At 66.7% G+C, this 45,478-nt stretch carries 45 protein-coding genes and 3 pseudogenes; 23 read left to right on the forward strand and 25 right to left on the reverse strand.

What is annotated here, in order from left to right; translation table 11 throughout:
• Window positions 1-18 precede the first annotated feature (18 nt).
• Both A5784_RS22385 and A5784_RS22390 read right to left on the reverse strand, forming a co-directional pair.
• Window positions 19-798: a DUF7159 family protein gene (locus A5784_RS22385; protein WP_064947087.1), complete on the reverse strand. Its 780-nt coding sequence runs from the start codon at window positions 796-798 to the stop codon at window positions 19-21.
• 270 nt (window positions 799-1,068) lie between these two features.
• A complete protein-coding gene (locus A5784_RS22390) occupies window positions 1,069-2,034 on the reverse strand; it encodes a threonine ammonia-lyase (protein ID WP_064947088.1) in 966 nt (321 codons plus the stop codon).
• Window positions 2,035-2,099: 65 nt separating this feature from the next.
• Here A5784_RS22390 and A5784_RS22395 point away from each other — a divergent pair, with 65 nt between their 5' ends.
• The 4 genes from A5784_RS22395 (at window position 2,100) to A5784_RS22410 (ending at window position 4,227) form a co-directional block, all read left to right on the forward strand.
• The gene (locus A5784_RS22395; protein ID WP_064947089.1) at window positions 2,100-2,522 is read left to right on the forward strand and encodes an acyl-CoA thioesterase; all 423 of its coding nucleotides are present in this window, start codon (window positions 2,100-2,102) and stop codon (window positions 2,520-2,522) included.
• 88 nt (window positions 2,523-2,610) lie between these two features.
• Window positions 2,611-3,600, forward strand: coding sequence for an agmatinase (gene speB, locus A5784_RS22400; RefSeq protein ID WP_064947127.1), 990 nt, complete (start codon window positions 2,611-2,613; stop codon window positions 3,598-3,600).
• A 76-nt stretch (window positions 3,601-3,676) separates the two neighbouring features.
• Complete coding sequence (locus A5784_RS22405) at window positions 3,677-3,883, forward strand: Rv3202a family protein (protein WP_064947090.1); 207 nt, start codon at window positions 3,677-3,679, stop codon at window positions 3,881-3,883.
• A gap of 17 nt (window positions 3,884-3,900) precedes the next feature.
• Window positions 3,901-4,227 carry a hypothetical protein gene (locus A5784_RS22410; RefSeq protein WP_064947091.1) on the forward strand — a complete coding sequence of 109 codons (327 nt, stop codon included), beginning with the start codon at window positions 3,901-3,903 and terminating at the stop codon, window positions 4,225-4,227.
• On the opposite strand, the gene A5784_RS22415 is transcribed toward A5784_RS22410, so the two are convergent.
• The 3 genes from A5784_RS22415 to A5784_RS22425 all read right to left on the reverse strand — a co-directional run bounded on the left by A5784_RS22415 (window position 4,169) and on the right by A5784_RS22425 (window position 6,210).
• The gene (locus A5784_RS22415; RefSeq protein WP_064947092.1) at window positions 4,169-5,068 is read right to left on the reverse strand and encodes a cytochrome c biogenesis CcdA family protein; all 900 of its coding nucleotides are present in this window, start codon (window positions 5,066-5,068) and stop codon (window positions 4,169-4,171) included. The two genes, A5784_RS22410 and A5784_RS22415, sit on opposite strands and share 59 nt — an antisense overlap.
• Before the next feature lie 5 nt (window positions 5,069-5,073).
• Window positions 5,074-5,559 carry a protein disulfide oxidoreductase gene (locus A5784_RS22420; protein ID WP_197514839.1) on the reverse strand — a complete coding sequence of 162 codons (486 nt, stop codon included), beginning with the start codon at window positions 5,557-5,559 and terminating at the stop codon, window positions 5,074-5,076.
• A 174-nt stretch (window positions 5,560-5,733) separates the two neighbouring features.
• Window positions 5,734-6,210, reverse strand: a complete 477-nt coding sequence (locus A5784_RS22425) for a hypothetical protein (RefSeq protein WP_064947093.1) — start codon at window positions 6,208-6,210, stop codon at window positions 5,734-5,736.
• 184 nt (window positions 6,211-6,394) lie between these two features.
• Between A5784_RS22425 and A5784_RS22430 the strand changes: the two genes are divergently transcribed.
• Window positions 6,395-7,849, forward strand: a complete 1,455-nt coding sequence (locus A5784_RS22430; protein WP_082945012.1) for an ArnT family glycosyltransferase — start codon at window positions 6,395-6,397, stop codon at window positions 7,847-7,849.
• Window positions 7,850-7,912: 63 nt separating this feature from the next.
• Complete coding sequence (locus tag A5784_RS22435; RefSeq protein WP_064947094.1) at window positions 7,913-9,196, forward strand: cytochrome P450; 1,284 nt, start codon at window positions 7,913-7,915, stop codon at window positions 9,194-9,196.
• A gap of 14 nt (window positions 9,197-9,210) precedes the next feature.
• Here the strand turns inward: A5784_RS22435 and A5784_RS22440 are convergent, their stop codons facing one another.
• The 6 genes from A5784_RS22440 to A5784_RS22465 all read right to left on the reverse strand — a co-directional run bounded on the left by A5784_RS22440 (window position 9,211) and on the right by A5784_RS22465 (window position 15,350).
• Window positions 9,211-9,594 carry a cupredoxin domain-containing protein gene (locus A5784_RS22440; protein ID WP_064947095.1) on the reverse strand — a complete coding sequence of 128 codons (384 nt, stop codon included), beginning with the start codon at window positions 9,592-9,594 and terminating at the stop codon, window positions 9,211-9,213.
• A 35-nt stretch (window positions 9,595-9,629) separates the two neighbouring features.
• Complete coding sequence (locus A5784_RS22445; protein WP_064947096.1) at window positions 9,630-10,982, reverse strand: glutamine synthetase family protein; 1,353 nt, start codon at window positions 10,980-10,982, stop codon at window positions 9,630-9,632.
• Window positions 10,979-12,418: an APC family permease gene (locus A5784_RS22450; RefSeq protein ID WP_064947097.1), complete on the reverse strand. Its 1,440-nt coding sequence runs from the start codon at window positions 12,416-12,418 to the stop codon at window positions 10,979-10,981. Before A5784_RS22450 ends, A5784_RS22445 begins: the two co-directional genes overlap by 4 nt.
• Before the next feature lie 66 nt (window positions 12,419-12,484).
• A complete protein-coding gene (locus A5784_RS22455; protein WP_064947098.1) occupies window positions 12,485-13,165 on the reverse strand; it encodes a YoaK family protein in 681 nt (226 codons plus the stop codon).
• A 70-nt stretch (window positions 13,166-13,235) separates the two neighbouring features.
• Window positions 13,236-14,339, reverse strand: a complete 1,104-nt coding sequence (locus A5784_RS22460; protein WP_064947099.1) for a glycosyltransferase — start codon at window positions 14,337-14,339, stop codon at window positions 13,236-13,238.
• Window positions 14,340-14,423: 84 nt separating this feature from the next.
• Entirely contained in the window at window positions 14,424-15,350 is a 927-nt protein-coding gene (locus A5784_RS22465; protein WP_064947100.1) for a dienelactone hydrolase family protein, read from the reverse strand.
• A gap of 83 nt (window positions 15,351-15,433) precedes the next feature.
• Between A5784_RS22465 and A5784_RS22470 the strand changes: the two genes are divergently transcribed.
• The 3 genes from A5784_RS22470 (at window position 15,434) to A5784_RS22480 (ending at window position 18,680) form a co-directional block, all read left to right on the forward strand.
• Window positions 15,434-16,360: an SDR family oxidoreductase gene (locus A5784_RS22470; protein ID WP_064947101.1), complete on the forward strand. Its 927-nt coding sequence runs from the start codon at window positions 15,434-15,436 to the stop codon at window positions 16,358-16,360.
• A 99-nt stretch (window positions 16,361-16,459) separates the two neighbouring features.
• On the forward strand, window positions 16,460-18,247 hold the full coding sequence (locus A5784_RS39285) for an N-acyl-D-amino-acid deacylase family protein (protein WP_082945013.1): 1,788 nt from the start codon (window positions 16,460-16,462) through the stop codon (window positions 18,245-18,247).
• Window positions 18,237-18,680 (forward strand): nuclear transport factor 2 family protein, encoded by a 444-nt coding sequence (locus A5784_RS22480; RefSeq protein WP_064947103.1) that lies wholly within the window; start codon window positions 18,237-18,239, stop codon window positions 18,678-18,680. The genes A5784_RS39285 and A5784_RS22480 overlap by 11 nt, the downstream gene beginning before the upstream one ends.
• Window positions 18,681-18,768: 88 nt before the next feature.
• On the opposite strand, the gene A5784_RS22485 is transcribed toward A5784_RS22480, so the two are convergent.
• From A5784_RS22485 to bfr, 5 genes are all read right to left on the reverse strand, one after another.
• The gene (locus A5784_RS22485) at window positions 18,769-19,140 is read right to left on the reverse strand and encodes a VOC family protein (RefSeq protein ID WP_064947104.1); all 372 of its coding nucleotides are present in this window, start codon (window positions 19,138-19,140) and stop codon (window positions 18,769-18,771) included.
• A gap of 53 nt (window positions 19,141-19,193) precedes the next feature.
• Window positions 19,194-20,564 carry a type I glutamate--ammonia ligase gene (locus A5784_RS22490; RefSeq protein ID WP_064947105.1) on the reverse strand — a complete coding sequence of 457 codons (1,371 nt, stop codon included), beginning with the start codon at window positions 20,562-20,564 and terminating at the stop codon, window positions 19,194-19,196.
• 21 nt (window positions 20,565-20,585) lie between these two features.
• Window positions 20,586-21,068 (reverse strand): carboxymuconolactone decarboxylase family protein, encoded by a 483-nt coding sequence (locus A5784_RS22495; protein WP_064947106.1) that lies wholly within the window; start codon window positions 21,066-21,068, stop codon window positions 20,586-20,588.
• Between the two features lie 42 nt (window positions 21,069-21,110).
• Window positions 21,111-23,159, reverse strand: a complete 2,049-nt coding sequence (locus tag A5784_RS22500) for an MDR family MFS transporter (protein ID WP_064947107.1) — start codon at window positions 23,157-23,159, stop codon at window positions 21,111-21,113.
• A 157-nt stretch (window positions 23,160-23,316) separates the two neighbouring features.
• Window positions 23,317-23,796 (reverse strand): bacterioferritin, encoded by a 480-nt coding sequence (bfr, locus tag A5784_RS22505; RefSeq protein ID WP_029370591.1) that lies wholly within the window; start codon window positions 23,794-23,796, stop codon window positions 23,317-23,319.
• A gap of 239 nt (window positions 23,797-24,035) precedes the next feature.
• On the opposite strand from bfr, the gene A5784_RS22510 reads away from it, so the two are divergent.
• Both A5784_RS22510 and A5784_RS39970 read left to right on the forward strand, forming a co-directional pair.
• Window positions 24,036-24,668 (forward strand): hypothetical protein, encoded by a 633-nt coding sequence (locus tag A5784_RS22510; protein WP_064947108.1) that lies wholly within the window; start codon window positions 24,036-24,038, stop codon window positions 24,666-24,668.
• Window positions 24,669-24,680: 12 nt separating this feature from the next.
• Window positions 24,681-24,953 carry a (2Fe-2S)-binding protein gene (locus A5784_RS39970; RefSeq protein ID WP_064947109.1) on the forward strand — a complete coding sequence of 91 codons (273 nt, stop codon included), beginning with the start codon at window positions 24,681-24,683 and terminating at the stop codon, window positions 24,951-24,953.
• An 8-nt stretch (window positions 24,954-24,961) separates the two neighbouring features.
• Here the strand turns inward: A5784_RS39970 and A5784_RS22520 are convergent, their stop codons facing one another.
• Window positions 24,962-25,717 (reverse strand): enoyl-CoA hydratase/isomerase family protein, encoded by a 756-nt coding sequence (locus A5784_RS22520; protein WP_064947110.1) that lies wholly within the window; start codon window positions 25,715-25,717, stop codon window positions 24,962-24,964.
• Between the two features lie 29 nt (window positions 25,718-25,746).
• Window positions 25,747-26,460, reverse strand: a complete 714-nt coding sequence (locus tag A5784_RS22525; protein ID WP_064947111.1) for an EthD domain-containing protein — start codon at window positions 26,458-26,460, stop codon at window positions 25,747-25,749.
• A gap of 77 nt (window positions 26,461-26,537) precedes the next feature.
• Between A5784_RS22525 and A5784_RS22530 the strand changes: the two genes are divergently transcribed.
• Window positions 26,538-28,535: an FUSC family protein gene (locus A5784_RS22530; protein ID WP_064947112.1), complete on the forward strand. Its 1,998-nt coding sequence runs from the start codon at window positions 26,538-26,540 to the stop codon at window positions 28,533-28,535.
• 6 nt (window positions 28,536-28,541) lie between these two features.
• On the opposite strand, the pseudogene A5784_RS37715 reads toward A5784_RS22530, so the two are convergent.
• Window positions 28,542-29,170: pseudogene (locus tag A5784_RS37715) on the reverse strand (PaaI family thioesterase).
• Between the two features lie 507 nt (window positions 29,171-29,677).
• On the opposite strand from A5784_RS37715, the gene A5784_RS22540 reads away from it, so the two are divergent.
• Window positions 29,678-29,989, forward strand: a complete 312-nt coding sequence (locus A5784_RS22540; protein WP_156750714.1) for a hypothetical protein — start codon at window positions 29,678-29,680, stop codon at window positions 29,987-29,989.
• Between the two features lie 332 nt (window positions 29,990-30,321).
• Here A5784_RS22540 and A5784_RS22545 read toward each other — a convergent pair whose 3' ends face one another.
• Window positions 30,322-30,828, reverse strand: a complete 507-nt coding sequence (locus A5784_RS22545) for a DUF5994 family protein (RefSeq protein ID WP_064947115.1) — start codon at window positions 30,826-30,828, stop codon at window positions 30,322-30,324.
• Window positions 30,829-31,402: 574 nt separating this feature from the next.
• Between A5784_RS22545 and A5784_RS22550 the strand changes: the two genes are divergently transcribed.
• Together A5784_RS22550 and A5784_RS39290 are read left to right on the forward strand one after the other, a co-directional pair.
• Window positions 31,403-31,612, forward strand: coding sequence for a hypothetical protein (locus A5784_RS22550; protein WP_064947116.1), 210 nt, complete (start codon window positions 31,403-31,405; stop codon window positions 31,610-31,612).
• Window positions 31,613-32,049: 437 nt separating this feature from the next.
• On the forward strand, window positions 32,050-32,370 hold the full coding sequence (locus A5784_RS39290; protein ID WP_232006206.1) for a Rossmann-fold NAD(P)-binding domain-containing protein: 321 nt from the start codon (window positions 32,050-32,052) through the stop codon (window positions 32,368-32,370).
• Between the two features lie 666 nt (window positions 32,371-33,036).
• On the opposite strand, the gene A5784_RS38840 is transcribed toward A5784_RS39290, so the two are convergent.
• The 3 genes and pseudogenes from A5784_RS38840 to A5784_RS22560 form a co-directional block, all read right to left on the reverse strand.
• Window positions 33,037-33,195 carry a DUF6307 family protein gene (locus A5784_RS38840; protein ID WP_197514838.1) on the reverse strand — a complete coding sequence of 53 codons (159 nt, stop codon included), beginning with the start codon at window positions 33,193-33,195 and terminating at the stop codon, window positions 33,037-33,039.
• 101 nt (window positions 33,196-33,296) lie between these two features.
• A pseudogene (locus A5784_RS39295) lies at window positions 33,297-33,535 on the reverse strand (transglutaminase-like domain-containing protein); the annotation flags it as partial.
• A 175-nt stretch (window positions 33,536-33,710) separates the two neighbouring features.
• Window positions 33,711-34,004 (reverse strand): DUF3349 domain-containing protein, encoded by a 294-nt coding sequence (locus A5784_RS22560; protein ID WP_064947117.1) that lies wholly within the window; start codon window positions 34,002-34,004, stop codon window positions 33,711-33,713.
• Between the two features lie 188 nt (window positions 34,005-34,192).
• Here A5784_RS22560 and phoU point away from each other — a divergent pair, with 188 nt between their 5' ends.
• From phoU to A5784_RS22580, 4 genes are all read left to right on the forward strand, one after another.
• Window positions 34,193-34,837, forward strand: coding sequence for a phosphate signaling complex protein PhoU (phoU, locus tag A5784_RS22565; protein ID WP_064947118.1), 645 nt, complete (start codon window positions 34,193-34,195; stop codon window positions 34,835-34,837).
• A 253-nt stretch (window positions 34,838-35,090) separates the two neighbouring features.
• The gene (locus A5784_RS22570; RefSeq protein ID WP_232006208.1) at window positions 35,091-36,767 is read left to right on the forward strand and encodes a tetratricopeptide repeat protein; all 1,677 of its coding nucleotides are present in this window, start codon (window positions 35,091-35,093) and stop codon (window positions 36,765-36,767) included.
• A 48-nt stretch (window positions 36,768-36,815) separates the two neighbouring features.
• Window positions 36,816-37,295 carry a nucleoside deaminase gene (locus A5784_RS22575; RefSeq protein ID WP_064947120.1) on the forward strand — a complete coding sequence of 160 codons (480 nt, stop codon included), beginning with the start codon at window positions 36,816-36,818 and terminating at the stop codon, window positions 37,293-37,295.
• Window positions 37,288-38,595 carry an alpha-amylase family glycosyl hydrolase gene (locus A5784_RS22580; RefSeq protein WP_064947121.1) on the forward strand — a complete coding sequence of 436 codons (1,308 nt, stop codon included), beginning with the start codon at window positions 37,288-37,290 and terminating at the stop codon, window positions 38,593-38,595. Before A5784_RS22575 ends, A5784_RS22580 begins: the two co-directional genes overlap by 8 nt.
• Here A5784_RS22580 and A5784_RS22585 read toward each other — a convergent pair.
• The gene (locus A5784_RS22585) at window positions 38,579-39,019 is read right to left on the reverse strand and encodes a DUF1810 domain-containing protein (protein ID WP_064947122.1); all 441 of its coding nucleotides are present in this window, start codon (window positions 39,017-39,019) and stop codon (window positions 38,579-38,581) included. The two genes, A5784_RS22580 and A5784_RS22585, sit on opposite strands and share 17 nt — an antisense overlap.
• 91 nt (window positions 39,020-39,110) lie before the next feature.
• On the opposite strand from A5784_RS22585, the gene A5784_RS22590 reads away from it, so the two are divergent.
• From A5784_RS22590 to A5784_RS22605, 4 genes are all read left to right on the forward strand, one after another.
• Window positions 39,111-41,279, forward strand: a complete 2,169-nt coding sequence (locus A5784_RS22590; protein WP_064947123.1) for an adenylate/guanylate cyclase domain-containing protein — start codon at window positions 39,111-39,113, stop codon at window positions 41,277-41,279.
• Window positions 41,276-42,709: a mechanosensitive ion channel domain-containing protein gene (locus A5784_RS22595; RefSeq protein ID WP_064947124.1), complete on the forward strand. Its 1,434-nt coding sequence runs from the start codon at window positions 41,276-41,278 to the stop codon at window positions 42,707-42,709. The genes A5784_RS22590 and A5784_RS22595 overlap by 4 nt, the downstream gene beginning before the upstream one ends.
• Window positions 42,710-42,833: 124 nt before the next feature.
• Entirely contained in the window at window positions 42,834-43,841 is a 1,008-nt protein-coding gene (locus A5784_RS22600) for an esterase family protein (protein WP_064947125.1), read from the forward strand.
• Window positions 43,842-43,925: 84 nt separating this feature from the next.
• Window positions 43,926-44,567 (forward strand): LysE family translocator, encoded by a 642-nt coding sequence (locus A5784_RS22605; RefSeq protein WP_082945014.1) that lies wholly within the window; start codon window positions 43,926-43,928, stop codon window positions 44,565-44,567.
• 96 nt (window positions 44,568-44,663) lie between these two features.
• Here the strand turns inward: A5784_RS22605 and A5784_RS22610 are convergent.
• A pseudogene (locus A5784_RS22610) lies at window positions 44,664-45,478 on the reverse strand (HNH endonuclease signature motif containing protein); the annotation flags it as partial.

Below are 45,478 nucleotides of genomic sequence, written 5' to 3' on the forward strand. Positions count from 1 at the left end.
ATGCGATCGTCGGCAGCGTCAGATGTGTATAAGAGACAGCGTCACCACGCCCCCGGCCAACATTGCCACCGGCGCGAATGTGGCTGCAGTCCAACGCTTCCGGCGTACGACGGGGCTGCTGTCGAACATGAACCGGCCGCGCCGAGCCGAGGAGAGGGCGGCACCGCGGGCCAGCGCCAGCTCGGCCTCGGCAGGCGTGAACACCGGAACTCCGAGCGTCCGTTCCAGCCGGGGCATGACTCCGGTCAGGTCCCCCGCCGACCCGACCACCACCACCGCGTCCGGGCGCGGGGTCGCGCCGGCGAATACGTCGCGCAGCCAAGCGGACAGCGCCGCGTCACCGTCGACGAGATGGTTGACCGCGCTGCGCACCGGTCCGCCGCCGGGCCGCACGGTCAGTGCGATGACCATTTCGGGTTCGATGACGCAGACCACCGTCGAGTCGAAACCGACGACGTCGGCGATACCGCGGGCCAGCGCCTCGGTGGCCTGGGGTAGCCGGACCGGCACCACACTCGGAAATCCGGACTCGGGCAGCGTCTTGATCACGTGGGACGCCTCCCGTTCGGCGTAGTCACTCCAGGTGACGCCGACCGAGCGCAGCTCGTGGCCACTGCCTGCCGCCATCGCGTCGAGCTGCGCCACCGCGGACAGGACCTCGTCGCAGACGTCGCGCTCGTTGTAGGCCCGCAGATCGATCGTGTCGTGGGCCAGCGTGGTGCCGTCCCCGTCGCGTCCTTCGACCAGGACCAGACCGACGCTGGATCCCGTCATCGAGACGCCGAGCACCGCGTCCACACGTACTCCCCTCGGAGCTGTGGCCACGAAACGGTGGCCCGCCGCAACGCGACAACGCAACATACCGCGGGCCTGGAAGTGTGGCCGCCGTCCACCTGTTCGGGGGTGACCATACCCGGGCCTCACCGGGCAAGTACACCTGGTGACCGGCGGCTTCGGTCCTCGTGCCGGACGTCAATATGTGCTGTGCCCGATGAATCCGGTGGACAGGACCGAAATCGATTTTGCGGGCCGGCGGGGTAAATTCCCGCCCGACATCCGGGCGCCCGGTCAGCCCCGCCTGTCCTCGCCGCCGGAGAGGATGTCGCCCAGCAGCGCCGGTTCGATGTTGCCGCCAGAGACGATGACGACCGCGGGACCCGCGGGCAGTGCACCACGCCGGTAGCCGGCCAGCGCGACGGCACCACTTGGCTCGGCGACCAGATGCGCGCGGTGCGCCAGTTCCCGCACCGCCGTGCGGATCTCGTCCTCGCTGACCGTGATGACGCCGTCGAGAACGTGTTGCAGGTGCGCGAACGTCAGCGCCGACGGGGTGGAGCGCAGTCCGTCGGCGATGGTCCGGTTCCGTTGCGCCACCGGCCAATCCACCAGATGGCCGCTGGCCAGCGCCTCGGCGGTGTCTGCCGCGAGCTCGGGCTCGACGCCAAATATCTTGGCTTGCGGGCACAGTGCGCGTATCGCGGTGCCGATCCCGGAGGCCAGCCCGCCGCCGCTGACGGGAATCAGCACCGTCGCGACACTCGGGAGGTCCTCGGCGATCTCCAGCCCGGCGGTGCCCTGTCCGGCGATGATGGCAGGGTCGTCGAACGGCGGTATCAGGACACCGCCTGTGCGTTCGACGAGTTCTGCGGCCACCCGTTCGCGCTGGCCCGCGGCACACAGCACCACGTGTGCGCCATGGGCCCGGGTCGCGTCGACCTTGACCGCGGGAGTTTCCTCGGGCATCACGATGTGCGCGGCGACGCCGTACCGCGCCGCGGCGAAGGCGACCGCTTGGGCGTGGTTGCCACTGGAGTACGCCACTGCTCCCCTGGTCCGCACGTGCGGATCCAGCAGGCCGAGCGCGTTGAACGCGCCGCGGATCTTGAACGCGCCGATGGGTTGCAGGTTCTCGGGTTTGAGCCATAGCGGGCGATCCGGGTCGCCCCACGTGGCAGGCAGCAGCGGAGTGCGAAGCACGTCGGCGGCGATACGCCCGGCGGCGCCGCGGATGTCCTCGATGGTCACCAGTCTCACGCCGGCCAGTCAACACCGCGGCGCTACAGTGGCTCGCGCCCGGGTGTCGGAGAAAGGGTGTCCAGGTGACGGGGTTCAGTTTTCCGATCGTGCCGCGCTACGCGGAGATCGATCAGCAGGGCGTGGTGTTCAACGGCCACTACCTGACGTGGTTCGACGAGACCTTCGGCGCACTGCTGGATCACCTCGGCGAGAGCTACCCCGACCTCATCGCGTCCGGATTCGACGTGCAGGTGGTGCACAGCGAAATCGACTACCTGGCGCCGGTGCGCTGGCGGGACGCCGTGCGGGTCACCGCACAGTGCGAACGCCTCGGTACGACGAGCTTCACGCTGGGCTATACGGTGCTGAGCTCCGATGCCACCACCACCGAACGGCCCGCCGTCATCGGTCGCAACGTCTACGTCATCGTCTCCACCGCCGACTGGGCCAAGCGACCGGTCCCCGAACCTCTCCGCACGGCACTCAAATCCGTTGCTGTGCAATGAGTCTCACCGGTCTGCCGTAGCGGGTCGACGGCGGCGGTAATGTCGCCGCATGGAAGACCACGGAGCACACCGAGAACTGCCCCCTGGCATGGCCGAACAGCTTGACCTGCCGTACTCCGGCATGGTGTCGTTCGGCCACCGCCCCTTCCTGACCGAGGTCGAGCAACTCGACTCATGGCGGCCCGATGTCGCGATCGTCGGGGCGCCCTTCGACGTCGGGACGACCAACCGGCCCGGTGCGCGCTTCGGCCCGCGCGCCATCCGCGCCACCGCCTACGAACCCGGCACCTACCACCTCGATCTGGGGCTGGAGATCTTCGACTGGCTGGAGGTGGTGGACTTCGGCGACGCGTACTGCCCGCACGGGCAGACCGAGGTGTCGCACTCCAACATCCGTGAGCGGGTGCACGCGGTGGCCTCGCGCGGCATCGTGCCGGTTGTGCTCGGTGGCGACCATTCCATCACCTGGCCCTCGGCCACGGCGGTGGCCGACGTGCACGGCTATGGCAACGTGGGCATCGTGCACTTCGACGCACACGCCGACACCGCCGACATGATCGAAGGCAACCTGGCGAGCCACGGCACGCCCATGCGTCGGCTCATCGAGTCCGGGGCGGTGCCCGGCACGCACTTCGTGCAGGTCGGCCTGCGTGGATACTGGCCGCCGCAGGACACCTTCGAGTGGATGCTCGAGCAGGGCATGACGTGGCACACCATGCAGGAGATCTGGGACCGCGGCTTCAAGGAAGTGATGAACGACGCCGTCGGCGAAGCGCTGGCCAAAGCCGAAAAGCTCTATCTCTCAGTCGATATCGACGTTCTCGATCCGGCACACGCGCCGGGCACCGGTACCCCGGAGCCCGGTGGCATCACCAGCGCCGACCTGCTGCGGATGGTGCGCCAGCTCTGCTACAGCCACGACGTCGCAGGCGTGGACGTGGTCGAGGTCTCCCCCGCCTACGACCACGCCGAGCTGACCGTGAACGCCGCGCACCGCGTGGTGTTCGAGGCGCTGTCGGGTATGGCCGCGCGGCGCCGCGATGCCGCCCAGGCCAAACCGGGTCCACCGGCCCGCTGACCAGTCCCGTTGAAACACCCCGGCGCCGGTAGGACAATCGGGGTGGCCATCGCGGTCCGATCGGGGAGGAACGATCATGACGTATGCCGGCAACAGAACCTTCGACGACGACGCACCTGAGGCTGATGCGGTCGAACAGCTCACTCCCGTCACCGTCGACGACGATGACATGTCCGAACTCGGCCGGGTCCGGATCTCGCCCGATACGGATGCCGACGAGGCGGATCTGATCGAACAAGCCACTGCGGTCCCATTTGACGACGACCTGGATTTCGACCGCTGACCAGAGAGGATGCCGGCATGCGGATGCCCGAGGCGCTGGAAGCCCTGTCCACCGAGAGCGATGCCGACCGGGTGTTCGGTGAGCCGTATCAGACTCCCGACGGAGCCACCATCGTCCCGGTGTCCAAGGTTCGGCACCGCCGCGACGGCAGCCGGGTCACCCGGGCGCTCGGCGTGTTCGTGGTCAAGGACGGCAGACCGACGTGGGTGCCCGCCGTCGACGCCACGCGGCTGGCGTTGGTGGGCGAGTTGATCGGCCTGGTCGCGGCGACGCTGGCAACCGCGGCTATGATCCGTCGCCCGCCGTGGCCGGACCTGCGGGCCGACCTTTCGCGCTGCGCCTGACCGTCAGTCGCCACACTGCGGCGGTCACCGCCAGGGCGGCGAGGGCCGCCAGCCACGGCCATGCCCCATGCTGATGGACCCAGCCCGCCACGGTGCCCTGCACTCGACCGGCCGCGGCGATCACCGGGTCGTCGGGTGAGCCGCCGCCACCGAACAGCCGGATCTCGTAGAGGCCGTAGTAGCCGACGTAGGCACCCACGGCGATCAGCAGCGCGCCGCTGATTCTGTTGACATACGGCACAATTCGGCGCATCCGGTCGACGACCACAGTGCTCGCCGACGCGGCGGCCACGGCGAGGGCTCCGACGATCACCATGAATCCTGCCGCGTAGGCACCGAACACGGCGACGCCACGCACCGGTGTTCCCGATCGGAAACCCGCACCGGTGGCGGCGAGAAATGGCCCCACCGTGCAAGACAACGAGGCCACCGCGTAGCCCACGCCGTAGCCGAACATGGACCCCAGGCGTGCCGTCGGCGCCCAGTTGACGTGACGTGTCAACGTGTCTCCGACGAGCAGGCCCAGATGCCGGCCCGCCAGTAGCCAGCCGCCGAGCCCGAGCAAGACCAGCCCGATCAGCACCGTGACATAAGGCAGGTAGCGCTGCACGGTGCTGGCCACCGCGACCGTCAACGCGGCGAAAAGGCCGAACACCGCGACGAACCCGGCTGTCATCGCGACCGTGGCCAACAGCGCCCGGCGCACCGCCCGAGGCCATGCGGTCTCGTCCGGTCCGCGCACGACCAGCGCGAGATACCCTGGCAGCAAAGCGAATCCACACGGATTCAGCGCCGCGACGAGGCCGGCGCCGAACGCCAGCCCCACCAGTTCGTCACCCACGCCGGTCAGCGCAGCGCTGCCACCCGACTGGCCAACTCGTCCTGCGGCATGGCCGATGTCGGGTTGTTCACGAATGTCGACGATCCGTCGGCGCGGTAGAAGACGTAGGCCGGTTGCCACGGCACGTTGTAGCGCGCCCAGATCGAACCGTCGGCGTCGTTGAGATTGGTGAAGTTCAGGTGGTACTTGTCCACGAAGCCCTGCATCGCACCGACGTCGGAGTGCGCGGCCACGCCCACGAATGTCACGCCCGGGTTTGCCGCCGACACAGCGCTGACGCCCGGAGCCTCGGCGTTGCAGAACGGGCACCACGGCGTCCAGAACCACAGCACCGCAGGATGTCCGGCCAGGGTCGAGCCGTTGAACGGTGCGCCCGACAGGGTCGTCCCGGTGAACTGCATACGGTCATCGGCGAGTGCGGCGGGCGGGGCCACCAACGCCAACCCCAGCACGACCACACTCATGACGGCGGCCAGGGCGAAGGCCAACATTCGCGGTCGCCGCCAGAATCGCGTACTCATGGCACCATCTCCTCGGCTCAAGGTGCAGCGTGCGCGCGGGGACGCACACACCCTTGACACGACAGCAGGCACACCCGGGTTCAAGAGGAACGGCAGAACTGATGCCGCAGCGTCATACGCTGCGGCATCAGTCTGTGCGGCGGGTTATCCGACGCCGAAGATCGGGATGAACAGGCCGAACAGCCAGACACCCCACTGGCGGGGACCGTCGTTCCACACGGGGGTCAGGTCGTACCCGTAGTAGTTGATGGTCGGCGGCAACGGTCCGCCTCGCCACTGGTACGGCGGCGGCGGGCCCCAGCCCCACGGCGGCGGACCCTGGCGGTCATCCCACCAGTCGTGCCGGTTGTTGGCCCACCACGGACCCTTGTTGTCCCAGTCCCCGTGATCGTTGCCCCAGCGGCCGTGGTCGTTGTTCCAGTCCGCGCGGTCGTTGTTCCATGGGCCGCGGTCCGGTCCCCGGCCAGGCCCGTTGCAGAACGGGAAGCAGTCGTCCTGACCGTGCCCGGGCTGTAGCGGTGCGGGTACGACTGGTGCCGCCGATGCGGCAGGCGCGCCGGCGATTCCGATTCCGAGTGCGCCAACGGTCATCGCCGCTGCGACGAAATTCGTCAGTTTCATTCATGAACCTCCTACGTTGGTGACCCGGGCGCCTGCCATCCCCCAATGGCCCGGCGCCGTAACGCCTTGCGACAACACCGCGGCGAGACGTTCACCCCCGTGTGAGTTATCGGCGCGGTGATCGCGAGCGTTACCCCGCGTCGCTCCCCGGAGCGTCATGGTGACGTGGCTAACCTGAAAGGCAATGCCCCACGTCGCCACCGCCGCACCGACCCGTTCCGTGCCGAAGTTCGCTGCGTCGGCGGTGCTGCCGATCGCTGCGGTGGCTGCGTTGGCACATTGCGTCGCAACACTATTGGGCCGGGGCTACTGGTTCGACGAGGTGTACATGCTGGCCATCGGCCGGTATCACCTGGACTGGGGTTCGGCCGATCAACCCCCGGCCGCCACCGCGCTGGCCGCCCTCATGGACACCGTTGCGCCGAACTCTGTGTTTGCGTTGCGGGTGCCCGCGATACTCGCGACCGCGGGCGCGGTCGTGTTGGCGGCGATGATCGCCCGGGAGTTCGGCGGTGACCGCGACGCCCAGGCGATCACGGCTGTGATGCAAGCCACAGCGCTCTGGCCGACGCTGACCGGGCACTGGTTGACGCCCTACACGCTCGAACCGGTGCAGTGGCTGGCCATCATGTGGCTGTTGGTCCGCTGGGTCAGGGTGCGCGACGACCGACTGCTGGTCGCACTCGGTGCTGTGGTCGGGCTCGCCGTGATGACGAAGTTCCAGGTGTTGCTGCTGTGCGCGATGTTGCTGGTGTGCATCGCGATCACCGGCCCGCGCGATCTTCTGCGCCGCCCGGCTCTATGGTTGGGCGCCGCGATCGCCATCGGTGTGGCCGCACCGACATTGTGGTGGCAACAGTCACACGGCTGGCCGCAATGGCAGATGACCAGAGTGGTCGCAGGCGAAGCCGAGGCGCTCTACGGCGGGCGCCCGGGCGTCGCGGTGCAGCTCGTGATCTATGCAGGGGTCCTCGGGGTGTTCCTCGGTCTCTACGGCGCCTGGCAGCTACTGCGCGCACCGCATTGGCGGGAGTACCGGTTCATCGCGTTCACCGCTGCGGCGCTGTACGTGGTGTTCATCGCGACGCTGGGCCGCCCGTACTACCTGGCTGGACTGTACGGGGTGCTTGCCGCCGCAGGTGCGGTGAGCCTGCAACTGCGACGTGCAGCCAAGCCCGGTGGCAGGCGCTGGCCGGCACGCGTTGGCGCATTGACGAGCATCGCAGCGGCGGTGCTCATTTTGGTCTTCTCCGTCGGGGCCACCCGCTCCGACATCGGCGAGAAGATCGCCCGCACCACCGCGCAGGCCTACCAGAGCCTGCCCGGACCCGAGCGCGAACACACCGCACTGCTGGGCGAGTCCTACATCGTGGCGGCATATCTCGACGGATACGCACCGAAGTACAGCCTGCCGCCGGCGTACAGCACCAATCGCAGCTACGGCTACTTCCCGCCGCCACCTGATGCGGTGGACACCGTGCTCTATGTGGGCCGGACCCCGGAACCGTTGCGTGGATATTTCGCGTCCGCCGACAAGGTCGGCACGGTCAACGACGATCTCTACATCTATCGCCTGAGCGGGCGCGAGCAACCGTGGCAACAGATCTGGCCGCGGTTGCGGACACTGACCGTATCCTGACCGCGCGACGGGTGTGGACCGAATGCCCACCACACTGCGGGTGGACGCTCTACGCTCGATTGGATGGTCTGCAACGGCATCGCGGCCCGGCCCAACGGCACCCCACCACCCGAGGTCCCGCTCTCCGAGATCAACTTGGGCTCTTGGGAGTTCTGGGCGCTCGACGACGACATCCGCGACGGGGCGTTCGCCACCCTGCGCCGCGAGGCACCGCTGTCATTCCAACCCGAGTTCGTCCAGGAGGGAGCGCCGATCGGCCGAGGGCACTGGGTTGCCACCCGGTACGACGACGTGTTCCACGCCAGCCGTCACGCGGAGATCTTCTCCTCGGCCAGTGGCATCACCATCGGTGACGAGAATCCGGAACTGGCAGAGTATTTCGGGTCGATGATCGCGATGGACGATCCGCGCCACACCCGGCTGCGCAACATCGTCCGCAGTGCCTTCACGCCCCGGGTGGTGGCGCTGATCGAGGACTCGGTCCGCGCGCGGGCGCGCAGCCTGGTGGGCGCGATGACGACGCGGCATCCCGACGGCCGCGCAGACCTGGTCGAGGAGTTGGCCGGTCCGCTGCCGCTGCAGATCATCTGCGACATGATGGGTATCCCGGAGGACGACCATCAGCGCGTCTTCCACTGGACCAACGTCATCCTCGGCTTCGGCGACCCCGACATCACCACCGACTTCGAGGAATTCTTCAGCGTGGCAATCGAAATCGGTAGCTACGCAAAGGCGATGGCCGAAGCTCGGCGGTCCGAGCCCGCGATGGATCTCACCACGAGTCTGGTGCAGGCCGAGGTGGACGGCGAGCGGCTGACGTCGGCGGAGATCGCGTCGTTCTTCATCCTGCTCGTGGTGGCCGGCAACGAGACGACGCGCAACGCCATCAGCCACGGCCTGCTGGCCCTGAGCCGGTATCCGGAGCAGCGTCGGCGGTGGTGGGCCGATTACGACGAGCTGGCTCCGACGGCGGTCGAGGAGATCGTGCGGTGGGCCTCTCCGGTGAGTTACATGCGGCGCACCGTCACCCGCGACACCGAGTTGGGCGGCACACCGTTGGCCGCGGGCGACAAGGTCACGCTGTGGTACGGGTCAGCCAACCGCGACGAGGCGAAATTCGCCGACCCGTGGTTGTTCGACGTCGGCCGTCATCCCAACCCGCATCTCGGGTTCGGCGGTGGCGGAGCGCATTTCTGTCTCGGTGCCAATCTGGCGCGGCGCGAGATCACCGTGGCCTTCGAGGAGCTGCATCGCCAGGTACCCGACATCGTCGCCGTCGCCGAACCGGACCGGCTGCAGTCGGCATTCATCCACGGCATCAAGCGGTTACCGGTGGCGTGGGAGTGATCCGCGCCGACCGGCTATTTGACGGTCAGGTTGCTGACCATCGCCGGATGGTACGTGCAGACGAAGCCGTACTCCCCTGGGTCGGCGGGCGCGGTGAGAAGCGCGCGCTGCTTGCCGCCGACGTGGACGTCGAACAACCCTTTGGTGCGCGAGGTCACCGTGTGCGCGACCTCGTCGTCGTTGACGATGGTGATCTGTGCGCCCGGCGCGACGGTAATCGGTGCGCTGTAACCCATTCCGGAGATGGTGATGACGGGTGTGCCCGGTGCGGGTGGCGGCACCGGACTGCCGGTCGTCGCGGCGGCGGTGTCACGGCCGGCGGTGGTTTGCGAATTCGAGCACGCCACAACCCCGAACGCCAGTGCGGCAGCCGCACAGCACACCACGATGCGATTCATACTGACGATTATCGACCGGTCGTCAACCGGGTGGGCTACGAGGTCGCCAGATACCGGCGCCGTTCCCAATCGCTGACGTGACCGGTGTAGGCCTGCCATTCGCTGCGCGCGATCTCGGCGAAGTCGTGCACCGAGTCGGCACCCAATATGTCGGCGATGGTGTCATCCTGTGTGGCCAGCGCGATGGCCACCCCGAGCGATTCGGGCAGCGGCACCCCTTTCTCGTAGAGGTTTCCGCTTTCTGGCTGCGGCGGCGTGCGCTGCGCCCTGATCCCGGCGACCACCGCGGCCAGCGCCGCTGCGATCAACCAGTACGGGTTTGCATCGGATGCGCCACTGCGCAATTCGATGCGGGTGGCAGCGGGGTCGGATTCGACCAATGACCGCACGGCCGCGCTGCGATTGTCCCGACTCCAGCTCACCGTCGCGGGTGCGAACGAATCCGGGGCGAAGCGGCGGTAGGCGTTCACGGAGTGGGCCCCGAACAGCGTGATCGACGGCAGGTGCTCCAGCAGACCGGCGATCGCATACCGGGCCAACTCGTTCTCCTGACCGTCCCGGGGCGCGAAAGCCGGTGCGCCGTCTCGCCACAACGACACGTGCAGGTGCGCCGAGCTGCCCGAGTGTTCGCTGAACGGCTTGGGCATGAAACTCGCGATCCGCCCGTGTCTGCCCGCCACCTCCTTGGCGGCGTATTTGAGCCGGGCGGCGTCGTCTGCCGCCTCGAGGGCATCGGTGTAGATCAGGTTGGCCTCGACCTGCCCTGGGCCGTACTCGGTTTCGATACCCTCCAGCCGGGTGAACGCGGCCAGCGTCCGGTGCAGGTCGGTCAGCAGAGGATCGAGTGCGTTGGCGTTTTCCAGCGAATAGGCGTGAATATCGTTCTGGAACGCCGAGCCGTCGGGGTTGAGCAGGTAGAACTCCAATTCGACGCCGACCTTGGCGGTGTAGCCCAGGGATGCCAGTTGCGCCAGCACCCGTTTGAGCACGGCGCGCGGGTCCAGCAGCGAGGGCCGCCGATCGTGCGCGACGATGTCGGAGATCACGTGACCGGCGCCCGGCCGCCACGGTACGGCACGGAACGTGGTCAGATCGGGAACCGCGTAGACATCGGGGTAGCCGCCGGCCCAGTTGGTCAGGCGCAGGGTGTCGATGACGGTGGCGTCCGCGTTCCAGCCCAAAGATGCCTCGCAGAAGGCGAATCCGCTGCCGCGGGCCCGCTCCAGGAATCCCGCCGCCGGGATCCGTTTGCCCTGGGCGTGTCCGAACGGGTCGCTCCAGGCCACCTCGATTTCCGTGATCGAGCCGTCGTCGATGCGCCCCACCAGTTCTCGCTCCGGGGTGGTTGCTCCCGCACCGACCGTTCCATTGAGTCCATTGAGCGTCATGCCGTCGTATCCGCCTTCGCACCCACTCGTGTCACCACGGCGGCGCCCGCAACGAAGGCCGCGACCAACACCGAGACGATCACCCAGGCCAACACGCTGGACCCACCGACCAGGTCGCTCAGGTTGGAGAGGATGAGCACCAACGCGCCCAGCAGCCCTGCCAGTCCCAGCGCGGGCGCGACCCGGACCCGCCACAGCGAGTTGCCGCGCCGGTCGCGGGCGAAGTAGACCAGCACCGCCACGCTGGTCACGATCATCAGGACCACCACGCCGACCGTCGTCGCCCCGGCGAACCAGGTGTAGAACTGCGCGGCCGGGTCGAGGCCGAACACCACGGCCAGCAGCACCGCCACCGCCACGACTGCCGAGATCCACAGCGACGCCTGGTGTGGTGACCCGTGCCGATCGTGCGGGCGGCTCAACGACGCGGGCAGCACGTCACGCTGTGACAGGGCGAACACGTAGCGCGATGCCACGTTGTGGAAGGCCAGGATGCAGGCGAACAGGCTGGTGAAGTACAGCACGGTGATGAGGTCCGCGCCGACAGCGCCGACGTAGCGCTTGGCCGTGTCACCCAGGAAGGTGCTGCCCGACTGGGTGGCGTGCGCAACGGCACCGTCGTCGCCCCAGCCCGAGATCAACGCCCAACTGGTGACCGCGTAGAACACCCCGATCAGGATCAGCGCGGCGTAGGTGGCCCGCGGGATCGTGCGCTCCGGGGTCTTCGCCTCGTCGCGGAAGATCGCGGTCGCCTCGAATCCGACATAGCTGATGATCGCGAAAAGCAGCCCGATGCCCAGTGATCCGGACAGGATCGCGTGCGGATTGACGATGCCCGTGGACAGGCCGTGGTCCCCACCGCGGGCGACGATCACCAGGTCCAGCACGATCACGATGGCGATCTCGGCGGTCAGCAGGATGCCGAGCACGCGGCTGGACAGCTCGATGTTGCGGTAGCCCAGATAGGTGGTCACTGCGAACGCCGCTGCAGCGAACAGCCACCACGGCAGCGTCGGGCCGCCTGCCAGTTCGAGCACGCTCGCCCCCGCCGGTCCGAGCAGGCCGTACACCCCGGCTTCCAGGGCGACGTAGCTGACCAGCGCCACGAACGCGACGCCGATGCCTGCCGGAAAGCCAAGGGCCTGGCGAACATACGAGAAGAACGCGCCCGCGTCCTCGACGTACGGCGTCATGGCGGTGAACCCGGTCGCGAAGAGCAACAGCACCACGGTCGCCACGATGAAGGTGGCGGGGAAACCGGCTCCGTTGCCCGAGGCGATGCCAAGCGGCACCACTCCCCCGATCACGCCGAGCGGGGCCGCCGCGGCAACGACCATGAACACGATGGCGACGACACCGAGATTGCCGCGCAGCTTGCGGGCGGGCGGCCCCGCAGGGCTACCTAAAGACTCTGGGACCGTGGTGGTTTCGGACATGACCGGGGACCATAGAACCGGTGCCACGGCCACACCAGGTCTGCGGTCACCCTGCGCAAAACCCTCTCAGGCCACGGCGTCGCGGTCGACGATGAACAGCAGCAGAGTCACGGCCAGGATCCCGGCGGCCAGCCAGATCGCGTGCACGCCCCAGGCCCGGCTCGCCACGCCGCCGATCACCGCGCCGCCGGCGAACGCCAAGATGAGCGCCGCGTAGACACCGGTGGCGCGGCGCGCATCCGGGCGGCCTTCGACGAACCCGGCATAGCCCGATTCGACACAGCGCATGAGGTTCCCGGTGGTCGCGACCGGCAGGTAGGCCAGATCCCCGATGTTGCGGAAGAGCCCGATCTGTACCGCGGCCAGCAGCGAGATCGGGACGGTGACCACGGTGTGGGACACGGTGGCCGGTACGAAACCGATCACCGCGAGCGCCACCACCTGGATGGCCATCGTCCAACGCAGTGGGTACGGCAGCACCTGCTCGGCGCGCCCCGATTTGATGTGCGCGGCGATCGACACCCCGACGATGAAGGCCAGGATCGGCCAGAGGTGTGCCAGTGCCGCGCCCACATGCCTGTCGGACAGGTCGAGAGCGAGGAAGATGACGTTGCCCGTCTGCACGTTGGCAAAGACCTGTCCGCGCGTGAAGTAGGTGTGCGCGTCCAGGAATCCGTTGGTGAGCGTGAGCAGCAGGGCGAACCACAGCGTGGCGGTCCGTGCCGTGTCATCGGTACGGCCGCTCATGCGGACAACCTACCGTGATCCTGATGCTCCTCGCGTCCGCCGTGACAACGCCGCCGAAAAGCCGAGATGCTCAGGCACCGAGCACGTCGAGCATGCCTGCCGCGGCCCTCGGCCAGGTGAACTCCTCGGCACGCAGGCGCGCACTGCTGCGCCGCAGCGGTTCCGGGCGGCTGATCACCGAGGTCACGGCATGCGCGATGGCCCGGGGGTCGTTGTCGGCCGTCGCGCCACTGTCGGAGGTGAGGATCTCTGCCAGGGCCGAGGTCCGCGACACCACCGCGGGCGTCCCACAGGCCAGGGCCTCCAGAGCGGCCAGACCGAATGTTTCGTGCGGGCCGGGGGCGAGTGCGACGTCGGCCGACGCCAGAATGGTCGCCACCGTGTCCCGGCAGCCGATGTAGCCCGTGAAGTCGACCGGCAGCCGTGCCGCCTGACGTTCCAGCCGCGCCCGCATGGGCCCCTCCCCGACCACCACCAGCCGGGCATCGACACCCGAATCTCGCAGTGCGGCAACGGTATCGATGCTTCGATGGGCGTGCTTCTCGACCGACAACCGACCGCAGTGCACGAGCAGGGTCTGCTGCGGGGCAGCCCACCGGCTGCGCATCTGCTCGCTGTGCCTGCGCGGGTGGAACTGCTCGAGATCGACTCCGAGCGGCACGGTCGCGACGTTGGCGGCGCCGATGCGGTCGAACTCCTCGCGCGCGAACGCCGTCGTGCACACCACCGCGTCGTAGTTCGCCGCGGTGCGGCGGTTGGCGAAGTTGGCCACCGCGCGGGCCAGTGACCGCGGAAGCACCTGTCCGACAAGGCGGTCGAGGCGTTCGTGGGAGATCATCACGGTGGCAACGTGATTGCGCCGGCCCCACGGCCCGAGTGAGCGCAGGGTGAGCCGGTCGGACACCTCCAACGCGTCGGGCTCCAGTCGGCACAGCAGCGCGGTGACCGGCCCGGGAAGAACGGCGCGGTAACCACCGGTGAACGGGATCTGTCTGGCCGGCAACGAAATTCGTACCACGCCGGTGGGTAGCACGTGCTGTTCTGGAACAGAACCGGGCACGATGAGGTAGACCTCGTGGCCGGCCGCACTGTATTCCGCGCCCAGCCGGTCGACCGCGGTGCGCAGACCACCCGAGCGCGGACCGTAGAAGTTCGCAACCTGGACAACCCGCATGCCCAGATCAGAACCGGGCGTGATGTGCGGTCAACAACGTGACCCCGACCGGTGCCTGAACAGCCGCTGAACTCCGCAGGCGGGTCAGCCGAGGTGCTGGCCGAACCAGTCCTGGACGCGACGCCAGGCATCAGCCGCCGCTGCCGCGTTGTAGCGATCCCCGGTGTCGTTGAAGAAGGCGTGGTTGGCATCGGGCTCGGTGACAAGGTCGTGCACCATCCCGGCCTTCTCCAGCGCGGCGCGGACGACGGGTTCGGTGCTGGTGACCCGTTGGTCCAGCGCGCCGTAGAAGGCGAGGACGGCCGCCTGTTTGGACCCCGAGAAGTCCGGATTGTCCGGGGCGGGCCCGTAGAACGGCACCGCCGCAGCGAGTTGCGGTGCACCCGCGGCCAGCAGTTGCCACACGAGGCCGCCGCCCATGCAAAAGCCGACAGCCGCGAGTTTCTGGTCGGGAACGCGGCGCGCGAGTTCGTCGACGCCGGACTTCAGGTTAGCGACGAACTCCTCTGGCGCGATCTTGCTCAGTGCCGCGGTCGCGGCGGCCGGATCGGTGAAGGCCCCGGTGCCGCCTTGGCCGGACAGCAGGTCGATGGCCAGCGCGGAGTAGCCGATGCCGGCGAAACGTCCTGCGACAGAACGGACCCAGTCGTTGAGTCCCTTGTTCTCATGGATCACCAGAACCCCGCCGCGGGGTTGCGGCGCCGCCGCCCAGGCACCTTGGAGCTGCCCGGCGGGCCCGGCCCAGGTGATCGGGCCGGTGGGCAATGCGCCTGCCGCACCCGGTGGTGGCCCGCTGGGACTCGGGCTCGGCGCGGTGGGGCTCGGCGTCGGCGACTCCGACGTCGGCGGAGCGGCCGTCTTCTGCTCACCGCATGCGGCGATCAGAGCGGTGGCGGCGGCGGTGCCCATCCCGATGAGGGCCAGTCTTCGGAGTGCCTCGCGCCGGGACAGCAGGCCGTCCACGTGATCGGTGGCAATTTCCTCTGCGATGTAGCGCTGTAGCGGTGTCACCTTCGCCAGTATGCGCGGGCTTGCGCAGCGGCAACAATGCTGAACCGCAATGTTCGGTGGCCGTCGGGCGCGATACTCATCGGATGGTGTGGACGCCGGATCCGAATGCGCTGCGCGGCCGTGTCGCCGTGGTCGCCGGTGCGACGCGCGGCGCCGGTCGCGGTATCGCCATGGCGCTTGGCGAGGCGGGCGCCACGGTGGTGTGCACCGGGCGCAGCAGTGTCTCCGGCAGCCGCCTGTCCGACTACGACCGCCCCGAAACGATCGAGGAGACCGCCGAACTCGTGTGTGCGGTGGGCGGTGTGGGCATCCCCATCCAGGTCGACCATCTCGACATCCCCCAGGTCCGCGCGCTCGCGGAGCGGCTCGGCAGGGACTTCGGCAGCATCGACATCCTCGTCAACGACATCTGGGGGGCGGAGATACTCAAGGGCGCGCCCGCGACATGGGGCCGACCGATGTGGCAGCACGATCTCGACGACGGCTTGCGGATTCTGCGGCTCGGGATCGACACGCATCTGATCACATCGCACTGCCTGCTGCCTCTGCTGACCACCAAGATGGGTGGGCTTCTCGTCGAGATCACCGATGGGACAACAGAATTCAATTTCGAGAACTACCGGCTTTCAGTGTTCTACGATCTGGTGAAGACTGCGGTCAACCGGCTGGCGTTCAGCCATGGCTACGAGCTCGCGGTGTTCGGCGCCGCGGCGGTCGCCGTCACGCCGGGGTGGCTGCGTTCGGAGATGATGCTGGACAACTACGGCATCACCGAGGAGACCTGGCACACCGCGCTGGACCCGATGCGCGCCGACGGCTACCCGATGGCCCCACCCGGTTTCGCCGAATCCGAGACCCCCCGATTCGTCGGCAGGGGCATCGCCGCCATCGCCGCCGATCCCACCCGGGCCCGCTGGAACCAGCGGTCGGTCAGCTCCGTGGATCTGGCCAGGGAATACGGCTTCACCGACCTCGACGGCCGTCAGCCCGACGCCTGGGCCCCGCTATAACTGCAGGTCACCCAACCCCACGGCAGACCAGTAGACATTTCTTGAAATCTGTTCACGGATTTCATTGACACCCGCCGACCACGGCTGTTCTATAACTTGGTGACCTTCGACACAATCATCCGCAATGGCCGCTGGTTCGACGGCACCGGCGCCCCGTCGGCCGTGCGCACCATCGGGATTCGCGACGGCCATGTCGTCGCCATATCGCCCGACGAACTCGACGACACCGATTGCCCCCGGGTCATCGACGCCACCGGCAAGTGGGTGATGCCCGGAATGTTGGACATCCACACGCACTACGACGTCGAGGTGCTGAACGGGCCGTCGCTGTCGGAGTCACTTCGTCACGGCGTGACCACGGTGATGCTCGGTTCGTGCTCACTGTCGACGGTGCATGTGGACGGTGTCGACGCAGGTGACCTGTTCGGCCGGGTCGAGGCCATCCCGCGCGAGCACGTCATCGCCGCGGTCGACGCGAACAAGACCTGGACCAACTGCGACGAATACGTCGCCGCCCTCGAGGCGCTGCCGCTGGGGCCGAACCTGGCCGCGTTCATCGGGCACTCCGACATGCGCACCGCAGTGATGGGCCTGGACCGCGCCACCCGCAAGGACCAACGTCCGACCCGCGCCGAGCAGGCCCGCATGGAGCAGATGCTCAAAGAGGCACTCAGCGCCGGTTTCGTCGGAATGTCTTCCCAGCAGCTGCTTTTCGACAAGATCGACGGTGACACCTGCCGGTCGCGTACGCTGCCGTCGACGTATGCCAAACCGCGTGAGCTGCGCAGGCTCAAGTCACTGCTGCGCCGGGCGGGTCGCGTGCTGCAGTCCGGCCCCGACATCCAGAACCCGGTCAACCTGGCCTCGCAGGTGGCCCAGTCGCTCGGCATCTTCCGCAATCCGCTGAAGACGTCGCTGTTGTCGGCTGCCGATATCAAGGCCAATCCCTACGCGATCCTGATGATGGGGCCGCTGGCCCGGATCACCAACGCGCTCGGCGGCAACTTCCGCTGGCAACACCTGCCGGTGCCGTTCGAGGTGTATGCCGACGGCATCGACCTGGTGGTGTTCGAGGAGTTCGGCTCCGGTGCGGCCGCACTGCATCTGCGTGACGAGGTGGAGCGCAACGAACTGCTGCGCGACGAGGACTACCGCCGCCGATTCCGCAAGGACTACGAGAACAAGTTCGGCGTCCGGGTGTGGCATCGCGATTTCTTCGACGCCGAAATCGTTGCGTGCCCTGACGATTCCGTGGTCGGTAAGTCGTTCGGCCAGGTCGGGGTGGACCGGGGCGTGCATCCGGTCGACGCATTCCTGGACCTCGTCCTCGACCACGGCACCGCATTGCGCTGGCGCACCACCATCTCCAACCACCGTCCCGAAGTGCTCAAGAAGCTCGCGCGTGACCCGGGCATCCAACTGGGCTTCTCCGACGCGGGGGCGCATCTGCGCAACATGGCCTTCTACAACATGGGGCTGCGCCTGCTGCGGCATGTCCGTGACGCCGAGCAAGCCGGAACGCCTTTCATGTCAATCGAACAGGCCGTGCACCGGCTCACCGGTGAGCTCGCCGACTGGTACCGCCTGGACGCCGGGCACCTGCGGATCGGGGACCGCGCCGACGTGGTCGTGATCGATCCGCAACGGCTCGACGGTTCGCTGGACGAGTACGCCGAGGACACTGTCGAGCACTATGGCGGGCTGTCGCGGATGGTCAACCGCAATGACGACACGGTCACCGCCGTCCTCGTCGCCGGAAGGGCCGTCTACCTCGACGGCCGATTCACCGACCTCGTCGGCGCCACGCGCACCGGACGGTTCTTGCGCGCCGCCCACCGGTCCCCGGCCCAGCCCACCCAGAGAGGCGAACTCACCAGTGTCAGTTGAGAATACGATCGTCGGACTGTGGCAGGCGCTGTCAGACCGCAACTGGGAACTGCTCAAGACCTACGTCTCCGACGACTGCATCTACCTCGACATGCCGGTGGGCCCGGCGGCCGCGGCCAAGGGGCCCGAGGACATCGTCAAGCGGCTCAAGATCGGGCTGGAGCCGTTGGCCTCCTACGAGAACTTCCCCGGGCTGCTGGTGTCCGCCGGTGCCGACGCCATGTACGAGCATCACGAGGAATGGCATTGGGCGACGGGGGAATCCGCAGTGCTCAACTTCGTCACCGTGCACCGGGTCGAGAACGGCAAGGTGACGCTGTGGAAGGACTACTGGGACATGGGCGCGCTGACCAACCACGCGCCGGCGAGCTGGCTGTCCGACTTCGCGACCGCGGACATGTCCTGGATCTTCGACGCCACCGGGCTGGTCTGAGCCGCTCGGCCCGGTCGAATGGCCAGTTATGCCACGGGATCTCGGAAAACCCGGCAAGAACTGGCCATTCGGCGTCTCAGGGCGTAAGTCAGGCTTCGTCGATGGCCCACACCAGGCAGAACGGATGCCCTGCCGGGTCGCGGAACACCCGGAAGTTGTTCTCGCCGACCGCATCGGTGACCCGGGTCGCGCCCAGCTCCAGTACCTGGCGTTCGGCGACATCCGGATCGTCGACCTTGATGTCGAGATGCATCTGCTGAGACCCGGCCGGGTCGGGGAACTGCGGCGGTTCGTGTTGTGGCGAGTACTGACATGCCAGGCGCCGCCCCGCCGGGTCCGTGACGACCACCCAGGTGTCGTCCTGGACGGCCACCTCCCCGCCGAGCAGCCCGGAGTAGAACGCGGCCAGCCGGTGGGGGTCGCGGCAGTCGAGGACCACTGAACGCAATGTGCCGATCATGGTCCCAGTATTGCCACTCGGGTCACGATCGAATCCGCGGCACCGCGGCCGACCTAGACGCTCCAGGCCATCCGGAACTTCTCGGTGAGCTCTTCGTCCGTGAGATCCCCGAAGTTCTGCAGTTCGTAACGGCGGACCGCCACCACCGCATCGACCGGCTCGTCGCCCAGAATCCCACGGATCAGCGACGAGGCGTCCAGCGCTGACTGCGCATCGGCAGGCCGGGTGGGCAGCGCCACGATGCCGCGCTCGGCACGCTGGGCCTCGGTCAGACTCCCCGGATCGACCGTGATCTCAGGACCGAGCGACAGTTCGTTCTCGATCCCGTGATGCGCCAGTCCCAGGATCACGGCGCTCGCCAGATACGGGTTGGCCGAGGGATCGATCACCTTGACCTCGACGTTGGCGCCGTACGGGTTGCTGGGCCCACCGATCAGGAAACGCACTGCCGCCTCCCGGTTCTCGGTGCCCCAGCAGTTGTATGCACCCGACCAGTGCCCGGGCTGCATGCGCAGGCCCGAGAGCACCGACCCGCACAGCACGCCCTGCGCGGCAGGCAGCCCTGCCAGCAGGCCCGCGATGGCGGACTCGCCCAGCGCCGACATGCCCCGCATCCCGGCGCCACCGGAGAACAGCGCGGTGTCCCCGATCGTGAGCGAAAAGTGTTGATGGGCACCGGAACCCACGCTGCCTGCGAACGGCACCGGGGACAGGCTGACCCGTAGACCGTACTTGCGGGCCACCCGGCCCACGATGATGCGCATCAGTATCAACTGATCGGCGGCCGCGACCGGCGGTTGTGGAGCAAGCGAGATCTCGAACTGGTTGACGCCGTACTCGGGGTGGAACTGTTCGATGGCCACCCCGGACGTCGTCGCCGCATTGGTGACGTCCCGCACGAAGCCTTCGAACTCCAGCAGCCCGGCCAGTCCGTACTGGGCCCACATGACCGACGGCAACCGGGCGCCGTCCGGACCGACCAGGACGAATTCCATCTCGTGGCCGACCGCTGCGCTCAGGTCGGCCGCAGCCAACCGATCGGTCACGCGTTGCAGCGCACCCCTTGCACAGTACGGGTCGACCGTGCCGTCCTGGTTGAAGAACTCGCCAGGCGCCCAGGCCAATCCGTCACCGAGGATGCGCAGCGCACCCAGGTCGATGCGGATCCGCTGGTCCCCCACCACGCCGAGTGTGTCGCTGAATACGATGCCGGTCTGGTCGATGGTGAACACGTGGAACACCGGACTGGCGCCAAGCCCGGGGTCGGCGAAGATGCCCATGCGGCGCAGCGGAACGGTCTTCGCATGGATCAGGCCGGCCGGATTGACGACCGTGCCGATGAGTGTCGCAACCCCATCGGCTTCCAACTGGGCGATGGCCGCTGCGGCCAACGGTTTGGCTGCCCGCGCTGTCACAGCTGCCATTGTGCGCCGCAGCGCGGCGACCTACAGCGTGATCGTGCAGGTTTGCCCGATGTCGAGCGTCCGCAACATCCGGCCCATGCCCAGCCACATCGCACACGACAACGCCAGATCGGTCAGCAGCTCCGGGTCGAACTGTTCGCCGGCCCGTTGCCAGAAGTCTTCGTCGTCGCGCAATTCGGTGTGCCCCGTGGCGAAGCGGTGGGCGAACTCGGCGGCTACCCGCTCCGCGGGGCTGTACCCAGGCCAGGTGCGCCATTCGGCTGCGTGGTCGTAGAGATCCTCGTCGACGCCTGCCGCAGCGCCGTCGGAATCGCGGGTGTTCTGGCACACGGCGCACTCGTTGTCGAGCGCGATGACCATGCGGGCCAGCTCCCGCACCCGCAGCGGCAACCGCCCCTTCGTGTACACGGCGTTGGTGAAGTTGGCCATGGCCGTTCCGATTTCGGGCGATCGCAACACCCAGCCTGCAACGTCGTCGTCGGGAAAATCACCGATGCGGCTCATGGACCAAATCGTACGCGGGCCGCGCCGATTCTGGAACAGGTTCTAGTTTTTCGCCGAGACCAACTCGGTCCGGTCGTCGCCCCAGTCCCGTTGCACCAGCACCCGGTGCACGATGCGCTCGAGCGCGGCCTCCACCTGATCGCGGTCCGGTCGCCCCTCGAACGACGGTGAGGTGGCGAGCTTTTCGACGATCCGCCCGACCAGTGCCGACGACACCGCGTCGACCTGGCCCAACCCGCGCTGCGTCAACAACAACTGATCGCCGGTCCGCAGGACACCCTCGGTGACCAGCGAGTCGAACGTGGGCTCGAGCACCTCGTGCGGAACGCGCAACCGCTCGGCGATCTCGGTGAGCCGGGCAGAGCCGAACACCTGGCTCTGCCGGTAGATCTGCAGCAGCGCCCACAGCCCGGCCACGTCGAGGTCGCAGCCCGGCGAGCCCGCGACGGTCCGCAACCGGATGTCCTGCGAGTGGCGCATAAGCCTGCTGATCGCCGTTTCGAGCACCTTCTCCGCCGATTCCGCACTAGGCATGCCGAACCCCTCGCCGAGATCGACCGCGACGCTGGCGTCCATCTCCTGCAGTGGGACCTCCTTGAGGAACAGCGCCACGACGAACCCGAGCAAGGCGACCGGTGCGGCGCACAGGAACACGTTGCCGAGCGCACCGGCGTACGCGTCGACGATCGGCGCGGCCACCTGCGCGGGCAGTGCATGAAGCACCTTCGGTGATGCCCCGGCCTCGGGGGGCGCGCCGCTCGCGGCAAGTGCACCCGCCAGCCGGCCCGAGAGGAAGTTGGTGAACAGCGACCCGAAGATGGCCGCCCCGAACGAGCTTCCGATGGTCCGGAAGAACGTCACGCCCGACGTCGCGACGCCCAGATCGGCGAAGTTGGACGTGTTCTGCACGGTCAGGATCAGGACCTGCATGCACATGCCGATACCGATGCCGAGGAAGAACAGGTACAGCGACTGCTGCAGGGTCGGGGTGTGCGCATCCATCCGCGACAGCAGCACGAACGCCGCCGTCATCACCGCGGTTCCGGCGATCGGGAACATCTTGTAGCGACCGGTGCGGCTGACGATGGCGCCGCTACCGGTCGAGGTGATGAGCAGCCCCGCCACCATCGGCAAGGTCCGCAAACCGGATTCGGTGGCCGAGACGCCGTTGACGAACTGCATGAAGGTGGGCATGAAGGTGAGGGCGCCCAGCATCGCGAAGCCGACGATGAACGACAGCACGCAGCACACCGTGAACACCGGGCTGGCGAACAGCCTCATAGGCAGGATCGGTTCGGCCGCACGGGTTTCGGCCCAGACGAACGCGGCGAGCGCGATCGCCGAACCGATGAACAACGCGATGATGACCGGCGAGGTCCACGCGTACTCGCCACCACCCCAGCTGGTGGCAAGGGTGAGCCCTGAGGCGCCGAGCCCCACCAAAACGATGCCGAGGTAATCGATGGCAGGCCGGCCGGCACGGGCCAGAGCCGGGATGGTGCCTGCGGCGACCATGAACACCACGACGCCCACCGGGACGTTGATCCAGAACGCCCAACGCCAGCTCAGGTGGTCGGTGAAGAAACCGCCGAGCAGCGGGCCGATCACGGTGGTGACGCCGAAGACGGCGCCGAGCATGCCCTGATAGCGGCCCCGGTCGCGTAGCGGGATGACCTCGCCGATCAGTGCGGTGGCGGTGACCATGATGGCGCCGCCGCCGATACCCTGCAGGGCCCGCGACGCCACCAGCATCGTCATCGAACCGGCCATGCCACACAGCACCGAACCGACGAGGAAGAACGCGATCGCGGCCTGGAACACTGCCTTGCGGCCGAAGATGTCGCCCACCTTGCCGACCACGGCGGTGACGATCGTGGAGGCCAGCAGATAGCTCGTCACCACCCAGGATTGATGCCCCGCACCGCCGAGATCGGCGACGACGGTGGGCAGGGCGGTGGCCACGATGGTCTGATCGAGCGCGGCCAGCAGCATGCCGAGCAGCACCGCGACGAACACGAGGTTGCGTCGCTGCGGGCTCAGCAGGACACCGCCGCCGGGCTGCGGTTCCGTGGTTGTCGGTGCGCTTGTCATGACATCCTTTCGCCGACGGTCGGGGCTGTCGGTCCAGACGTCATATCGTTAGGTTACCTATGAAAGTTACCGTGATCCCGAGCACAGACGACAAACCGCCCCGGACGTCCGGTACGGGACCGGTTGTCCGGGGCGGCGAAACGCGTGGCGCGCGAGACTACTGCGGCGGCCTCGACACACACTGCGCGGCGTAGAGCGCATCACCGAGCTTGTCCATGAGTTCGAGCTGCGTCTCCAGGTAGTCGATGTGGCCTTCCTCGTCACTCAGGATGGTCTCGAACAGGATGGCCGACACCGCGTCCTGCTTCTCACGGCACATGATGATGCCGGGCTTGAGCCGCTCGACAACCTCGTATTCGATGGCCAGATCCGCCTCGAACTGTTCGCGCAGCGTCTGCCCGACCCGCAGCGAGAACAAGCGCTGGTAGTTCGGCAATCCGTCGAGCAGCAGGATGCGATCCGTGATCGCCTCGGCGTGCCGCATTTCTTCGAACGATTCCGAACGGGTATGGGCGGCCAGTTCGGTAAATCCCCAGTTGTCCTGCATCTTGGAATGTAGGAAATATTGATTAATGGCCGTGAGTTCACTGGTCAATTGCTCGTTGAGCAATTTCAGAACGTCCGGATCCCCTTGCATCGTCACTCCTAAGCACCTTGAGGGCTGGTCAAGCGTTGCTGTTTGCCGTGCACCGCCAATCTAGTGCAGAGACTCCGCGGAGGTTGGTCGATTTCGGCTGCACCGGGCGTGTTTCCCGGCCAACGGGGTGACACGCGCCGGGCCCGCACGGCCGTCGGTCCTCGAAGGCTGGACTGCCTGCCCTAACTAAGGTTAGACTGGGCTAACATGTCGGCCGACCGGACGGAATCGCGAAAATAATGCGTGAGTTTGATTTGCACTCGCTTATTTTGTCGTGCGATTTCCGGGTCGACGATGTCGAACAGATGTGGAAATGGATGAAAAAGCATCGTTCGGGATTGTTGACCATCGGCGCCCATCACGTGGTGCTGTACACGTCGATCTGGGAGCCTCGCCGCGTATTGGTGACCATCGGGATCCGCAATGCCCACTCGATTCGCGATGTCCTGCGGTCACCGGCCATATTCGAATGGTTCGACATATCGGGCGTCGAAGACATTCCGCCGATCTTCGGCGGTGAGGTGGTCGAGAAGATCGACCTGTCCGGGCCGACGTCAGAGGACTACGTGGCAGGCGTGATCGTCGGCGCGGTCTCGGTGGTCGACGACGTCCCGACGCTGATGCGCAAGGTCCACGACGGGCTCAGCCGCTTCGAGAACAGCGGCGTCAGGAAGGTGTGGGTATACCAGGCACTCGACGACGGCCAGGAAGTCATGATCCTGCAAGAGATCGAGGACGAGGTGAGCGCACGGCAGTGGATCGACCATCCCGACGCGGCCGCCGAGTGGATGACGCACGCAGGGTTCGGCGCTTACCCGAGCCTGTTCGTCGGCAAGCTGGCCCACATCATGACCGTTGACGGCCAGGATTGAACCGGTGAGCTGATGTTCGTTTGTCTATGCACAGGAGTCACCAGCCACGTCGTCAACGACGTCGTGGCGGCGGGCGCCACGACGTCCAAACAGATCGCGGAGGCCTGCGGCGCGGGCAAGGACTGCGGACGCTGCAGGCGCACCATCCGGGCGATCATCGCCGCTCATCAGGCCAATGGATGCCCGACCCCGTTCAACGGCTGCCCGGCCCGCACCACCGCCTCACCGCGCATCTGCGGTGAGGTCGTGGCGTCGATGGACAACGGGACCGGCCGCACACCCTGAGCCCGCGCCTATTTCCGGTCGGCGAACGCGGCAAGCGCGTCGACATTGGCCGCGGCGCCCACGAGTTCCACGAACAGGGCCTTCTCGCGCTCGACGGCCGCCACGATGTCAGCCCGGATAGGGGCCAGCATTGTCTGCTTGACCGCCTTGAGACTCGAAAGCGGCTTGGCGGCAAGGACTTCCGCATGCCGCTGCGCCTCGGGCAGCAGTTCCTCAGGTGCGCAGACCCGCCACACCAGGCCCATATCCTTGGCCTCCTCGGCGCTGATCCATTCCGAGGACATCAACAGCCAGGCCGCGTTCTGCCGGCCGATCAACCGCGGCAGCAGATAGGACGAAGCGGCCTCAGGCGCCACGCCAAGGCTGGTGAACGGGCATTTCAGCCGGGCGGACGAGGACATGAACGCCAGATCGGCGAAGCCGAGGATGGTGGCGCCGATGCCGACGCCGAGACCGTTGACGGCGCAGATCAACGGTTTCGGAAAGTCGACGAGCGCGTCGAGCATGCCGTAGAAGCCGTGCTCGCCCGCCGGAGCACGACCGGCACCGCTGATCCGGGCCTGCATTTCGACGAGGTCGTTGCCCGCGCTGAAGGCGCGGCCGGTCCCGGTGAGCAGCACCACGCCGACCTCGGGATCATCGGCGGCGGCCCGCAGCGCGACGGTGGTCTCGTCGTACAGCGCCTCGTTGAACGCGTTGAGCGCGTCCGGGCGGTTGAACGTGAGTGTGCGTACGCGGTTGACGTCGTCGATCAGCAGGTTCACATGTCGCAGCGTAACTAGAACACGTTCCACTATTGCCGGTCGGGTGCCGCGAACGGCGAGCGGAACACGTAGCGACTGGTCGGTACCGTGTCGATGTTGGTGCTGGCCCCGAAGGCTTCCGTGCTGGCCACCATGCGCCGCATACGGTCCGCCAGATCGGCGTCGTCGGCAGCACCGAAGAAGGCATGCAGGTCGGCCACCGCCGACTGCGGGAACAGTTCCTCGACGATGCCCGAGATCACCGGGGCGTCGGGAGTCAGCGCCCGTACCACGGCGTTCTGCGTGTAACCGAACGTCGCCTGGGTGTCGATGGCCACCTGCGTGTGGTCGATGTGCCAGCGGTGCCGCCAGGAGTCCTCGCTCAGTTCGGCCGGCCGCCTCAGCAGAGCGATGTTGGCCAGGCCGTCGGTGCGCTGACCCGGACCGGTCCGCGGGGGCGGCATCGGCACCGATTCGGTGACCAGGTAGGCGTGAACCGAGTCGGCTTCCGCAGCAAGCAGTTTGATCGCCGTACCGACCTGCTCGCCGTAGTACTGCTGGGTCCACAGGCTGACCACCGCGACCACCGGCGGGTCCAGCGTCGTCAGGGTCATGAGCGAATCGCGCACCGGGGCGTCCCGCACGTTGATGGACAGTCCCGGCAGTCCCGTGCCGAGCAATTCGTCGGCGACCCCGCTCCGAAGCCGTGCGCACCAATCGTCGTCGGCGTTCCCGGCGCGCACGAGCACGATGATCTTCTCCACCCAGCGGACAGTAGGCGATTCGCGCCACTTGGCCTCTGTTGGCCACCTCCCGGACCGACAGGCGCGAGAATGGGCACGTGCAGACCGGTGGACAGGCAGCCGACGCGTTGCGGCTCAGCACTCCCGACGCAGGCGCGGTGGCCCGCAGCCTGATCGGCACGCTCGTGCTCAGCATGCTCGCGCTCTACGGGGTGTCGCCGACCGCAGCGATGTGGACCCTGGGCGCCGGAGTGATCGCCGGTGCCATCGCATTGCAGCGCAGCCCGGGCGGTCGGGTACCGCTGGTGGCGACCGCGTCGGTCGAGCTGGCCATCGTGGTGCTGCTCGCGGTGTTGAGCGGCTCACACGACGTGGTGTTCGTCATCGTGGTCGCGCTGTGGTGCTTCGCCGCGGGGATGCAGTGGTCACTCGGCGCCAACGCCGGCCTGGTGGCGTCGGCCGCGAGCGCGCTGCTGGTGATCGCCCCGGTCACCGCACCGACACTGGCCGACACCCTGCTCTCCCCCCTCCTGGTACTCGTCGCGGGCCTGGTGCAGGCGGCGCTCATCTCGGTCCGGCCACCACGGCGATGGCGCGCGCAGCGAGAAGGTCTGAGCCGGGCCTATCGATCGCTGGCCGCCGATGCCCGCAGTGTGGCCGCCGACTGTGCGGCCGATGTCGACGACGCGCCGATGACGTGGCTGCGCGAAGTGTTCGCAAACAGCCAGGTGAGCCAACAGCCCCGGGCCTACCACGGCGGATACCGGCTGCCGGAGCGGCTGGCCGCGACGCTCGTCTCGTTCCGCTCGACGGCAGGTGGCGATCGCCGTGACGGGGTGCCACAACTGTTGTCGGCAGCCGCCGTGCTGCTCGACGCGATCGCCGACCACAGCCACACCGCGCGCCGCGACGCCGAGCACGCCCTGGTCAGGGTTGATGCCACCGCTGCCGCCGTGACCGGCGTGGAAGCCGCACGCGCACAACGTTTCTCCGAACAACTGAGGGAGGCCGCGGTGCTGCGCTTCGGGCAGCTGCACCGGCCGGACCTGATCGGTTCGCTGGCATCGGCACCGGCGGTCGTCCGTTCGCACCTGACGTGGACATCGCCGATCCTGCGGCACGCGATCAGGTTGTCGGTCACCACGGCCGTCGCCGCGGCCGCGGCGCGGTACGGCACCCTCGGACACGGCTACTGGATGGCGGTGACCGTGGTGGTCGTGCTGCGGCCGGAAACCGCGCACACCTACACGCGGTGCGCCGGTCGGATGGCCGGACTCGCCGTGGGCATCGTCGTCGCGTCGGCGCTGACGGTGTTCTGGCAGCCGGGAACCATGGCCTCGCTGATCTGCGCGACCGTGTTCGTGGGAGTCGCCTACGGGGTGATCAGATTCGGTTATCTCGCGGTGGTCGTCGCCGTCGGTGCCGTCCTCGTGTTCGTCGTCGGCGTCGGTGGTTTCACCGACTGGGCGGGCGTCGTCGACCGCCTGGTGGGCGTGCTCGTCGGCGGCGGGCTGGCGGTGATGGCCCACGTGCTGCTGCCTGACCATTCCCTGATCCGGCTGCGGCAGCGGGCCGGTGAACTGCTGATGACCGAGATCGACTACGCGGCAATGGTAGTCACCGCGTTCGTGCACGAGGTGGATCACCCTGCCGAGGCGCTGTCGGCGGCCTGGCAACGCGCGTTCCGGGCGCGTGCCGCGTTCGAGGCCGCCTGGGGTGCGGCGAGACTGGATTCCCCGACGCTGCGCCGGTGGCTGCGGTCCTATCGCACCGCGCTGAACGCGGTGACCAGTGCGTGCACCACGTTGGAGAACAGTCTGCCGACCCATCCGTCTTCGGCGTTGGACGCCGAATTCATCGCTGCGGTCGACGATTACATCGAAGCCTTGCGTGGCGCACCGCCCAGCCCCGCGGTGCCGTGGAGCCTGGACACCGCCGAATTGTCGGCCGCCCTGCGGCGCGTGCACGATCTGGCCTCGACGTTGGCGACCGACAACGGCGCAGCGCGCATCCTCGTCGGCGAGCTGACCACCATCACCGGCAGCCTTGCCGACATCGCGATCGACCGCGTGGAACCGGTCACGCCGTCCCCTTGACCGCGCTCAGCCGCGGGCCCAACGCGGCAGGATGAACACGCCCTCGGCCTCGGCGGTGACGCCTTCGGAGTCCGAGAGATGGCCGGCGGCATACGCTTTGATGCCGTCGGTGCGGGTGATCTGACCTTCGGCGTGCAGATCGCCCAGCGGGGTGGCCCCACGTAACGGATGGTCAGGGTGCCGGTGAACCGTGGACTGTCCGGATCGTTGGCGGCGACCTCGCCGAGCAGGTGATCGAGCACCATCGCGACGATGCCGCCGTGCACATGCCCGGGCGGGCCTTCGTAGGCGGCTCCGAGGTGAAAGTTACTGGACACCACGCCCGAGGGGTGCTTGACGATCACCAGGGGCGGCGCGATCGGGTTGCGGATACCGATGGCCGGGTTGCCCCACGGCATCCGGTCTCCGTCGGACGTGAAGCGCACGCCGAACGCACCGTCGATCTGCTTGGCCCGCAGCCGTGCCGTGGCCGAGTCGATCTCCGCCTTGGCCGCGGCCACCTCGGCGGGGTCGGCCTCCGAGCGGATGGTCGCGTCGATCAGTGCGCGCACCGAATCTGCCAGCGGCTCGTAGGTGGACTTCAGGCGTTGCACGTCGGCCGAACGCAGGCCCTCGACATGGGTGTAACCCGGCATCTCAGCACTAGAACACGTTCTTGTGGCGGTGTCGAATCCGCGGGTCACAACTGCGCAACGAATGGCACTGCGGCGACTCCGGCCACATCATCGACAAAACCACAAACCCGAAAGAGAATGGGGCGCAAACTATTCAATCTGCGAGTTGGCCATGTCGACCCGAATCGGCTCCGGTTAGACGGTTCGAAGTGGCCCATCCGAGTACCTGAGGGGGAAGGGCCGCGTTGGCGATATTGTGCTGAGCTCGATTCTGGCTGCAGGTGAGTTACGGTATAAGTACCGCCCGGCCCTGCCGCGCGGACGGTGGGCTTGAGGCAACAGGCCAGCTGGATTTGCTATGCCTGTGAGGGGATGAGTCCCTTGATCACATTCTCACTAATGCTGACACCGCAATCGACAATCTCCGTCGATGTCCTATTTGCAGAGGCGTGTGCTGGTGTCATCGCCGAGCTCCGTGAGTGCGGATACACCATCGAGGGCGACTCCGCAGCGGACAGTAGCCTTCCTGTGGCGGAGCCCCTGCGCTACCGGGCCGACCCCGGCGGCGCGATGTTGACGGCGCTGACGACGCTCGACGGGCCCTCAGTGCAGTTCACTTTGGAAGGCGACCGGTTCGGCATGGCCGGCCCCACGGGCACGAACGATCCGCTGTTGTGGATGAGACTGGTGCAGTTGGGTTTTCAGCTGGCGCAGAGCTACTCCGTGGTTCCGGCCGTCTGTGACCCGGTCACTGGGTTTGGGCCGATACATCCGCACACACCTACATTCGACGCCGACCCCGCACCCCTACCTGCTACCTCGGCGGGCGACGCACTCTAGGCCTCACCTCAACGCACCGCCGTTGCCGACCCGCCGTGGCCCGCCGCACAGCTTATCTGCGCGCCAAGATCAGAAAGGCGCTGCGCGAGATGCAGCGCAAAGGCATGAAAATCAATCCCAATGCCCGCCGCACTGCGGGAGCAGCTTCGCACCCAGAAACGTGGCTACGAAACCACCATCGACGCACTGAAGCCGAAATCAAACAGCTCAAACACGACCTAGCCGCGGCCCACGGCGAAATCCACCGCCTCGGCGAGCGGTCGGATCGGCAACGAAACAATGCTCGTGTTCCGTCGCCAGGCGTCGGCCATCGCGGAGTGTCACGGTAACTGCTATTTTGCAAACCTCCGGACGCGCCGGTGAAATGTCGGGCGGTAACGGGTATTGAGAGGTTCTTGGTCCGGCGCGTCGACCGCGAGCAGGTTGGCGACCATCGAAGCGTTGTTGGGCGCGGCCGCGGTCATCATCGCCACGTGTGCCATCTCCCGGTCAGTGTTCGGAGGCACCACCAGCAAGACAATCCTGCTGCCGTCGAGCCCTTGAACTTCGATGGTGTTTGTCGGCTGCCGTCGGTATCCGTCGAGCCGTACCCGTCGCCCGCCGGTCGCGAGTTTCCTTGATGGAGTGGCCCATTCATTGAGGTTGTATATCACGCGGTCAATGCGCCCGAGCCGAACCGACAGCACGGCCAGGAGATCTGGCAGCTCCGCGGCGAGGTCGTCACTGTGCGGCCACCATGCGCCGTCGACGTGCCCGGTCGTCGGCGCCTTAGGCTTTAAGCGCAATCGCGGCGTGTGTTCCGGCCGTCCGACGGCGGGGCGATCTTGTATCAGCGTCATTGTGACGCTCCTGTCTTGACCGCGAACCGGCCAGATCCTACAAATCGACGACGACACAACCGTGAACGGTCGTATGACGAAGTACCGCCGATATGCCTTTAGTCTACTCGGGGTTGTCCAGCTCCGAGCCCCTCCCGTGGAGCAAACGGCGGCACCACCAACGTTCTCCGCTCGAAATCGCTGGAACATAGGCGCTTCCAGTCCCACGCAGTCGTTTCAGTCACACAGGTTCGGGTTCCCAACGGTTGGCTGGATGCCTTAGGCGGCAGCGGTCGGCCGGCCAGAGTCCGGCGGTGCCCACCGGACACCGACCGCTGTTAGCCATCGGAGGCAGGGCTCCGCTCGGCATGCAGAACAACCTGGTCGCCACATTGACTCTATGTGCGAAAATTGTTGACAGGCCTACGAATCAGGCGTGTACTGGACGTCTACTAGCGAAGAGACCTCGAATGCTCGTCATCGTCGAATTGACTGTCTTGTCTATGGCAATCGTGGGCGTGTTGAGCACCGCCGGGGCGACGCACCCGCTGACCCACTCGCCGTGTTCGGCCTGCAGCCCCCAGGGGCGAGCCGCATGTTGTTCCTCTTTGGGATCGCGGTCGGCGCGGTGACGTCGCTCGGACTTCGGCTACTGCTGACGGACCTGCGGCCGGCCGCGAGTCGCGCTGCCGATGCCCGCCGTGCGATCGCCCGCATTCACCGCCAAGCGGCGTTCATCAACCGAGACCACGACACCAGGCTCGAACATCAAGCGCGAGCCGACAGGGCCACGGGCCAGCGGTAGCGCCGAACTGGGAGCGATCTGCCGACACAATAGTCACTCGGTGGTGCGGCCAATAGCGCCCGCCGATTCAGCAAAGCGCTCAACACGTTGCACCAATCCAAGGGGTCGACATGTGTACGAACACAACCATTTTGAGCATCGTAACGACACGCCCACCCTTCGGCATGTTGCGAGAGAGGCATGTTCTATGACAAGTAGCGCTGAGCCGCAACAGTTTTCGCCGGGATGCTGGATCGTTCGCGCAAGCCGAACGAGCGCAGGTGGCCGATCCACCCGGCGCATTCCACCGGGATCGATCTGCGGGTCCGGCGGCAGATCTTTCTTTCTTGAGTATGGCTACCGCTCGGACTTTGGTGCCAGGGACGACGCGTTTGTCCCGCTCGTCGGTGGAATGGGTTCTCAGGAACGGTTCATCGCCGAATTGTGACATCATTCTGGTGCCCAAGGTCCAGGCCGAGGATCTATCGGAACTCAATGTGGGACAGGTCGTCTGGGGCTGGCCGCACTGGGTGCAGGATCCTGCGCTGACCCAGGTCGCCGTTGATCGGCGGGTGACGTTGATCGCCTTCGAGGCGATGAACCACTGGCAGGCCGACGGCGGATTCGGGCTGCACGTCGTCCACACAAGAACACCAGCTCGCCGGGTACTCCACGCCATGCAACTTGCCGGCATCACCGGCAGCTATGGTCGGCGTCTGCGCGCTTCGGTCATCGGGTCGGCGCCACCGCCCGCGGCGTTGACGATGTACGCGTGCTGACCAATCGCGAGGTGGCCGCCGAGGCGTTGTTGCCCCATATCGAAACGGTTCTGGCCGGTCCGCAGATGTGGAACTCGACCCCGACGATCTCCCGGCCCATCGAGATTCCGCGACGGCGTCGTTATCAATCCCAGCATCCTGTCGTTTCAGCAACCGCGAGGATACCTACCCGCACAGCGTCCGCACTGACTCGACCGAGCAGTCGCAATAACTACGCCGAACCAACGATTCACGTCCGCGGCTGCGCGCCGCCCTCGGAATCCCATGCCGACTGGGCTCCAGCCATTTCCTCCGGCCGAGCCCTGCGGCGCACTCCCGCCCGGAGTATGTCCTTGACTGTCATTGGGATGTAACGGGCCGCCGAAGTCGACCCGCCCATTTCGGCATGGTTGCCGATAACACGTGGTTCGGTGATGTGCGTCATGGCTGTCCCGCTATCTGCCCGCATTGGCGGGCGACTGGTTCCTTCGCTGCGAATCCCGCGCCGACCTGGATCACGTTCTCGCGAAGGACGTTTCGTTGTTTGTCGTCAGGCCTTCTCATCACGGTCTCGATTCGGGCGCCCGGAATGCCCGCCCAATGATTGGGTGGTGCGCGTAACCGCAGCGCGATCACGGCCACGCGGTTGGCCTCCGGGAATGGGACAAGAAGCGCGGGAGGCGCTCTTCAGCGGAACTTTTCGGGGATCGAATTTATCGCATGCAAAACGTGCACGGCCAGCTCGCTTGCGGCCTTGTCGCCAAGCTTCGAGTGAGCCGTGATGGTGTCCTTGACCAGTTCAACACGGAGGTCGTAGGGCGTACGAAACGTTGTTGGCGAAGTCATCGAATTTCCTTTTCAATCGGGCCTTTTCGCTCGACCCGAGCCGCCCGATACCTGTCACGGTACGCTCTTTTCGGTCGCCGGGGTTGACCACGGACATCTGCTCAACCGATCGACACCAGTTGGTCGATCGAATCCCTGGAAAGCTCGCCATCGACGATCGCCGTCACCTCCATTTTGGTCAGCGTGATCGCTCCCTTGTGGTTGTCGAGGAAGGCGATTTATGCGGCGTCACGGCCGGTGGCGATGCGCACCAGTGTCTGCCGCGGCGCCAACAACGTCCCGTCTACCACCCCCACCGCCCGTCGACGAACGCTTCGGAAACGGCATGGAAATCCATCGGCGCCAGATAACTTCGTCGCAGGGCAGCGCGCATAAGGGCCTGCTCGCCAACCTGCACGGGATCAGCGCAGCGTGCCCGTCACACCAGCCTGATAGCCCTGCGCTGTGAAACACCGAGATCGCCGTTCCGCGAGACACTGTCGGCAAGGCCCGATCCCATCCCCACCAGCGGCCTATCAGCTGGACGGAGTGGTCGGCCAGCCCTCCGCAGCCAGCCGTGCACCGACCCGGCGCACATCCCGCGGTGAGGGCAGCGTGTCGATCGCTTTGGTGATGGCCACCTCGATATCGGTGACCGCCACCGGGCATTTCCCGGTGGCGATAAGCTCGGCGGCAACGGCGCGGACTTCGTCGTCGCCGAGTTGACGCTGCAGCAACGCCAACAGCGGCACATAGGTGGCGGGCACCTCGTCGGGGTAGCCGGCCCGCAGAAAACCGACCACCCGAGCCACCATCGCCGGAATCAACATCTCACACACTCCCCGGCCAAGCTGGGATCGAACCGGGTTCCTCGGTCCACTGTAAATCTCGCCCGGCCCGCCTGCTCGGCGCAGAGTGCGACGGCAGAGTTCACTGCACCCCGATCACCGCGGCCTTACCTGCTGTTTACCGTCAGGCCACTGGGGGCTTTCAGAGTTGCGACTTATGCTCGAGGGTCGTGCGGACGGTTTTCCACCATCAACTCGACGAACTCAAGGCCGGGATCGCCGGGCTCTGCGAGCGCACCGGCAATTCGATGGCCGACGCCACCGCCGCCTTACTGCAACCGAACCTGCAGATCGCCGAAGAAGTTATCGACCGCTACCGTGACATCACCCACGAATGCACCCGGCTGGAAGCCGACGCCTTCACCATCCTGGCCCGCCAAGCCCCGGTGGCCGGTGACCTACGAGCCGTCGTGAGCACACTCAAAGACGTCGCCGACATGGGACGCATGGGCGCATTGGCCACCCACATCGCGCGCATCGCCCGCCGCCGCCACCCCAACCTCGCCGTCCCCGTCGACGTCGTCCTGCATTTCGCCGCGATGGGCCGTATCGCTGTACGGATCAGCGAGGACACCAAACACGTTGTACTCGCCAATGATCCCGACCAAGCGGCCCAACTGCGCGCCGACGACGAAGCGATGGACGATCTGCACCGCCATCTGTTCACCACGGTGATGGACCCGACGTGGACACACGGCACCGCCACCGCCGTCGACGTGACACTTCTCAGCCGCTACTACGAACGCTTCGCCGACCACGCCGTCGAGGTCGCCGACCGCGTCATCTACCAAACCACCGGCGCCCACCGCGCCTGACTTGCCGCGGCGAGCAGTCGCAAGGTCAGGGCATCACGCCCCAAGCGCGACCGTAGATACGGTGCCCTCAACTCAAGACCTGAAAGCCCCGAGAGCACGTATTCGGACAGTTCCGATACCGCCAGATACCAGCTGTATGCCGGGCCAGTGAGCCGCCACCGTAGGCGTACCGATCGGGCCGGGCACGCCGATTCGGCTCAGCGGTTGTGCCAACACTTCTCGCGGGGCCAGCGGCTGAACTATCGTGCCAGCCGTGACGGAAGCCGACGCGTACTACGACCTGGGCACCTACCACCGGCCCGTCGACACCCCGTCGCAGCCGGCGCAGACCTGGTTCGACCGTGGCCTCATCTGGGCCTATGCGTTCAACCACGACGAGGCCATCCGCTGTTTCGAACGCGCGCTGGAATTCGATCCCGATCTGGCGATCGCGCGGTGGGGCATCGCATACGCGGTGGGGCCCAATTACAACAAGGCCTGGGAGGCGTTCGATCCGGTCGATCTGGCCACGTCACTGGCCCGGGCCCGCGCCGAGCTCGACCTGGCCGCGGGCGGACGCGCGTCGACCATCGAGCGGGCCCTGATAAGCGCTCTGCGACAACGGTTTCCGACCGGCGACCCCGACGACACCGAGGCGCTGACCGCAGGCCACGCCGCCTACGCCGACGCCATGGCGGTCCTGGCCGCTGAGCATCCCGGCGACATCGACGTGCAGGCGCTGGCGGCCGACGCCCTGGTCAACGTGACCGCCTGGGCGCTGTGGGACGGACGTACGGGCGAACCCGCGCCGGGTTCTCGGGTCATCGAGGCCAAGGCCATCCTCGATGCCGCACTGACCAACTCCGAGGGACGCGGCCACCCCGGAATCCTGCATCTGTACATCCATGCCATGGAGATGTCGGCCACGCCGCAGGATGCTCTGCCCGCGGCGGATCTGCTGCGCGGCCTGGTGCCCGACGCGGGCCACCTGCAGCACATGCCCAGCCACATCGATGTGCTCTGCGGCGACTACCACAACTCAGTCGTCGCGAATCAGGCTGCCGTGCAAGCAGACCGGAAATTCGTCGAGCGGTCCGGCGCGCTCAACTTCTACTCTCTGTACCGCGCCCACGATCTGCATTTCGTGGTGTACTCGGCGATGTTCGCCGGCAACTACCAGACGGCGAGCAGCGCGGCCGACGAACTGGCGCGCCAGCTCACCCCTGAACTGCTCGCGGTCCCGTCACCACCGATGGCCGACTGGCTCGAGGCGTTCGTACCGCTGCGCGTGCACGTGCTGGTGCGGTTCGGACGCTGGGACGATCTGATCGCCGAACCGCTACCCGCCGACGCCGAGTTGTACAGCACCACCACGGCCACCATCCACTACGGCCGCGGTGTCGCCCACGCCGCCAAGGGTCAACTCCCCCAGGCTCGCGCCGAGCGGGACGCCTTCGCTGCCGCGTACCGGCGCATCCCCGAGAGCCGCTACTTGTTCAACAACACCAGCCTCGACATCCTCGCGGTCGCCGCGGCCATGCTCGACGGTGAGATCGCTTACCGGGAAGGCAAATTCGACGACGCGTTCGCGCACTTACGGCGCGCCATCGAGCTCGACGACGGGCTGCCCTACGACGAACCGTGGGGCTGGATGCAACCCACCCGACATGCCTATGGCGCCCTGCTGCTCGAACAGGGCCGGGTCGAGGAAGCCGCCGGGGTGTACGCCGCCGACCTCGGCCTTGATCCGACGCTGAACCGGTCGAGCCATCACCCCGGCAACGTGTGGAGCCTGCACGGATACCACGAATGCCTGCAGCGGCTGGGCCGCGACGCCGAGGCGACGATCATCGCCCGGCAACTGGAACTCGCCCGGGCCCGCGCCGATGTTCCGATCGTCGCGTCGTGCGCGTGCCGCCTGGACGTCGCACCCACCTGTTGCGGTGGTTGACCGTCGTTGTGCCCCGGAGCCGTCGTCGCTCGCCGTAAACTCGCGACCGTGGCCATCAGCGACACCGACCTCAAGCACCTGCGCAAATGCGTCGTACTCGCCCGCGAAGCCCTCGACGATGGCGATCAACCGTTCGGGTCGATCCTGGTCGACTACACCGGCACCACGGTGTTCGCCGACCGCAATCGGGTCAAGGACGGCGACGAAACCCAGCACCCGGAGTTCGCCATTGCCCGCTGGGCCGCCGAACATCTGAGCCCGCAGCGGCGGGCGCGCGCCACGGTGTACACCTCCGGCGAACACTGCCCGATGTGCGCGGCAGCGCACGCCTGGGTCGGGCTCGGCCGCATCGTCTACGCGACCTCCAGCGAACAACTGACCGGATGGCTCAGTGAATGGGGCGTCCCGCCGGCCCCGGTGGCGCCGCTGCCGATCAGCACCGTGGCGCCCGGTGTCGCGGTCGACGGCCCGGCCCCCGAACTGGCCGAGGAGATGAAGGACCTGTACGCGGCGAAGTTTCGTGCCTGAGCCGGGGTGGGTGGCGCACGCCATCTGGTGGCAGATCTACCCCTTGGGCTTCGTCGGTGCGTTTCCCGCCGAACCGGTGCCGGGCCCTGATGAACACCGCTTGCGCCGGGTCATCGAATGGCTGGACCACGCCGTGGAACTCGGCGCGTCCGGTATCGCCTTGGGACCGATCTTCGCCTCGCGCACCCATGGTTACGACACCACCGATCACTTCCGCATCGATCCACGGCTCGGCGACGACGCCGATTTCGACGAGTTGGTGGCCCAAGCGCACCGACGCGGGCTGCGGGTGCTGCTCGACGGGGTGTTCAACCACGTCGGCACCGACTTCGCGCAGTACCGCGAGGCGCTCGACGGCGGACCTGACCATCCGGCGTCGGGGTGGTTCCGACGCCGCGGGTCGCAAGCGCGGTTCGACACCTTCGAGGGGCACGGTGAGCTGATCGCGCTCAACCACGCGAGCCCGGAGGTGGTGGAGTACACGGTCTCGGTGCTGCGGCACTGGCTGGCGCGCGGCGCGGACGGCTGGCGACTGGACGCCGCATACGCCGTGCCGGACCGGTTCTGGGCGCAGGTATTGCCAAGAGTGCGTGAGGAATTCGCCGACGCATGGTTCGTCGGCGAGGTGATCCACGGTGACTACGCCGCCACCGTCAGCGCTGCCACCTTCGACTCGGTCACGCAGTACGAACTTTGGAAAGCGATCTGGAGCAGCCTCAACGACGGCAACTTTCACGAGCTGGACTGGGGGCTGCAGCGGCACAACGATTTTCTCGACACTTTCGTGCCGTTGACGTTCGTGGGAAACCACGACGTCACCCGGATCGCCAGCCAGCTGACCAACCCGGGCCACGTTGAACATGCCCTGGTCATCCTGCTCACCACCGGCGGCACCCCGAGCATCTACGCGGGTGACGAATCGGGCTACCACGGTGTCAAAGAAGAGCGCCGCGGCGGGGATGACGCGGTTCGGCCCCGATTCGATGAACTCCCTGAGGATTCCGATATCCTGCGGTTCCACCGCTATCTGATCGGACTGCGTCGGCGCCATCCGTGGCTGCACACCGCGACGACGACCGCGCTGAAACTGACCAACACGCAGTACATCTACCGCACCACGGCCGGGGATGAATCGTTGATCGTCGCCCTCAATGTCGACGACGCCCCGCTGGCCGTCTCGCTGCCCGACCTCGGTACACGGGCGGGAACGGTGCTCGCCGGGTCAGGGGCTCCCCCGCAACACGAGATCGCCGAGACCGAGGTTGCACCACACGGCTGGCTGATCATTCAGCCGCACTGAGCATCTCGCACGTCGCCGGATCGGCGAGCCCGTCGTAGAACTTGTCCAGCACGGCCTGAAAGTCCGCGGGATCGGCGGCAACCGCGGCGAACAGCGTCATGCACGACCGGACCTTGAGACAGTCCGGCCAGCCGAAGATCTGCTCGGCGGACCGCCCGTCGATCGCGGCCACCAGGCGCGCGCACTCCCGCAACCGCGGTCCCAGCGTCGGATCGGCCAGGTAGGCCCGAGCCTCGTGCGCCGAGGCGATGCCGTAATGATGCGCGGTCGGGCTGCGGCCCAGCCCACGCAGCTGCGGGAAGATGAACCAGATCCAGTGAGTGCGCTTGCGGCCACCGGCCAGTTCGGCGAGCACGGTCGGGTAAACGCGTTCCTGCGCCTCGGTGAAGCGACGCAGATCATCAGGGTCAGCCGCAGTGACCATCTGTCGAATGTCGCACAGATACTGTGCAACCGGCCACGAGTTGCCGCGAAAGTGTTCGACTTGGCGGCTGCACAGTTAGTGTTCCGTTCCGATGACGACCGAAGCCGACTCCCCAGACGTCGAGATGCCCGCGCGCAATCAACGACACCCGCGCCGCCGCATCATGTCCAGGATCAGCATTCAGTCCAAGCTGCTCGCGATGCTGTTGATCACCAGCGTGCTGTCGGCGGCGGTGGTCGGGGCCATCGGCTATCAGTCAGGCCGGAGTTCGCTGCGCAATTCGGTGTTCGACCGGCTCACCGAGATCCGGTCGGCGCAGACCCGCCAGCTGGAGGCTGAATTCCGGTATCTGCGGGACTCATTGCTGGTCTACACGCGAGGAACCACTGCCACCGAAGCTGCCCGGGCGTTCACCGCGGGATTCGACCAGCTCCTGGACGCCGGGATCACGCCCGTACAGCAGCAGGCGATCGTCGACTACTACCGCAACCAGTTCGCCAAGGCTGAGAAGGCCGAGAGCGGCAACGACGTCGACGTGGCCGCGCTGCTGCCCACCACCAATCCCCAAAAATGGCTTCAGGCCAACTACATGGCGCCGTTCAGCGACTGGGACTCGGCGCTGAAGTTCTCCGACGCGCACGACGGCAGCGCCTGGTCGGCCGCGTGCGCGCGGTTCAACGACTACTTCCGCACCGTCGTCGAGCGGTTCAAATTCGAAGACGCACTGCTGCTCGATACCCGCGGCAACGTGGTGTACAGCGCATACAAGGGCGTCGACCTGGGCACCAACGTCTACACGGGACCGTTTCGTGGCGGCAGCCTCACCGACGCGTACCGGCGGGCCATCACGTCCAACGCCATCGACTACGTCGATGTCACCGACTTCAGCGACTACCAGCCGGCCCAGGCCCCGACTGCCTGGATGATGTCGCCCATCGGCAGCGAGGGCCGCATCGAGGGCGTGCTCGCCCTGCAATTGCCCATCACCGGGGTGAACCGGGTGATGACGGCCAACCAGCAGTGGCAAGAAGCCGGCATGGGATCGACCGGTGAGACCATCCTGGTGGGCCCGGACGGTTTGATGCGTTCGGTATCGCGGACGTTCGTCCAGAACCGCGACGAGTACAAGAAAGACGTCGTCGACGCGGGCACCCCGCCGGATGTCGCGGCCACCGCGATCCGCCAGGGCGGCACCACACTGGTGCAACCGGTGGCCAGTGATGCGGCGCGGTTGGCGCAACGCGGTCAGACCGGCACCATGATCGACGTCGACTATCTCGGCCACGAGACGCTGCAGTCCTACGCCCCCGTGAACCTGCCAGGCCTCGACTGGGTGATGGTGGCCAAGATCGACACCACCGAGGCATTCGCCCCGGTGACGGTGTTCACGCGGACCCTCGTGCTCTCGACGGTGGCGATGATCTTCGTGGTGTGTATCGCCGCCATCGGGCTGGCCCGGTTCTTCGTGCGCCCGCTCCGACGTCTGGAGGCGGGGGCACAGCAGATCAGCTCGGGCGACTACGGGGTGTCGCTACCGGTCCTCTCGCGTGACGAATTCGGTGATCTCACAGTCGCTTTCAACGAGATGAGCCGCAATCTGCGGATCAAGGAGGATCTGCTCGAAGAGCAGCGCAAAGAGAACGACCGGCTGCTGTTGACGATGATGCCCGAACCGGTGGTGCAGCGGTACCGCGAGGGCGAAGAGACCATCGCCCAGGACCACCAGAACGTCACCGTGATCTTCGCCGATTTCGTGGGCATCGACGCGCTGGCCGCCAATCTCAGCTCCGATGAACTGCTGGCCATCGTCAACAAGCTGGTGCGGCAGTTCGACGCCGCGGCCGAACATCTGGGTGTCGAGCGGGTACGTACGCTGCACAACGGCTACCTCGCGAGCTGTGGGCTCACGGTGCCTCGGCTCGACAACGTACGCCGCACCGTGGATTTCGGAGCCGAGATGCAGCGCATCGTCGACCGGTTCCGCGCCGAGACCGGACACGATCTCAGGTTGCGGGCCGGCATCGACACCGGCACCGTCAGCAGCGGTTTGGTCGACAGGTCCAGCCTGGCCTACGACATGTGGGGAACGGCCGTCGATCTGGCCTACCGGGTGCGCAGCGGTGGGCCGCAGCCCGGCATCTACGTCACGACGCGCGTGCGGGACGCCACTTTGGATGTCCGCCAGTTCACCGAGGCGGGGTCGGTGACCGTCGACGGCACCGAGGAGCAGATCTGGCGACTCGCGGAGCGTCAGCCGTGAGAAGCGTGCTGGAGACCGACTGGTTCTACTGGGCCCTGGCCGTGGCGATCGGCCTGCCGGTCGGCCTGGTCCTGCTCACCGAGCTGAACAACACGCTGGCGCGCCGCGGAAGCTATCTGGCCCGGCCGGTGGGCCTGCTGCGCAACTACATCCTGCCGTTGGGTGCCCTGCTGGTCCTGCTGGTCAAGGGCGGCGACATCTCGGGCGAGACGACCACCGTGCGCATCGTCGCCACCGCATTCGGTTTCGTGGTGATGATCCTCTTGCTGTCGGGTTTGAACGCCACCTTGTTCCAAGGTGCGCCGGAAGGCAGCTGGCGCAAGCGGATCCCGTCGATCTTTCTCGATGTGGCGCGCTTTGCCCTGATCGCGGTCGGCGTCGGGTTGATCTTCGCCTACGTGTGGGGCGCCCATGTCGGCGGTCTGTTCACCGCGCTGGGAATCTCGTCGATCGTGCTCGGCCTGGCGCTGCAGAACTCGGTGGGCCAGATCATCTCCGGTCTGCTGCTGTTGTTCGAACAGCCGTTCCGGCTCGGCGACTGGCTCGACACCCCCTCGGCGCGCGGCCGGGTGGTCGAAGTGAATTGGCGCGCCACCCATATCGATACCGGCAGCGGCATGCAGATCATGCCCAACTCGGTGCTGGCCGGCGCCTCGTTCACTAACCTGAGCCGGCCGGAGGCGTCGTACTCGCTGTCTATCGTCAGTACGTTCGCCCCCTCCGATGCACCGGATCAGGTATGCGCGCTGCTCGCCGGGGTCGCCCGACAACTTCCCCAAGTACGTCCGGAGGGCGTGGTCAAGGCGGTTCCGATCGGCGGTAACGATTACCGCACCACGATCCCGGTGCGGTCCCCCGCCGACGACGGCGCCACCAAAGCGGTCTTCCTGCGATGGGTCTGGTACGCCGCGCGGCGCGCCGAATTGCACCTCGACGGCGTCGAGGACGATTTCAACACCCCGGAGCGGCTGACCAAGGCCTGCCGGCGACTGGCGTCGGCGTTGCGGCTCAGCCATACCGATCTGCAGGAGTTGCTCGGACACGCCGTCCTGAGCCGCTACGGAGTCGATGAAAGCATCCAGACCGCGGGCGAGATACCGACCTGCATGAGCTTCATGGTGCAGGGACGAGGACAGGTCACCGCGATGGGGGCCGACGGTATCGTCGCGCCTGTCCGCGCGTTGCAGCCCGGAGACTTCCTAGGCCACAGTGCGCTGACCCGCGAAGCGACGCGGACCTCGGTGCACGCTGTCGAGGAAACCACGATGCTGCAGGTGGACCGCGATTTTCTCGAAGAGCTGGTGACGCGAAATCCCTTGCTGCTGCACGAGTTGAGCCGCATCTTTGACCAACGCAGGACAGAGGCTCGCCAGGCGGTGGCCACCACGTCGCCGCCGGACTCGGTCTCGGCGCCGAGTTCCAATCGTTAGCCAACCGCGATCTGCCCACCCGGTCGTGTTACGCGTGTGACTCATGGGGCACATGATTCACTTTGCTCGCAAAGCGACGGCAATTGCTTGTGGCAAGCAAACGAAAGGTGGGTTGGTTGCCGTTATGAAGTTCCTCAGAAACATGCGTGGCACGACAGCGTGGATCACGTTGCGCCGGTTGATGGTCGGCGCCATCGCGACGCTGGCACTGCCCGGGCTGATCGGTATCGCCGGGGGGTCGGCGACCGCTGGAGCGTTCTCCCGGCCGGGCCTGCCCGTCGAGTACCTCGATGTCTTTTCGCCGTCGATGAACCGCAACATCCGCGTCCAGTTCCAGGGCGGCGGCCCGCACGCCGTGTACCTGCTCGACGGTCTGCGCGCCCAGGACGATTTCAACGGCTGGGACATCAACACGCCGGCGTTCGAGTGGTACTACCAGTCCGGCCTGTCGACGATCATGCCGGTCGGCGGCCAGTCCAGCTTCTACACCGACTGGTACCAGCCGTCGAAAGGCAACGGGCAGAACTACACCTACAAGTGGGAAACGTTCCTGACCAACGAGCTGCCCGCCTGGCTGGCCGCCAATCGTGGTGTGTCGCAGACCGGTAACGCCGTCGTCGGAATCTCGATGGCCGGCAGCGCGGCCCTGACCTACGCGATCTACCACCCGCAGCAGTTCATCTACGCGGGCACCCTGTCCGGATTCCTGAACCCGTCCGAGGGTTGGTGGCCGATGCTGATCGGTCTGGCGATGAACGACGCGGGCGGCTACAACCCCGAGAGCATGTGGGGTCCGTCCACCGATCCGGCGTGGAAGCGCAACGATCCGATGGTCAACATCAACCAGCTGGTCGCCAACAACACCCGCATCTGGATCTACTGCGGCACCGGCACCCCGTCTGATCTCGACACCGGGACCAATGGCGGCAACCTGATGGCCGCACAGTTCCTCGAAGGGCTGACCTTGCGCACCAACGTCACCTTCCGCGACAACTACATCGCGGCAGGCGGCAACAACGGAGTGTTCAACTTCCCGCCGAACGGCACGCACAGCTGGGGCTACTGGGGACAGCAGCTGCAGCAGATGAAGCCGGACATCCAGCGGGTGCTGGGCGCACAGTCCGCCACCTAACTACAAGATCCACCCACCCAGGGAGCCTGCCGTTACCCCCGACGGCAGGCTCCCTGTCCATGTCGGTTGCCGTAGATTCGGCTAGTGCCATCTTGGGGAGCCTTAATCGCGTTCACGACCGCATCGTTTCTGTTGATCGTCATCCCGGGTCCGAGTGTCCTTTTCGTCATCGGCCGATCCCTGGCCCTCGGGCGCCAGGCTGGATTTCTCAGCGTGGTAGGTAACGAACTCGGAGGGCTGGTGCCTGTTGCAGCGGTGGCGTTCGGAGTTGGCGGCATCGTTGCCAAGTCGGTTGTTCTATTCACCGTGGTCAAGGTGCTCGGCGCTGCCTACCTCGCATATCTCGGGGTGCAAGCGATCAGGCACCGCAATGACGGACTTGGCCACGCCGCCAACACACATCCCACACAGCGGACCGGATGGCTGACGGTACGGCAGGGGTTCATCGTAGGTGCGACGAACCCGAAGACGATCGTGTTCTTTGTGGCAGCACTCCCCCAATTCGTCAGTTTCTCTGCCGGAGGCGTTGCCGCTCAAATGATGATCTTGGGGCTTGCGTTCACCATGATCGCCTTCCTGTGTGACAGCATCTGGGCACTTCTCGCCGGAACCGCACGTGGGTGGCTTGCATCGTCACCTAGGCGCGTACCGCGCATCCGTGCGACCGGCGGAGGGTTGATGATCGGCCTCGCCGGCACTCTTGCCTTCACCGGCAACAAGGGGTGACGAAGCCTGCCGAATCGACCCACCTCGGCCCAGCGCGAATTCGCCTGGCGGCCAGTGTTATCCGGACCGTCATGCTGCCGGGCTCATGCCTCACGCCTAGTTTGGCGATGGTGGGGGTGATTCCGGTTGGAAGGGTGTGTACCACCACCAATCGGCGCGTTCGCCGGTCGGCCCTCGGTAAGGCGGTACCTGGGGTGGTGGTGTGGTTGGTGGTCGCGCCAGTGATCCGGGATGTAGCTGCTTGCCGGTGGGGTCGGTGACGCTGAGGTGGTGGGCGGGCCCGGTGATGGTGATGCCACCCTTGTGGTGCAACCGGTGGTGGTACGGGCAGAGCAACACCAGATTGTCGAGTTCGGTCGCGCCGCCATCTTCCCAGTGGGTGATGTGGTGGGCATGCAACCCTCGGGTCGCGCCGCAGCCGGGTACGGCGCAGCAGCGATCCCGATACTCCAACACCCGGCGTAGCCGCCGGTTGACCGTACGGGTGGTACGTCCGGCGCCGATCGGCTGGCCGTGGCGTTCGAACCACACCTCACACGTGGCATCACAACTCAGGTAGCGCCGCTCGTCCTCGGACAGTGCTGGGCCCAGATGCAGGGCGGCAACCGGCTTCTCCCCGTCCTTGTCGAGATCAACGTGCACCACGACGGTGGTGCGCTGCCCATGCGGGCGGCGCGCCACGTCGGTATCCCAGCCGGCCTCGACCACACTCATGAACGCATCCACGGTGTCCGGGAACGGCGGCGCCTGCTCCGAGGTTCCACCATCAGCATCTTCGTGGTCGCGTTTCCACTCGCGATCAGCGCATCCTGATGTGACTGCATCGCGGCGTCGACGGTGGCGGCTTCGTCGTGGGGCAGGGTGATCTGGTAGGTGGTGTGGTCCTCGTGCACGTCTTTGCGGAACGCGCG

It is taken from the genome of Mycobacterium sp. 852013-50091_SCH5140682 (assembly GCF_001665685.1).
Taxonomy (GTDB): Bacteria; Actinomycetota; Actinomycetes; order Mycobacteriales; family Mycobacteriaceae; genus Mycobacterium.

Excerpts from the sequence above, each read along its gene's own strand:
- speB (WP_064947127.1), top strand. The coding sequence starts at position 2,611 with ATGGCCGAACAGCTTGACCTGCCGTACTCCGGCATGGTGTCGTTCGGC.
- A5784_RS22405 (WP_064947090.1), top strand. The coding sequence starts at position 3,677 with ATGACGTATGCCGGCAACAGAACCTTCGACGACGACGCACCTGAGGCT.
- A5784_RS22410 (WP_064947091.1), top strand. The coding sequence starts at position 3,901 with ATGCGGATGCCCGAGGCGCTGGAAGCCCTGTCCACCGAGAGCGATGCC.
- A5784_RS22420 (WP_197514839.1), bottom strand. The coding sequence starts at position 5,559 with ATGTTGGCCTTCGCCCTGGCCGCCGTCATGAGTGTGGTCGTGCTGGGG.
- A5784_RS22425 (WP_064947093.1), bottom strand. The coding sequence starts at position 6,210 with ATGAAACTGACGAATTTCGTCGCAGCGGCGATGACCGTTGGCGCACTC.
- A5784_RS22430 (WP_082945012.1), top strand. The coding sequence starts at position 6,395 with ATGCCCCACGTCGCCACCGCCGCACCGACCCGTTCCGTGCCGAAGTTC.
- A5784_RS22435 (WP_064947094.1), top strand. The coding sequence starts at position 7,913 with ATGGTCTGCAACGGCATCGCGGCCCGGCCCAACGGCACCCCACCACCC.
- A5784_RS22440 (WP_064947095.1), bottom strand. The coding sequence starts at position 9,594 with ATGAATCGCATCGTGGTGTGCTGTGCGGCTGCCGCACTGGCGTTCGGG.
- A5784_RS22445 (WP_064947096.1), bottom strand. The coding sequence starts at position 10,982 with ATGACGCTCAATGGACTCAATGGAACGGTCGGTGCGGGAGCAACCACC.
- A5784_RS22450 (WP_064947097.1), bottom strand. The coding sequence starts at position 12,418 with ATGTCCGAAACCACCACGGTCCCAGAGTCTTTAGGTAGCCCTGCGGGG.
- A5784_RS22455 (WP_064947098.1), bottom strand. The coding sequence starts at position 13,165 with ATGAGCGGCCGTACCGATGACACGGCACGGACCGCCACGCTGTGGTTC.
- A5784_RS22460 (WP_064947099.1), bottom strand. The coding sequence starts at position 14,339 with ATGCGGGTTGTCCAGGTTGCGAACTTCTACGGTCCGCGCTCGGGTGGT.
- A5784_RS22470 (WP_064947101.1), top strand. The coding sequence starts at position 15,434 with ATGGTGTGGACGCCGGATCCGAATGCGCTGCGCGGCCGTGTCGCCGTG.
- A5784_RS22485 (WP_064947104.1), bottom strand. The coding sequence starts at position 19,140 with ATGATCGGCACATTGCGTTCAGTGGTCCTCGACTGCCGCGACCCCCAC.
- A5784_RS22490 (WP_064947105.1), bottom strand. The coding sequence starts at position 20,564 with ATGGCAGCTGTGACAGCGCGGGCAGCCAAACCGTTGGCCGCAGCGGCC.
- A5784_RS22495 (WP_064947106.1), bottom strand. The coding sequence starts at position 21,068 with ATGAGCCGCATCGGTGATTTTCCCGACGACGACGTTGCAGGCTGGGTG.
- A5784_RS22500 (WP_064947107.1), bottom strand. The coding sequence starts at position 23,159 with ATGACAAGCGCACCGACAACCACGGAACCGCAGCCCGGCGGCGGTGTC.
- bfr (WP_029370591.1), bottom strand. The coding sequence starts at position 23,796 with ATGCAAGGGGATCCGGACGTTCTGAAATTGCTCAACGAGCAATTGACC.
- A5784_RS22510 (WP_064947108.1), top strand. The coding sequence starts at position 24,036 with ATGCGTGAGTTTGATTTGCACTCGCTTATTTTGTCGTGCGATTTCCGG.
- A5784_RS39970 (WP_064947109.1), top strand. The coding sequence starts at position 24,681 with ATGTTCGTTTGTCTATGCACAGGAGTCACCAGCCACGTCGTCAACGAC.
- A5784_RS22545 (WP_064947115.1), bottom strand. The coding sequence starts at position 30,828 with ATGACGCTGATACAAGATCGCCCCGCCGTCGGACGGCCGGAACACACG.
- A5784_RS22550 (WP_064947116.1), top strand. The coding sequence starts at position 31,403 with ATGTTGTTCCTCTTTGGGATCGCGGTCGGCGCGGTGACGTCGCTCGGA.
- A5784_RS38840 (WP_197514838.1), bottom strand. The coding sequence starts at position 33,195 with ATGACTTCGCCAACAACGTTTCGTACGCCCTACGACCTCCGTGTTGAA.
- A5784_RS22560 (WP_064947117.1), bottom strand. The coding sequence starts at position 34,004 with ATGTTGATTCCGGCGATGGTGGCTCGGGTGGTCGGTTTTCTGCGGGCC.
- A5784_RS22585 (WP_064947122.1), bottom strand. The coding sequence starts at position 39,019 with ATGGTCACTGCGGCTGACCCTGATGATCTGCGTCGCTTCACCGAGGCG.
- A5784_RS22590 (WP_064947123.1), top strand. The coding sequence starts at position 39,111 with ATGACGACCGAAGCCGACTCCCCAGACGTCGAGATGCCCGCGCGCAAT.
- A5784_RS22600 (WP_064947125.1), top strand. The coding sequence starts at position 42,834 with ATGAAGTTCCTCAGAAACATGCGTGGCACGACAGCGTGGATCACGTTG.